This window comes from Actinomyces sp. HMSC065F11, assembly GCF_001813085.1.
In the GTDB taxonomy this organism is placed as follows: Bacteria; Actinomycetota; Actinomycetes; order Actinomycetales; family Actinomycetaceae; genus Gleimia; species Gleimia europaea.
Map to the genome: position 1 here is coordinate 1 of NZ_KV811482.1, position 57,671 is coordinate 57,671.

General features: G+C 57.4%; 51 protein-coding genes, 1 tRNA gene, 1 pseudogene and 2 riboswitches (1 of these 55 running past the window's edge). Of the genes and pseudogenes, 35 read left to right on the plus strand and 18 right to left on the minus strand.

The annotated features are described in order from the left end of the window. The first annotated feature begins 152 nt into the window (after positions 1 to 152). From HMPREF2891_RS06470 to HMPREF2891_RS06525, 12 genes are all read left to right on the plus strand, one after another. The gene (locus HMPREF2891_RS06470) at positions 153 to 1,934 is read left to right on the plus strand and encodes a cell division protein PerM (RefSeq protein ID WP_070664580.1); all 1,782 of its coding nucleotides are present in this window, start codon (positions 153 to 155) and stop codon (positions 1,932 to 1,934) included. A gap of 69 nt (positions 1,935 to 2,003) precedes the next feature. After that, positions 2,004 to 2,795, plus strand: coding sequence for a phosphoribosylglycinamide formyltransferase (gene purN / locus HMPREF2891_RS06475; protein ID WP_261666846.1), 792 nt, complete (start codon positions 2,004 to 2,006; stop codon positions 2,793 to 2,795). Positions 2,796 to 2,846: 51 nt separating this feature from the next. Further along, positions 2,847 to 2,931: riboswitch (ZMP/ZTP riboswitch) on the plus strand. Between the two features lie 14 nt (positions 2,932 to 2,945). Then, entirely contained in the window at positions 2,946 to 4,625 is a 1,680-nt protein-coding gene (gene purH / locus HMPREF2891_RS06480) for a bifunctional phosphoribosylaminoimidazolecarboxamide formyltransferase/IMP cyclohydrolase (protein WP_070664582.1), read from the plus strand. A gap of 61 nt (positions 4,626 to 4,686) precedes the next feature. Continuing rightward, on the plus strand, positions 4,687 to 4,959 hold the full coding sequence (locus HMPREF2891_RS06485) for a hypothetical protein (protein WP_146002538.1): 273 nt from the start codon (positions 4,687 to 4,689) through the stop codon (positions 4,957 to 4,959). Between the two features lie 132 nt (positions 4,960 to 5,091). Further along, a complete protein-coding gene (locus HMPREF2891_RS06490) occupies positions 5,092 to 7,371 on the plus strand; it encodes a 6-phosphofructokinase (RefSeq protein WP_070664586.1) in 2,280 nt (759 codons plus the stop codon). 36 nt (positions 7,372 to 7,407) lie between these two features. Beyond that, positions 7,408 to 9,078 (plus strand): glucose-6-phosphate isomerase, encoded by a 1,671-nt coding sequence (pgi, locus tag HMPREF2891_RS06495; protein ID WP_410002358.1) that lies wholly within the window; start codon positions 7,408 to 7,410, stop codon positions 9,076 to 9,078. 149 nt (positions 9,079 to 9,227) lie between these two features. Then, positions 9,228 to 10,214 (plus strand): malate dehydrogenase, encoded by a 987-nt coding sequence (locus HMPREF2891_RS06500; protein ID WP_070664590.1) that lies wholly within the window; start codon positions 9,228 to 9,230, stop codon positions 10,212 to 10,214. A 109-nt stretch (positions 10,215 to 10,323) separates the two neighbouring features. Next, positions 10,324 to 11,187 carry a formyltetrahydrofolate deformylase gene (gene purU / locus HMPREF2891_RS06505; RefSeq protein WP_070621033.1) on the plus strand — a complete coding sequence of 288 codons (864 nt, stop codon included), beginning with the start codon at positions 10,324 to 10,326 and terminating at the stop codon, positions 11,185 to 11,187. Between the two features lie 77 nt (positions 11,188 to 11,264). Further along, positions 11,265 to 13,802, plus strand: coding sequence for a YhgE/Pip domain-containing protein (locus HMPREF2891_RS06510; protein ID WP_070664592.1), 2,538 nt, complete (start codon positions 11,265 to 11,267; stop codon positions 13,800 to 13,802). Next, positions 13,802 to 16,168 (plus strand): YhgE/Pip domain-containing protein, encoded by a 2,367-nt coding sequence (locus HMPREF2891_RS06515; RefSeq protein ID WP_070621029.1) that lies wholly within the window; start codon positions 13,802 to 13,804, stop codon positions 16,166 to 16,168. Before HMPREF2891_RS06510 ends, HMPREF2891_RS06515 begins: the two co-directional genes overlap by 1 nt. Positions 16,169 to 16,301: 133 nt before the next feature. Next, a riboswitch (ZMP/ZTP riboswitch) is annotated at positions 16,302 to 16,383 on the plus strand. A 47-nt stretch (positions 16,384 to 16,430) separates the two neighbouring features. Then, positions 16,431 to 17,720: a serine hydroxymethyltransferase gene (glyA, locus tag HMPREF2891_RS06520; protein WP_070621027.1), complete on the plus strand. Its 1,290-nt coding sequence runs from the start codon at positions 16,431 to 16,433 to the stop codon at positions 17,718 to 17,720. Further along, entirely contained in the window at positions 17,717 to 18,604 is an 888-nt protein-coding gene (locus HMPREF2891_RS06525) for a bifunctional methylenetetrahydrofolate dehydrogenase/methenyltetrahydrofolate cyclohydrolase (protein ID WP_070621025.1), read from the plus strand. Before glyA ends, HMPREF2891_RS06525 begins: the two co-directional genes overlap by 4 nt. An 89-nt stretch (positions 18,605 to 18,693) precedes the next feature. On the opposite strand, the gene HMPREF2891_RS06530 is transcribed toward HMPREF2891_RS06525, so the two are convergent. The 3 genes from HMPREF2891_RS06530 to HMPREF2891_RS06540 form a co-directional block, all read right to left on the minus strand. Further along, positions 18,694 to 19,509, minus strand: a complete 816-nt coding sequence (locus HMPREF2891_RS06530; RefSeq protein WP_070664594.1) for an exodeoxyribonuclease III — start codon at positions 19,507 to 19,509, stop codon at positions 18,694 to 18,696. 70 nt (positions 19,510 to 19,579) lie between these two features. Continuing rightward, entirely contained in the window at positions 19,580 to 20,824 is a 1,245-nt protein-coding gene (locus HMPREF2891_RS06535; RefSeq protein ID WP_261666847.1) for a YihY/virulence factor BrkB family protein, read from the minus strand. 150 nt (positions 20,825 to 20,974) lie between these two features. After that, positions 20,975 to 21,517 carry a 2'-5' RNA ligase family protein gene (locus HMPREF2891_RS06540; protein ID WP_070664598.1) on the minus strand — a complete coding sequence of 181 codons (543 nt, stop codon included), beginning with the start codon at positions 21,515 to 21,517 and terminating at the stop codon, positions 20,975 to 20,977. 246 nt (positions 21,518 to 21,763) lie between these two features. Between HMPREF2891_RS06540 and galT the strand changes: the two genes are divergently transcribed. From galT to HMPREF2891_RS06585, 9 genes are all read left to right on the plus strand, one after another. Further along, a complete protein-coding gene (gene galT, locus HMPREF2891_RS06545) occupies positions 21,764 to 22,960 on the plus strand; it encodes a galactose-1-phosphate uridylyltransferase (RefSeq protein WP_070664601.1) in 1,197 nt (398 codons plus the stop codon). After that, positions 22,957 to 24,180 carry a galactokinase gene (galK, locus tag HMPREF2891_RS06550; RefSeq protein ID WP_070664604.1) on the plus strand — a complete coding sequence of 408 codons (1,224 nt, stop codon included), beginning with the start codon at positions 22,957 to 22,959 and terminating at the stop codon, positions 24,178 to 24,180. The genes galT and galK overlap by 4 nt, the downstream gene beginning before the upstream one ends. An 82-nt stretch (positions 24,181 to 24,262) precedes the next feature. Further along, positions 24,263 to 24,865 (plus strand): aminoacyl-tRNA hydrolase, encoded by a 603-nt coding sequence (gene pth, locus HMPREF2891_RS06555; RefSeq protein WP_070621016.1) that lies wholly within the window; start codon positions 24,263 to 24,265, stop codon positions 24,863 to 24,865. Between the two features lie 24 nt (positions 24,866 to 24,889). Further along, positions 24,890 to 28,492, plus strand: coding sequence for a transcription-repair coupling factor (gene mfd / locus HMPREF2891_RS06560; protein WP_148131735.1), 3,603 nt, complete (start codon positions 24,890 to 24,892; stop codon positions 28,490 to 28,492). 71 nt (positions 28,493 to 28,563) lie between these two features. Continuing rightward, entirely contained in the window at positions 28,564 to 29,088 is a 525-nt protein-coding gene (locus HMPREF2891_RS06565; RefSeq protein ID WP_070664608.1) for a hypothetical protein, read from the plus strand. A 160-nt stretch (positions 29,089 to 29,248) separates the two neighbouring features. Continuing rightward, positions 29,249 to 30,529 carry a phosphopyruvate hydratase gene (gene eno, locus HMPREF2891_RS06570; protein ID WP_070664610.1) on the plus strand — a complete coding sequence of 427 codons (1,281 nt, stop codon included), beginning with the start codon at positions 29,249 to 29,251 and terminating at the stop codon, positions 30,527 to 30,529. A 132-nt stretch (positions 30,530 to 30,661) separates the two neighbouring features. Next, a complete protein-coding gene (locus tag HMPREF2891_RS06575; RefSeq protein WP_083311288.1) occupies positions 30,662 to 31,294 on the plus strand; it encodes an FtsB family cell division protein in 633 nt (210 codons plus the stop codon). 3 nt (positions 31,295 to 31,297) lie between these two features. Next, positions 31,298 to 31,834, plus strand: coding sequence for a DUF501 domain-containing protein (locus HMPREF2891_RS06580; RefSeq protein WP_070664614.1), 537 nt, complete (start codon positions 31,298 to 31,300; stop codon positions 31,832 to 31,834). After that, complete coding sequence (locus HMPREF2891_RS06585; protein ID WP_315940658.1) at positions 31,831 to 32,796, plus strand: Ppx/GppA phosphatase family protein; 966 nt, start codon at positions 31,831 to 31,833, stop codon at positions 32,794 to 32,796. The genes HMPREF2891_RS06580 and HMPREF2891_RS06585 overlap by 4 nt, the downstream gene beginning before the upstream one ends. Positions 32,797 to 32,813: 17 nt before the next feature. On the opposite strand, the gene nhaA is transcribed toward HMPREF2891_RS06585, so the two are convergent. After that, positions 32,814 to 34,178 (minus strand): Na+/H+ antiporter NhaA, encoded by a 1,365-nt coding sequence (gene nhaA, locus HMPREF2891_RS06590; protein ID WP_261666848.1) that lies wholly within the window; start codon positions 34,176 to 34,178, stop codon positions 32,814 to 32,816. Between the two features lie 247 nt (positions 34,179 to 34,425). On the opposite strand from nhaA, the gene HMPREF2891_RS06595 reads away from it, so the two are divergent. From HMPREF2891_RS06595 to HMPREF2891_RS06605, 3 genes are all read left to right on the plus strand, one after another. Then, positions 34,426 to 34,502, plus strand: a tRNA-Leu gene (locus HMPREF2891_RS06595). An 87-nt stretch (positions 34,503 to 34,589) separates the two neighbouring features. Then, complete coding sequence (locus HMPREF2891_RS06600) at positions 34,590 to 35,519, plus strand: Bax inhibitor-1/YccA family protein (protein ID WP_070621002.1); 930 nt, start codon at positions 34,590 to 34,592, stop codon at positions 35,517 to 35,519. 13 nt (positions 35,520 to 35,532) lie between these two features. After that, complete coding sequence (locus HMPREF2891_RS06605; RefSeq protein WP_070621000.1) at positions 35,533 to 35,934, plus strand: FKBP-type peptidyl-prolyl cis-trans isomerase; 402 nt, start codon at positions 35,533 to 35,535, stop codon at positions 35,932 to 35,934. Positions 35,935 to 36,025: 91 nt separating this feature from the next. Here HMPREF2891_RS06605 and msrA read toward each other — a convergent pair whose 3' ends face one another. Continuing rightward, on the minus strand, positions 36,026 to 36,655 hold the full coding sequence (gene msrA, locus HMPREF2891_RS06610; protein ID WP_070664618.1) for a peptide-methionine (S)-S-oxide reductase MsrA: 630 nt from the start codon (positions 36,653 to 36,655) through the stop codon (positions 36,026 to 36,028). Between the two features lie 121 nt (positions 36,656 to 36,776). On the opposite strand from msrA, the gene HMPREF2891_RS06615 reads away from it, so the two are divergent. Then, a complete protein-coding gene (locus HMPREF2891_RS06615) occupies positions 36,777 to 38,207 on the plus strand; it encodes an AI-2E family transporter (RefSeq protein WP_070620997.1) in 1,431 nt (476 codons plus the stop codon). A 161-nt stretch (positions 38,208 to 38,368) separates the two neighbouring features. Here HMPREF2891_RS06615 and greA read toward each other — a convergent pair whose 3' ends face one another. Beyond that, a complete protein-coding gene (gene greA / locus HMPREF2891_RS06620; protein ID WP_034509328.1) occupies positions 38,369 to 38,848 on the minus strand; it encodes a transcription elongation factor GreA in 480 nt (159 codons plus the stop codon). A gap of 97 nt (positions 38,849 to 38,945) precedes the next feature. Further along, a complete protein-coding gene (gene trhA, locus HMPREF2891_RS06625) occupies positions 38,946 to 39,656 on the minus strand; it encodes a PAQR family membrane homeostasis protein TrhA (RefSeq protein ID WP_083311289.1) in 711 nt (236 codons plus the stop codon). Between the two features lie 145 nt (positions 39,657 to 39,801). Between trhA and HMPREF2891_RS06630 the strand changes: the two genes are divergently transcribed. The 4 genes from HMPREF2891_RS06630 to pflA all read left to right on the plus strand — a co-directional run bounded on the left by HMPREF2891_RS06630 (position 39,802) and on the right by pflA (position 44,015). Beyond that, positions 39,802 to 40,566, plus strand: a complete 765-nt coding sequence (locus HMPREF2891_RS06630; protein WP_070620995.1) for an isoprenyl transferase — start codon at positions 39,802 to 39,804, stop codon at positions 40,564 to 40,566. 164 nt (positions 40,567 to 40,730) lie between these two features. Continuing rightward, positions 40,731 to 42,839 carry a pyruvate formate lyase family protein gene (locus HMPREF2891_RS06635; protein WP_070664620.1) on the plus strand — a complete coding sequence of 703 codons (2,109 nt, stop codon included), beginning with the start codon at positions 40,731 to 40,733 and terminating at the stop codon, positions 42,837 to 42,839. A gap of 4 nt (positions 42,840 to 42,843) precedes the next feature. After that, positions 42,844 to 43,095 (plus strand): autonomous glycyl radical cofactor GrcA2, encoded by a 252-nt coding sequence (grcA2, locus tag HMPREF2891_RS06640; RefSeq protein ID WP_034509318.1) that lies wholly within the window; start codon positions 42,844 to 42,846, stop codon positions 43,093 to 43,095. Between the two features lie 5 nt (positions 43,096 to 43,100). Beyond that, positions 43,101 to 44,015 carry a pyruvate formate-lyase-activating protein gene (gene pflA / locus HMPREF2891_RS06645; RefSeq protein WP_070664622.1) on the plus strand — a complete coding sequence of 305 codons (915 nt, stop codon included), beginning with the start codon at positions 43,101 to 43,103 and terminating at the stop codon, positions 44,013 to 44,015. 109 nt (positions 44,016 to 44,124) lie between these two features. Here the strand turns inward: pflA and HMPREF2891_RS06650 are convergent, their stop codons facing one another. The 3 genes from HMPREF2891_RS06650 to xseA all read right to left on the minus strand — a co-directional run bounded on the left by HMPREF2891_RS06650 (position 44,125) and on the right by xseA (position 46,795). Continuing rightward, positions 44,125 to 45,039, minus strand: coding sequence for a carbohydrate kinase family protein (locus tag HMPREF2891_RS06650; RefSeq protein WP_070664624.1), 915 nt, complete (start codon positions 45,037 to 45,039; stop codon positions 44,125 to 44,127). 161 nt (positions 45,040 to 45,200) lie between these two features. Beyond that, entirely contained in the window at positions 45,201 to 45,440 is a 240-nt protein-coding gene (locus tag HMPREF2891_RS06655; RefSeq protein ID WP_070620989.1) for an exodeoxyribonuclease VII small subunit, read from the minus strand. Between the two features lie 26 nt (positions 45,441 to 45,466). After that, the gene (gene xseA, locus HMPREF2891_RS06660; RefSeq protein ID WP_070664626.1) at positions 45,467 to 46,795 is read right to left on the minus strand and encodes an exodeoxyribonuclease VII large subunit; all 1,329 of its coding nucleotides are present in this window, start codon (positions 46,793 to 46,795) and stop codon (positions 45,467 to 45,469) included. Positions 46,796 to 46,925: 130 nt separating this feature from the next. On the opposite strand from xseA, the gene HMPREF2891_RS06665 reads away from it, so the two are divergent. Continuing rightward, positions 46,926 to 47,942 (plus strand): 4-hydroxy-3-methylbut-2-enyl diphosphate reductase, encoded by a 1,017-nt coding sequence (locus HMPREF2891_RS06665; protein WP_070664628.1) that lies wholly within the window; start codon positions 46,926 to 46,928, stop codon positions 47,940 to 47,942. A gap of 15 nt (positions 47,943 to 47,957) precedes the next feature. Here the strand turns inward: HMPREF2891_RS06665 and HMPREF2891_RS06670 are convergent, their stop codons facing one another. Then, complete coding sequence (locus HMPREF2891_RS06670; RefSeq protein ID WP_070664630.1) at positions 47,958 to 48,998, minus strand: DNA recombination protein RmuC; 1,041 nt, start codon at positions 48,996 to 48,998, stop codon at positions 47,958 to 47,960. Between the two features lie 88 nt (positions 48,999 to 49,086). On the opposite strand from HMPREF2891_RS06670, the gene ychF reads away from it, so the two are divergent. The 3 genes from ychF (at position 49,087) to erm (ending at position 51,698) form a co-directional block, all read left to right on the plus strand. Next, a complete protein-coding gene (gene ychF, locus HMPREF2891_RS06675) occupies positions 49,087 to 50,172 on the plus strand; it encodes a redox-regulated ATPase YchF (protein ID WP_070664632.1) in 1,086 nt (361 codons plus the stop codon). A gap of 74 nt (positions 50,173 to 50,246) precedes the next feature. Continuing rightward, positions 50,247 to 50,690 (plus strand): recombinase family protein, encoded by a 444-nt coding sequence (locus tag HMPREF2891_RS09775; protein WP_223845690.1) that lies wholly within the window; start codon positions 50,247 to 50,249, stop codon positions 50,688 to 50,690. Between the two features lie 153 nt (positions 50,691 to 50,843). Beyond that, entirely contained in the window at positions 50,844 to 51,698 is an 855-nt protein-coding gene (gene erm, locus HMPREF2891_RS06680; protein WP_070429178.1) for a 23S ribosomal RNA methyltransferase Erm, read from the plus strand. A 219-nt stretch (positions 51,699 to 51,917) separates the two neighbouring features. Here the strand turns inward: erm and HMPREF2891_RS09780 are convergent, their stop codons facing one another. From HMPREF2891_RS09780 to merA, 4 genes are all read right to left on the minus strand, one after another. After that, a complete protein-coding gene (locus tag HMPREF2891_RS09780) occupies positions 51,918 to 52,241 on the minus strand; it encodes a type IIL restriction-modification enzyme MmeI (RefSeq protein WP_049189366.1) in 324 nt (107 codons plus the stop codon). Between the two features lie 371 nt (positions 52,242 to 52,612). Further along, positions 52,613 to 52,882: a peptide chain release factor 1 gene (locus HMPREF2891_RS06690; RefSeq protein ID WP_070568680.1), complete on the minus strand. Its 270-nt coding sequence runs from the start codon at positions 52,880 to 52,882 to the stop codon at positions 52,613 to 52,615. A gap of 192 nt (positions 52,883 to 53,074) precedes the next feature. Next, positions 53,075 to 53,425 carry a hypothetical protein gene (locus HMPREF2891_RS06695; RefSeq protein WP_005293255.1) on the minus strand — a complete coding sequence of 117 codons (351 nt, stop codon included), beginning with the start codon at positions 53,423 to 53,425 and terminating at the stop codon, positions 53,075 to 53,077. Further along, positions 53,422 to 54,843, minus strand: coding sequence for a mercury(II) reductase (gene merA, locus HMPREF2891_RS06700; protein ID WP_070664633.1), 1,422 nt, complete (start codon positions 54,841 to 54,843; stop codon positions 53,422 to 53,424). The genes HMPREF2891_RS06695 and merA overlap by 4 nt, the downstream gene beginning before the upstream one ends. 98 nt (positions 54,844 to 54,941) lie before the next feature. Between merA and HMPREF2891_RS06705 the strand changes: the two genes are divergently transcribed. Further along, positions 54,942 to 55,331: a heavy metal-responsive transcriptional regulator gene (locus tag HMPREF2891_RS06705; protein WP_005290994.1), complete on the plus strand. Its 390-nt coding sequence runs from the start codon at positions 54,942 to 54,944 to the stop codon at positions 55,329 to 55,331. Between the two features lie 43 nt (positions 55,332 to 55,374). Here the strand turns inward: HMPREF2891_RS06705 and HMPREF2891_RS06710 are convergent, their stop codons facing one another. The 3 genes and pseudogenes from HMPREF2891_RS06710 to HMPREF2891_RS09980 form a co-directional block, all read right to left on the minus strand. Then, a complete protein-coding gene (locus HMPREF2891_RS06710) occupies positions 55,375 to 55,503 on the minus strand; it encodes a monooxygenase (RefSeq protein WP_005293248.1) in 129 nt (42 codons plus the stop codon). A 221-nt stretch (positions 55,504 to 55,724) separates the two neighbouring features. After that, a pseudogene (locus HMPREF2891_RS09975) lies at positions 55,725 to 55,916 on the minus strand (type IIL restriction-modification enzyme MmeI); the annotation flags it as partial. A 230-nt stretch (positions 55,917 to 56,146) separates the two neighbouring features. After that, on the minus strand, positions 56,147 to 56,302 hold the full coding sequence (locus HMPREF2891_RS09980; protein ID WP_410002359.1) for a DNA methyltransferase: 156 nt from the start codon (positions 56,300 to 56,302) through the stop codon (positions 56,147 to 56,149). A gap of 384 nt (positions 56,303 to 56,686) precedes the next feature. On the opposite strand from HMPREF2891_RS09980, the gene HMPREF2891_RS06715 reads away from it, so the two are divergent. Further along, positions 56,687 to 57,671, plus strand: the 5' portion of a protein-coding gene (locus tag HMPREF2891_RS06715) for an FTR1 family iron permease (protein ID WP_062614283.1). The gene runs 650 nt beyond the window's last position; 985 of the gene's 1,635 nt are visible here — the first part of the coding sequence; its start codon is at positions 56,687 to 56,689; its stop codon lies beyond the right edge, outside the window.

The following is a 57,671-nucleotide window of genomic DNA, read 5'->3' on the forward strand; positions in this document are numbered from 1 at the left end:
CCCTACTATTAAACTGTCTAACTTTCAGGGGACAGTTCACCTAGGTGGGGCCGCCCTTTTGCGTTGCTCCCACGCGATAGCAGAGGTGCGTTTGATGGACACACCGGCAATTCGCCGCGATAAAACCGGCAGTTTGAACCAAGATAGAAACGATGCGAGAAAACACAGGGGATCGAAGCGAGCGCGAGCGCGCACACCGGCCGAGCAAGAAAGAACGGGAAGCTAGCGAGCGTAAGTTAGCTCGCAAGGCACATGCCGATCAGGTTCGCGAGCGGGTTTTAGAGCAGCGCCGTCGCGACCTCGAGGTCGGTGTGTCAAACCCGCGGCGAGACGCCGAGGAGCTACGGCGCGCCATTGCGCAGGCTCGCAGTCGCCAGAACCAACGCGCCGCAGATCCGCGCACGCCACATGAACTTCCAACCGAGCGTCTCACCGACGTGGAGCGCGCACTTATCGAGCAAGATCTTCTAGACGAGCTGGAAGAGGCTGCCTCGCAAGTCGAAATCGAAGAAGATGTGGACGGGCAGGCTGAAGAAGAGCCAGCGCAGTCCTTGAAAGCGGCAGAGGGCGAGCCAGCTGAACAACCCGATGCTGTTCCAACGGTGGCGCGAATGCCCGTGGAGCGCAAGGTCATTGTGGTGCGCCCGCCCGCAGGTTGGCCGCAGCTACTGCTCGCAGCCCTCGAAACCGCGTTCTTCTCGTGGGCACTAATCGCCGCAGTCGCATTGGTTAGCTTCCTGGCCAACGCGTCGAATCCGTGGATGATGGAGGCCGATTGGAACTCCGCAATCTCGGTGGGTAGCGACTTTTGGGCCATGTCCTACGGTGCCAGTGTGAAGATCGCTGGCGCAAGCTACAAGATGATTCCGCTGGGGCTAACAATCATGCACGTGGCGCTGGCCAGAGCCGGACTGGCGCGGGCAAACGTGGCAAGCTGGCGTGGTTCAGCTCTGTTCATACCGGTTTACCTCGGGGTCGTGCTTTTGCTGGCAGTGTTCAACAAAACGAGTGCGTCGCTACCCCAGCTGGTCCTCGGGAGCCTCTTCGTGTCAGCCCTGGCGTGGGCGTGGTCGCTGAAGTCGCATGATTTAGATTTGGAATCTAAGCCCGGCGTGGGCCCGTACCTACGTGCCATCAAAGATGCAGTAGTTGGTTTTGCCGCACTCTTCGCGGTTGGAATGGTGACCGGCCTCGTGGGGATTGTTGCCGGCTGGAGCCGGATAAGAGGCATAGCGGATCTGCTTAACGCCTCCGTTTTTGACTCCGTGATCATTTGGATCACTCAGGCCCTGTACCTTCCTAATGTGGCCGGTTGGGCAGCGTCGTGGCTAATGGGGCCGGGTTTTTACACGGCTTCGGACGCTATAGTCACACCCTCTCGCGCAGATGTAGCCGCGATTCCCGCGATCCCAATCCTGGGTGCTATTCCGCAGACCGAGGTAGGAATTTGGGTTGTGTTAATTCCTATCGCGCTCGGTGTTTTGCTTGGTATGGCCGCAGTGAAGTGGAGGCGGGAAGAGAATCTGGCCGACCACCTGGTACATGCCTCAATGTATGTACTAACCTTTCTGGTGCTGGTGGCGGCGTGGATGTGGCTTTCGATGGGAACCCTCGGTGTTGCGCGAATGGGGCTTTTGGGGCCGCGCTTGGTTTACGCTGTGGCGTTGGCGGCGCTCGAAGTTGGTGTGAGCGCTGCGGTCGTGTACGCACTCGCGCACCCGTTCTTCCTCGATAAGTATGCGCAGGCAGGAGCGGCCGCGTCTCGAGTCACGCGCTCGACCTCCAAGAAGATTAGCCGGAATAAGACCATCGACGATCAGGTCGCTCCGCCGGATCTTGCGCAGGAAGATAGCGCGGATCAGGAGGAGCCTGACCCGGATGCAGATCAAGACGCAGATCAAGAAGTTTCCCCCGACCATAACGAGACAAATTGAGACCAAGGTTGACGAAACCGGGTGAGGATTTGAAACTAGTTATCGGATTATCGCCCTCAAGGAGCAGCAGTGACGACTTCCGCAGAATCTCCCATCAAAGTGTCCGCCGCAGACAGGAACGTGGCGCAGGCGGGCATCGCGGCCTCGACCCTCAAAGTGTCGCCGCACGCCCCGGCTACATCAGCGCAGGAAAAAGGGGAGCGCGTTCCCGCAGCAGGCACGCAGTACTCGCCGTCGCAGTCATCAGCCGGCGTGAAAGCTGCGCGTTTGGTAGTCCTCATTTCTGGTTCTGGCACAAATCTGCAAGCACTTATCGACGCGTGTGAAGACCCCGGATACGGGTGCGAGGTCGTTGCCGTAGGCTCGGATCGTCCGGGAGTTAAAGGTTTGGAACGCGCTGAAAAAGCAGGAATTCCCACTTTCGTGGAGCGTGTTGGTGACTATGCGAGCCGCGAAGAATGGGACGGCGCGATGACCGAGGTTGTGGCGGGCTTTGACCCTGACCTGGTGATTTCTGCTGGTTTCTTGAAGCTACTTGGCCCCGAATTTCTGAATACTTTCGATGGTCGCGTGGTGAACACGCACAACTCGCTACTTCCATCTTTTGCGGGTATTCGAGGTCCGGCAGATGCCCTCGCTTACGGCGTTAAATATACGGGCGCAACCCTGTTTTTTGTGGATCCCGGAATGGACACGGGCCGCGTGATTGCCCAATGCGTTGTTCCCGTTGAGGCAGGTGACACGCTGGCCGAGCTACTAGAGCGCATTCAGGTGGCTGAGCGCCGCCAGTTGGTTGAGATCGTGGGCAAAATGATGCGGGAAGGCTGGACCACGACGGGCCGCTGGGTGGAGGTAGGCTAACGCCTCACTTTTTGGACATTCCTTAACCTGCAAGAGCAGGTTCATTACACTGAGGGTGGCCGTGACTGGCGCAGGTGGATCACCACCGGGGAGCGGTCTAGCAGTGCCTTCGACGCCGCCCGCCTGGGTGTGGGGCAGGATTGGATAGGAATGATGTCTGCAATTAAACGTGCCCTGGTTTCTGTTTTTGATAAGTCCAACGTGGTGGAGCTGGCAAAGGCTCTGGCAGAAAATGGCGTGGAGGTTGTTTCTACGGGTTCGACTGCCCGTTTGATCGAAGAGGCTGGAGTTGCGGTTACCCCCGTTGAGAATGTCACCGGTTTTCCAGAATGCTTGGGCGGCCGCGTTAAGACTCTGCATCCGCGGATTCATGCGGGTATTTTGGCCGATCGGACAAAACCGGAACACGTCGATGAGTTGTCTGAGCTTGGCGTTGACCCGTTTGACCTCGTGGTTGTGAACCTGTACCCGTTTGCACAAACGATCGCGTCGGGCGCAACGTTTGAAGAGGCTATCGAGCAGATCGATATCGGCGGCCCCACGATGGTGCGCGCGGCGGCGAAGAATAACGCTTCCGTTGCGGTGGTGATTGATCCGTCTCGCTATGGCGAGGTTATCGATGCGGTTAAAGTTGGTGGTTTCACGGATGAGCAGCGTCGCCGCTTGGCAGCGCAAGCGTTTGCCCACACCGCAACTTATGACGCGGCGGTTGCCACCTGGTTTGCGCAACAGATCGACCAGGACGAGGTGGAACAGGGTAGTGAGGAGCCGCTTCCCGGCTTCTTAGCGGGCACATGGGAGCGTTTGGATACGCTTCGTTACGGTGAGAACCCGCATCAGCGCGGCGCTGTGTATGTGAATGCGGGTGCTGGTTTTGCAGGTCGCACGGAAACTGGCGGCCTGGCTCGCGCAAAGCAGTTGCACGGCAAGGCTATGTCTTACAACAACTACACCGACGCGGACGCGGCCTTGCGCGCGGCATATGATCACGATGAGCCGTGTGTTGCAATCATCAAACATGCCAATCCGTGCGGTATTGCGGTTGGCGAGGACGTTGCGCAGGCTCACCGCAAGGCGCACGAGTGCGATCCGGTGTCTGCGTTTGGCGGCGTGATAGCGGTGAACCGTCCGGTGTCGGTAGAGATGGCCAAGCAGGTTGCCCCGATTTTCACCGAGGTGGTAGTGGCTCCCTCATTCGAGGACGGCGCTCTCGAGGTCCTTTCTAAGAAGAAGAACATTCGGCTGCTAACGGTTGAGGCGCCTTCGCGTGGAACCGTTGAGTTCAAGCAGATCACAGGAGGCCTCGTGGCCCAAGATCGTGACGACGTGAATGCCACCGGCGATGACCCGGCAAACTGGCAACTGGTGTCGGGGGCTCCTGCCGATGAGGCGACGCTTGCGGATTTGAAATTCGCGTGGAAAACGGTTCGGGCGGTACGCTCAAACGCGATTTTGCTGGTAAAGGACCAGGCGTCGGTGGGTGTTGGTATGGGGCAGGTTAACCGCGTGGATTCGTGTGGCCTGGCCGTGGAGCGGGCAAATACCCTCGGAGGTCGTGAGACCGGTGATGCTGCGAAGGTGGAGGCCGGAGTTGGGGGCGCTTCAAATGCGGACCTCAAGGTGGAGCAGGCTCCGCGTCGAAGCGAGGGGGCGGTAGCCGCCTCGGACGCTTTCTTCCCGTTCGCTGACGGCCTGCAGCTTTTGATCGACGCAGGTGTGAAAGCGGTGGTTCAGCCGGGTGGCTCGATTCGCGATGAGGAAGTGATTGAGGCAGCTCAGGAAGCCGGCATCACCATGTATTTCACGGGTAATCGCCACTTCTCGCACTAGAATCAAGCGACAAGCCAAACGGTGAATGTAGACGCGCCCTCCAGCCGATAGGATGGAGGGCGTGTCGAGTAAAAAAGCAGTGATTGCAGCCGGAATCATTTTTGTGACGGCCTGTATTGCGGGTCTTACGGCGGTTGCGCTGTGGGTAAGTGTGCGGGCGGCGCTGTGGGGCCTGGTTGCGTTTTTTGTTGCGCTGCTTCTCATCCGTATTCTGGCGCGCGGTCACACGTGGCTACGCGCGCGTTCCACCCTGTTTGACGCCCTGTTTTTGATCGCGATTATCGCGGGGCTTGCGCTAACAATATCGGCGGCAACAACGCCTTCCCCGGTTTAGACAATCTTTGCGCGTTGCGCCCCTGTTGCTTGCACAAATACTTCTCGAGAGTCACATTTCCTGAACACTTGGCAAAGTGCGTGCCAAACAGTCGATAATAGGAGTGGTCTTGTTCCTAGTTTGGAGGTCTAGATGACACCGTCTCCTGATTTGAAGAAACGCGTTGGCGTGCTTACATCGGGAGGTGACGCTCAGGGAATGAATGCGGCTGTGCGCGCGGTGGTGCGCACCAGCCTCGAGATGGGCGCCACGCCGTACGCAATTTTGGAGGGCTGGCAGGGCGCCGTTGAGGGCGGCGAGCGGATCAAAGAAATGGCGTGGTCCGACGTGTCCTCAATTTTGAACGAGGGCGGAACCGTGATCGGCACGGCCCGAAGCCCGGAGTTCTACGAGTACGAGGGCAGGCGCTGCGCGTGCAAGAATCTGCTCGAGAGGGGCATTGACCGCCTGGTTGTGATTGGCGGCGACGGGTCTTTGACCGGCACTAACGAGTTCCGCAAGGAATGGCCCGGCCATGTCCAGGGACTGTTGGAAGCTGGTGAGATCACACCAGAGGTGGCCAGCGCTCACCCTGCGCTCATGATTGTGGGCATTGTCGGTTCGATCGACAACGACATGGTGGGCACCGATATGACGATCGGTACGGACTCTGCGCTAAACCGCATTGTGGAGGCGATTGACGACATCTCGTCAACGGCCGCATCCCACCAGCGCATGTTCGTCATCGAGGTGATGGGGCGCCACTGCGGTTATCTGCCGCTCATGTCGGCGGTTGCGGGTGGTGCGGACTACGTGTTCACGCCCGAGAATCCGCCCACGCCCGGCTGGGAAGAGGACATGTCTGAAAAGCTCCGTCTGGGCCGCGAGGCGGGCAGGCGTGAGTCCATCGTGATTGTTGCCGAGGGGGCAAAAGACTCGGAAGGTAACCGGATCACATCGGCGCAGGTTGCCGAGGCCATTGAGGCTCGCCTGGGAGAAAAACCGCGCATCACGATCCTCGGGCATGTTCAGCGCGGTGGTACGCCCTCGGCATACGACAGGTGGATGCCGACCCTCATGGGATACGGGGCGGCGCAAGAGATTTTGAAGGCCACCGCAGATACCCCGGCGAATGTTATCGGCGTACGCAAGAACCGGTTGACTCGCATTCCGTTAGTTGAATCGGTAGAGGCCACCCGCAACGTTGCCGAACTTGTGGCAAACAAAGAGTTCGATAAGGCCATCGAGTCGCGGGGCGCCTCTTTTGTGAAGATGACGCGCATTAATCAGATTCTGTCCGAGCCGCCGGGCAATACCGCGATTCCTGAGGGAGCAAAGCGGGTGGCTGTTATGCACATGGGCGGGTTGGCTCCGGGCATGAACACCGCTGCGCGCGCCGCTGTGCGCATTGGCCTGGATAAGGGTATGCAGATTCTGGGCGTGCAGGGCTCCATGGCCGGCCTGATGAATGGCAATGTGCGGGAGCTGACCTGGTCCGATGTTGAAGGTTGGGCGTTCAAGGGTGGGGCCGAGCTTGGTACTCGCCGCACCATGCCGACCGTTGACCAGTACTATGCGATCGGGCGAGCCATCGAAGAACATAAGATCGATGCGCTGCTTCTGATTGGCGGAATGAACGCCTACCTGTCGATTTACGACATGTTCCAAGAGCGCGGCCGCTACCCGGCGTTCAACATCCCCATGGTGCTAGTGCCAGCCACAATCGATAACAACCTGCCCGGCGCGGAGCTCAGTATCGGCGCGGACACGGCGGTTAACAACGCGGTTTGGGCACTGGATCGAATCAAAGAGTCTGCTGCTGCCTCGCGCCGCTGCTTCGTTGCGGAAACAATGGGGCGCAAGTGCGGTTATCTGGCGCTCATGGCTGCCATCGCCAGCGGCGCCGAAAAAGTGTATCTGAATGAAGAACCCACTACGCTCGCGGATATTTCAAAGGACGTTGCCTATCTGAAGCAGTCGTTCCGCGCGGGTCGGCGCCTGTTCCTCGTAGTACGAAACGAGGAAGCTCATCCCGAATATAACCGCGAATTCCTCGCGCGGGTTTTCGAATCTGAGGGGGAGGGCCTGTACGACGTGCGTCATTCGGCGCTTGGCCACCTACAGCAGGGTGGTGCGCCGTCACCGTTCGACCGGCTGCTCGCAACCCGTCTCGTATACGAGGCGATCGAGGTGCTTGATGAAATTTTTGCGCGCGGCGGTGATGACGCGTGCTACATCGGCGAGGCCGGCGGCAAAATGCAAGCATTCCCCGTGCGCCGCATGATGGATCATCTGGACACCAAGAACCGACGTCCCTTTGAACAGTGGTGGCTATCAATCGCGACTGTAATACCGGTGGTGTCGATGCCGCGCGGGGACGTGATCCCCGTGGAAATACCAATCGAAGACGCCGACCACGTCGTGACATACTAGATTCCAAAAGCGTTTATACCCGAAGAAGGAATGACGATGACAACCCCAGTGAACCCTACGTCCACAAAAGCATGGAGTAAGCTTTCTACTCTTGCAAAGGATTTTGCCCCGGACCTGAGAGGCTGGTTTGCAAAAGATCCTGGCCGCGTGGATCGATTCACGTTCGACGCCGCTGATCTGCGCGTTGACATGTCAAAGAACCTCGTGACCGACGAGGTTGTTGAGGCGCTGTTGGATCTTGCCGAGCAGACGAATCTGCAAGAGCGCATGGAGGCCATGTTTAGCGGGCAGCGCATTAACGTTACGGAGAACCGTTCTGTACTGCACACCGCGTTGCGCTTGCCAAAGGACGCTTCGCTTGAGGTTGATGGACAAAACGTTGTGCAGGACGTGCACGAGGTGCTAGATCGCGTGTATGCCTTCGCGAACAAGGTACGTTCTGGAGAGTGGGTTGGCGTAACCGGAAAGCCGATTGAAACGGTTGTGAACATCGGTATTGGCGGTTCGGACCTCGGCCCCGTCATGGCCTACGAGGCGCTGAAGCCGTATGCGAAGGAAGGCCTCACGGCTCGCTATATTTCGAATATTGACCCAACGGATGCGGGTGAGAAGACGAAGGATCTGGATCCGGAAACTACGCTCGTTATCGTCGCTTCAAAGACGTTCACCACGCTGGAGACACTCACGAACGCGCGGGTTGTTCGCGAGTGGCTACTAAACGGCCTCGAAAAGTCGGGCGCGCTTGCCGGTAAGTCGAAGGCCGAGGCTGTGCGTAAGCACTTCATCGCTGTGTCCACGGCTTTGGATAAGGTTGAAGAGTTTGGTATTGACCCGCAAAATGCTTTCGGTTTTTGGGACTGGGTTGGTGGCCGCTACTCCGTTGATTCTGCGGTGGGTACTTCCTTGGCGATTGTGCTCGGCCCGGAGGCTTTCGAGGAGTTCCTGACTGGCTTCCACGACATGGATGAGCATTTCCGCACCGAAGAATGGGGAGCCAATGTCCCTGTCCTAATGGCTTTGCTGAACGTGTGGTACACGAACTTCCTTGGCGCCCACACGCACGCTGTGCTTCCGTACTCGCAGTACCTGCACCGTTTCCCCGCGTACTTGCAGCAGCTCACGATGGAGTCTAACGGTAAGAGCGTCACCTGGGAGGGGAAGCCCGTTAACTACCAGACGGGAGAGGTGTTCTGGGGCGAACCCGGTACCAACGGACAGCACGCGTTCTACCAGCTGATTCACCAGGGTACGCGCCTTGTGCCAGCTGATTTCATCGCGTTTGCGAACCCGGCATGGCCGTTGCGAGACGAGGACGCCGACATGCATGACCTGTTCCTTGGCAACTTCTTTGCCCAGACCAAGGCGTTGGCATTTGGCAAGACGGCGGACGAGGTTCGCGCCCAGGGCACGCCCGAACACATCGTTCCGGCCCGCGTGTTTGAGGGTAACAAGCCGACGACCTCGATTATGGCGCCGGTGCTCACCCCATCCGTTCTGGGCCAGCTGATTGCACTGTATGAGCACATCACGTTTGTGCAGGGCATCATTTGGGGCATCGACTCGTTTGACCAGTGGGGTGTTGAGCTTGGCAAGGAGCTTGCACGCGAGCTTACTCCAGCCGTTGCGGGAGACCGCGAAGTGCTTGACGCGCAGGATCCGTCCACGAGGTCGCTAATCAGCTACTACCTGGAGCATCGCGACGAGTAGCCGGTAAATTGCGCTAACGCCCTCGCATTGCGCGCCCAAAGGTGCACCGAAAGTGGGGGCGTTAGCTAACTCTTGAGCGGTGTGCGCGCTACGATAGAAGAGGTGGGTCATTTGACCCTAGCTGTCTAAAACGTAAGGAGATTTCCACTATGACAGAAGCTCGCATCGTAACCGTTACTGGCGCAGCCGGAAACATTGGCTACGCACTGCTGTTCCGCATCGCTTCGGGCGCTGTTTTTGGCAAGGATGTTCCTGTAAAGCTGAACCTTCTTGAGATCACGCCGGCGCTGAAGGCCGCTGAAGGCACCGCGATGGAGCTTGATGACGCCGCATTCCCGCTCCTCGAAGGCGTTGACATCTTCGATGATGCGAACAAGGCGTTTGCTGGCACGAACGCGGCATTCCTGGTTGGTGCTCGCCCCCGTACGAAGGGCATGGAGCGCGCCGACCTGCTCGAGGCAAACGGTGGTATCTTCGGCCCGCAGGGTAAGGCAATCAACGACAACGCGGCTGACGATGTTCGCGTGCTCGTGGTTGGCAACCCGGCTAACACCAACGCTCTGATTGCTTCGGCAGCGGCTCCGGACGTACCGACTTCGCGTTTCACCGCGATGATGCGCTTGGATCACAACCGCGCAATGTCGCAGCTCTCTCACAAGCTGCAGGTACCTTCGCGCCTCATCAAGGACATGGTTGTCTGGGGTAACCACTCGGCAGACCAGTTCCCGGATGTTACCTACGCTCGCGTTGATGGCAAGTCCGCTAAGGATTTGGTTGACGAGGCATGGCTGGACGAATACTTCGTTCCCACCGTCGCAAAGCGCGGCGCGGCCATCATTGAGGCACGTGGCGCTTCCTCGGCTGCATCGGCTGCCTCCGCAGCGATCGACCACATGCACGACTGGGTAAACGGCACGCCAGAAGGCGACTGGGTAACCTCCGGCTCCGTATCTGACGGATCCTACGGCGTACCCGAAGGCCTCATTTACGGCTTCCCGGTAACCTCCACCGGTGGCGAGTGGGAGATCGTTCAGGGCCTCGAGCTTGACGATCGCCAGAAGGCCGGCATTGCACGCAACGTTAAGGCTCTTGAAGAAGAGCGTGACGCCGTGCGCGCCCTCGGCTTCGTAAAGTAAACAGATTACGCTAAAGGCGGCTCGCAGCTAGGCGCTTTTGTCTGGCCTGCGAGTCGCCTTTGGTATGCAAAGTTATTAACCCTTTTGGCTTTGGTTTAAAGTGGGACGCATGGCTGAAGAAAACGTAAGTGACACCAAACTTATCCTCACTATCTCGTGCCCGGACGGGCCGGGCATCGTGCACGCGGTTTCTAACATTATCGTGGAGAACCAGGGCAACATCATCCAGTCGCAACAGTTTGGCGACCCGGACACAGGCCTGTTCTTCATGCGAGTAGAACTCGAATGTCCCGCCGGGCGTGCGCCCATCGAGGTGGGGATGGAAGAGTTCGCTAAGCGATTTGACGCAGTCTGGAATCTTGACCTGTACGGCCGTCCTCTGCGCACGATCATCATGGTGTCTAAAGAAGGGCACTGTCTAACTGATTTACTCTACCGCCAGCGATACGCTGATCTTCCGATTGACGTCGTGGCGATTGTTGGCAATCACCCGGACCTTGCACCCGTTGCGCAGTTCTACGGCATTCCGTTCCTGTGCATTCCGGTTACGAAGGATACAAAGGCTGCTGCAGAGGATGAGCTTTTGAACCTCGTCCGCGCCGAAAACATTGAACTGGTTGTGCTGGCTCGCTACATGCAGATTCTGTCAGACAGCCTATGCGATGAGCTTGCCGGCAATGTCATCAACATTCATCACTCGTTCTTGCCATCTTTCAAGGGGGCGAGGCCGTATGCGCAAGCCCACGATCGCGGCGTGAAACTGATTGGCGCAACTGCGCATTACGTGACTGCCGACCTTGACGAAGGCCCGATCATCGAGCAGGACGTCACTCGCGTGACCCACCGCGATTCAACCCGCGACCTCGTTGCTGAAGGGCAAGATGTGGAGCGCCGCGTCCTCGCGCAGGCAGTGAGGTGGCACTCCGAACACCGGGTGCTACTGAACGGCACTCGCACGGTTGTGTTCAACTAAAATTTGGCCAGCGTAGGTGAGGGAGTAGACGCGGCCACAACCGGCAACATCCTGGGTCCCGGGCTATTATTGGGTGGATGAACGATAGCTGGCGGGTATTCGTCAGGGACATCAAGCGCATTTTTGCTGTCCCGCGCTCCCTCATAATCGTGATTGGCATCCTCGTGATGCCAGCTCTCTATTCGTGGCTAAATATTCTGGCGTTTTGGAACCCCTATGTGGCTACGGAGAACTTACCGATTGCGGTAGTGAATAATGACGTGGGAACCAGTTCTGATCTCACCGGGAAGATCAATGTTGGTGATCTGATCGTTGAAGAGCTTTCGAAAAATGATCAGCTAGGTTGGCAGTTTCTCGAAGAAGCCGTAGCTACAGACCGTATTAGAGCTGGCGACGTATACGCCACGTTCATTATCCCGGCCAGCTTTAGCGACGACCTCGTCGATATTTTCTCCGGTGAACGCAACCAACCCACAATCGAGTATTTGGTCAATGAGAAGAAGGGCGCGATAGCGCCGAAAATCACTGACGTGGGTGCCAACGAACTCGATATTCAAATAACTTCCACTTTCCGCGAGCAGGTGGGGCAGGCGATCGTGCAAGGACTGCGCGATGGAAGCCTGAAAATTTCTACAAATATCAATAGTGCAGAAAGTAGCGCGCTTGGCGCTTTAGGAGGCGTGGAGAAAGACCTTGAGGAGGCGAAGGTAACCCTCGATGCGGCTGGCGCATCCCTAACCGAATCGCTACAGAACATGGGGAGCGTGCGCGGTGCACTTGCGGCTGCAGATCCGGCTCTTGCTGACATATCAGGCGCGCTGACTGATTCGCAGACGATTTTGGGAACCGTCGTATCGGATGCGCAGAGTTTTGCCGTGTCTGCAGGTAAAGCCAGCGCGAGTGCCCAGCAGGCGTTAAATCAGTCTTCGGCATCTGCTACGGCTGCGGTGTCTAATGCCACGGCTCGGCTAAATGAGATACAGCCTCAGCTTCAAGGCGGCATTGACCGTGCAAATACTTCGCTTGACGCTGTTCGTGAGCGCGTGGCGATTCTTGAGCAAATCCCGGCCACGCAAGACGCGGCGCAGGAGCTTAATGCGCGTCTTGATGATGCCCAAGACCTGCTGAATAAGGTAAATCAATCCGGTAAGGGCGCTACGGCGGCTGCCAAGGATCTTGACCAGCTGGTTCAATCTTTCAATGACGCACTTTCGGCTACGCAGGGCATTACTAACAAAACGCAAGAACTCGCCGGTCAAGCAGTTAGTGAACTGACCGCGCAGGTAACCGATCTCTCTGCACGCCTGGGTGGAATCGACTCGGCTATCACCACCACGCGGGCATCGCTTACCCAGGTGCTCTCCCTCGTTGACGGGGTAGAAGAACAGATTGGTGCCACCCAAGAAGTACTGACGCAGGCCAAGGGGAATTTGGATGGCCTTGCGGGCTCTGTTCGAGTGGCCCAAACCGATGTGGCAACACTTGCCACTGCCATACAATCGGGCACACTTGAGACGGTGATTGGCCTGGATGCGCGAAATATCGGGCGCTACCTGGCTTCCCCCGTGGAGTTTGACCAGCAGGCCGTGTTTGAAGTCAACTCCTACGGCTCGGGCATGGCCGCGATGTTCATCAATCTCTCGATGTGGATCGGGGGCCTCATCCTCGTAATCATCTTCCGGGTGGAAGTCGATAAGGAAGGCTTCGGCTGGCTCCCTTTGCGCTCGGCGTACATGGGGCGCTTCATGCTTTCAGGAGCATTGTCGATGGGGCAGGGGCTGATAGTGAGCGTCGGTAGCCTCATGATCGGCGTGCAGACGGCCAACGTGGCGGCTTTTATCGCAACTGCCACGCTGATTGGGCCCATATACTTCGCCATTATCTATGCGCTTGCCGCGGCGCTCAGCCATGTGGGACGTGCCCTCGCAATTCTATTGGTGGTTTTGCAGATTCCGGGAGCTTCAGGCATTTATCCCATTGAGCTTATGCCCGGCTTCTTCCGCGCGCTGTATCCTTTGTTGCCATTTTCTTACGGCATCGACGCCATGCGAGAAACCATTGGCGGGTTTTACGCCGGACACTACTGGCGCCTCATGGCAATCCTGCTGCTCATGAGCACTTCAGCGTTACTACTCGGCTTCTTGGGCCGGCGTCACCTGGGCTATTTCACGCAGTTGTTCTACAACGATCTGGCTCGCACCGAACTGGTAGTTAACGAGGACGTGCAGCTACAAGGTTCGGTATACCGGCTCAGTAACATTATTGCGTTGCTCTCAAACCGCAAGGAATTTGCCAACCGGATCGCTTACCGTCAAGAACGTTTCAACTCGCATTATCGCCTGTTAATCAACGGTCTAACCATAGTAGGCATCTTAGGATTCGTAGCGTTGAGCCTGGTTTCGAGCCTGACCGCTGCAAGCAAATCAGCTTTGCTTGGCCTCGTCGCCGTTTGGGGCCTGGTAATCATAGGCGCGCTTGTTGCCACCGAGGGGCTAAGGAGCTCCCTCCAGCGTGCAAATGACCTATCGCACCTGAGTGAAGATGAACTGTTTGACAGTCTAGCGCGCCCCCGTAGTGAGGCGGAGCGGGAGTATGCCGAAGGTGAGGCGCGGTGATGAAACAGATCTTCTTTATTGCGCGTGATGACCTGCGCCAGATCAACTCTTCGGTGATGGCGAAGATCTTCGTAGTGATCCTCATCAGCGTTCCCCTGTTCTTCACGTGGTTTAACGTGCTTGCAACGTGGGACCCATTCTCTAACTCTGATCGCCTTCAAATCGCTGTGGCCAGCACGGATAAGGGATACAACAGCGAAGTGCTGCGAATGAACGTGAACGTGGGCGACATCGTGATGAAAGAGCTCGCCACTAACGATCAGCTTGACTGGATATTAACCAGTGAGGACAGGGCGCTTGAGGGCACGAGGTCGGGTGAATACTACGCGGCAATTGTGCTACCTGATGACTTCTCCACCTCGATGTTTACGTTCTACGCGGGCGGGGCAAAGCCTGCCAACATCACGCTGTACACCAACGAGAAGAAGAATCCACTTTCCGCGAACCTAACCACGCAAGGGGCGCAGGGGGTAACCGCGCAGATCAACACCACGTTTTCGCAAGCCCTAGCCGAAGTGGCAGTGGGTATGGCCGAGGACGTTTCTGCGTATCTGGATGATGCGCAAACGCAGGCCACATTGGATCGGTTAGGTAATCGCCTGGAGTCGCTGGCCGCGCAGTTAAATGCGGGCGCTGACACAGTAGATTCCCTTTCTGCGCTGATTGGCTCTACGATCCCGCTGGCTACTGGAACTCGCGATTTAGCTGCGGGCATCCAGGAATCGTTCGATGAGGCCACCGGTACTTCTTTCGATTCAAGCAGTGGGATGGCCGATCCTTTCGCTGGGCTTTCCGCCGGGTTAAGTGAATCGCTGAACCAGGCATCCTCCAACATTGAAAAAGTTGAATCTCGTCTGGATACTTTGCTGAACTCGGCTGACGAGACCGCGCAGAGTAGCGCGGATGCGGTTGATCAGCTACGTGCCATGCTCGATAAGCAGATAGACGGGTTCAAGCAGACGAGGGACAAGCTCGCCCAAGTTTTAGGACCGGACGGGGACGACCTTCTGGCTGATCTTGATACGGCGATTGCGCGGCAACAAAGCCTTTCAGACCGCTTAGGTCAGATATCAAAGGATCTGCGTGCAGGTAGGTCTAGCGATTCGGATTCTAAAGAGGCTGCGCGTAAGGCTATTGAAGAAGCCGCCGGTGCAATCAGCGCGGCTCACGATAGCTTTTCAAAGAACCTGCAGCCACAAATCGACAGCTTGCGATCCAGCCTCGAATCAGCTGGAGAGAACGCGGCGGTTTTCCGCTCCTACATGCAGGCAGTGCAGTCCGACCTATCAGAGAGTGCGGGTGGCCTCATCGCGGGAATGGATCGCGCGGCGCAATCGCTTTCAAAAACGGCGCAGAGTATGCGCGAGAGTGTTAAACGCCTGAACGAGGCTAACGAGCAGGTTCGTGAGGCCAGCTCCGGTGCAGATACGAGCCAAATCGCCAAAGCGCTTGGCGCCGACCCGCAGGGTTTTGCCCGCCTATTGTCATCGCCCGTAGCCGTGGATCGCACGCCTGTATTCCCAGTGGCGTCTTTCGGAGTGGGTATGGCGCCTCTATTCACTGTGATTGCGCTGTGGGTGGGCGCGCTACTGGCTGGTGTTTTCTTGCGTACGGACGTATCTAAGAACGTGGGCAAACGCTACTTGGAAAGCGTGGAAAGCAGTGATGCTGACGATTCAGATGATGACGCAGAGGCAAAGGAAGAACTAGAAGATTCTGGTGAACTCGAGGAGCCCGAAAACGCCGAGGAGGTTCGCGACGACGAATCGGTCGATGATAATGAAGCGGCTGATCGAACCCAGGCTAGCGATAGCTCAGACGACAAGGCAAGGAAGACGGTGAAGCACGCACGCAAGCCGGCATTTACGGGAGCGCAAGAATACTTGGGACGCTACGTCATGTTCTGGCTGATCGGCATGGCGCAATCAACATTGCTGATGGGCGGTCTGATCGTGATCGTTGAGATTGAACCGGCGCACCCCTTCCTGCTGATGCTTGCCGGATGGGTAATCTCTACCGTTTTTACAAATATCGTGTACACGCTGGTGATATCACTGTCCAATGCGGGCAAGGCGATAGCGGTAGTGCTACTTGTGCTCCAGATTTCTGCTGCCGGAGGAGCATACCCACTTGAACTGTTACCCCAGTGGTTCCAAAACATTAGCCCGTGGCTTCCCGCAACTTACGCGATCAACCTCATGCGTTCAGCAGTGGCCGGCATTTACGCGGGCGACTTCGTACAAAACCTCGCCATGATCCTGCTGTTCATCATTCCCAACCTGCTCATTGGCCTCGTGTTCCGTCATGCGATTGCCGGCAATATCGAGAAGATGACTAAAGAGGTTGAAAAAACCAAGGTGATGTAGGGGGCGCCCTCCTCGCGCTCGCGGAAGTAATCGTGAGTGTTAGCCATTTCCTCGAGCCTAAAAACTAGCTGTTTGCAAAAGTGTTCGAAAAGAGGACGGGCACCCCGCCCGCGCGCGTTTTGCGCTATGTTTGAAACGATGACGCGACTGGCGCAGGTGGACCACCACCGGGGAGCGTCTTTGGGATTCAACGGCCGCCCGCCTGGGTCAAGGATCATCAAAACACTTGGTGTTTGGAAGACAAACCTAAATAGGAGAACTCATGGCAACATCTCAACTCTTGCAGTCCCTAGCGCAGGTGGATCCACAGATCCAAAAGGTTCTTGATGATGAACTGGGGCGCCAGCGTGAAACCCTAGAAATGATCGCGTCTGAGAATTTTGTGCCCAAGGCAGTTTTGGAAGCGCAGGGTTCCGTCCTTACCAACAAGTATGCGGAAGGTTATCCTGGCCGCCGCTACTACGGGGGGTGCGAATTTGTAGACGTCGCAGAAAACCTCGCGATTGAACGTGCGAAAGAGGTTTTTGGTGCTGCTTACGTGAACGTGCAGCCTCACGCGGGCTCGCAGGCAAACGCGGCGGTTCTAGCCGCAATCGCCCAGCCTGGCGATCGTATTCTTGGCCTCTCACTGGATCACGGTGGCCACCTGACTCACGGCATGAGAATCAACTTCTCGGGCCGCCTGTATGAACCGCACTTCTACCACGTGAACCAAGAGACCATGCGCATTGAGATGGATGAGGTCCGCGAGATTGCCCTCGAGGTTAAGCCCAAGGTCATCATCGCCGGCTGGTCCGCGTACCCGCGCGTCCTCGACTTTGCGAAGTTCCGCGAGATTGCCGATGAGGTCGGAGCATACCTGTGGGTAGACATGGCGCACTTCGCCGGCCTGGTTGCCGCCGGCCTGCACCCGAACCCCGTTCCATTTGCGGACGTCGTATCCACCACGGTGCACAAGACCATTGGTGGTCCGCGCTCCGGCATGATCATGTCTCGCGATGAGGAGCTCGGCAAGAAGATTAACTCCGCGGTATTCCCCGGGCAGCAGGGCGGCCCGCTCATGCATGTGGTTGCTGCCAAGGCTGTTGCTATGAAGATCGCGCAGAGCGAAGAATTTAAGGAGCGCCAGCAGCGCACACTCGAGGGGGCTAAGATCCTCGCTGATCGACTGCTCCAAGACGATGTGAAGAACGCTGGCATCTCGCTAGTTACCGGCGGTACCGACGTGCACCTCGTTCTCGTTGATATGCGCGATTCGAATCTCGACGGTCAGCAGGGCGAAGATCTGCTCCACGCGGTTGGTATCACCGTGAACCGCAATGCTGTGCCGTTTGACCCGCGCCCTCCGCGAGTCACGTCCGGTCTGCGAATCGGCACTCCCGCGCTTGCTACCCGCGGTTTTGGCGCCAAGGAGTTCGAGGAGGTTGCGGACATCATCGCCACCACCCTCGTGCAGGGCGCATCGGGCGGTGACGTAAACGTTGAGGGCCTACACGCCCGAGTGAGGGCCCTAACTGATGCATTCCCGCTCTACGAAGGCCTTGACAAGTGAGGGCGCCCTGGGACGGCCAAGCCAAGGTCCTAGACGGAAAAGCTACGGCAGCGCAGATCAAAACTGAACTGCGCGAGCGCGTGGAGGCTTTGCGTACTCGCGGCGTTGTGCCCGGGCTTGGCACGATCCTGGTGGGCGATGACCCGGCCTCACAAACCTACGTTGCGGGAAAGCATCGCGATTGCCAAGAGGTGGGGATCGAATCTATCCGCGTGGATTTGCCCGGTGATTCTACTGAGGCCGACATTCTGGCCGCGGTAGAGCGCCTCAATGCTGACGATTCGTGCACGGGCTACATCGTGCAGCTTCCGCTGCCCAAGGGTGTGGATACCAACCGGATTTTGGAGGCCATTGACCCGGCGAAAGACGCAGACGGCCTACACCCCATGAACCTGGGACGTCTGGTGCTTCGTGTATCGGAAGAAATCGATTCGCCCTTGCCGTGCACGCCGCGGGCAGTCATCGAACTCGTTGAACGCGCCGGTATAGATCTGGCAGGTAAAGACGTGGTTGTAGTGGGGCGCGGCGTAACCGTGGGTCGCTCCATCGGCCTGCTACTTACCCGCAAGTACGTGAACGCAACCGTCACGCTCTGCCACACGGGCACGCAGGATCTTGCCGGCAAGGTCCGCCGAGCTGACGTGGTGGTTGCCGCCACCGGTGCCGCGGGAATTATTACCCCGGACATGGTGAAGCCGGGCGCCGTGGTTCTTGACGTAGGGGTTTCCCGCGTTGAAGTCGATGGCAAAGCGCGCCTGGCCGGTGACGTTGCAGATGGTGTTGATGAGGTTGCCTCGGCCCTGTCTCCCAACCCTGGAGGAGTGGGGCCGATGACTCGCGCCCTCCTGCTCGCCAACGTAGTTGAAGCCGCTGAAAGGCTTTAGCGGATAATCGCGGAGGCGGCAGCGCCCTCGAAAAGCTAAACAAAAAGTCGCCCCACTTGGGGCGACTTTTTCATGCGCAGTTCAGGCGCTTAGCTGTAAATGATGCGCAGGGGAGCGTGATCGGAGTACCGGGAGGCGTAATCGACCGCACGGTCCACGTGCACGCTTTGAGCGCGCTGAGCCATCGCGGGGCTGGCCAGGTGGTAGTCGATGCGCCAACCCGCGTCATTGTCGAACGCCTTGCCCCTGTATGACCACCAAGTGTATGGGCCCTGCACGGGGCCGGTTAGCTGACGGGCAACGTCAACCCAACCCGATTCAATCCAGCGGTCCACGTACGCGATTTCGGAGTCGAGCACGCCGGCTGTCTTATTGTGGTTGCCTTTCCAGTTCTTGATGTCGAGTTCGGTGTGAACGATGTTTAGGTCGCCCGTGATAATCACGTTCGGAAGCTCGCGCAGTTCGCTCATACGGCTGGTAACGAGATCGAGGTGAGCATACTTCTGATCCATCTTTTCCGTACCTACTTCGCCCGAATGCAAGTAGGCGGAGACAATACGTACAGTTTGCTCTCCGTCCTGTACGTCCACTTCGAGCCAACGGCCTGTATCTACAGCCTCTGCCTCACTATGTTGCGGGTGGGCGCCAAAACGGACGGTTTCGGGCAGGAGCTTTACGTGGGAGTCACGGCGAACCCCGATGGTTACACCGGCGCGCCCCTTAATCTCGCATTCGAAGTTGAGTAGCTCCCAATCTTCCAGCAGGTCAGTGGTGATTGCGGTTGCCGCGCGCACCTCCTGCAACGCGATCACATCGGGCTTAGTGTCCGCCAGGGAGTCTTTCATACCGCGTTTAACTGCGGCGCGAATCCCATTAACGTTGATCGAAGCTAGCGAGAAGGTCATTGTCCTACTTTCAAAATCTCAGCGCGTACGCTTTATTCAAAGTCCTGTTTAGCACGTGCGGTAGCAGGTCTTACTTTTCGCCCACTTGCTGGCGCTGACCCATAGCCAAAAGCTCGTCGCGATGCTTTTGTGCCTTGGCCTCAGCGCTCGCAATACGAACGCGCAACCACTTGGCGCGCGGCGAATGCCAGACCTCGTCCTCCAGAACGGTTTCGTAAGATTCCGGATCTTCACGCGGGTCAAACGCAATGTCACCCGTGAGGGGGTTGTGCGGCCAATCGAGGGTGTCCGGCTCTGTCATGGTGACGTAGTTAGGTGTGCTATCACCGTGTACGTACTTTTGATCCTGCGGGAACTCCGCGTAGAACGGGTTGGCCATCCACGCGGCAACCATAAGAAGCAGGCGCACGATGAGGTTAACCCACAACATGAGAGTGGCCAGGGCTGCCGAGGCGGCAAGCAAAGGGTTGTCAGCTACGGAACCAACCGCGCTGGTGCCCAGATACCGCAAAATCGCCGAGCCAACACCCGCCACAGCCGCGCCAATCCAGAGATCACGGCTGGGAACGCGAACGCCTGCAGTGACGCGCACCAGAGCAATCACCAAAAGAGTGTCCACCACAAAAGCGGCAAGCAGAGTAGCGATGTTCAAAAGAATGCGCCCAGCTACCCCCTCGATATTCAACAGGTCAATAAACCAGGAGCCGACCGTGTTCATCATGATTCCAAGAGCGGCAGTAGCAAGCACGCCAATGCCCAGGACTGCGAATCCAAACAAGTCGCGGATCTTGATCGCTACCGCACTATTTGGCAGGCGCACGATTCCGAACATCGACCACAGTGACATTTTTAGCGCGTCCATGGTTTTCGATGCTGAAAATACCAACACTAGTAGACCCACGATGCCGGTGACGGACCAAACGTTTGTTTGAATCAGCGAATCTGGGTCGATCATGCCGGTGCCATCGCCGGTGTCGATAAGGCCAGGCATGGCCGACTCGAGAGCGTGCAACACGGCCTCGCGAAGCTGATCGTTGCCGCCCAGGAAGTACATGAAAATCGTCCACCCAACGGTTAGTGCCGCCGCAATGGAAAACAGCGAAGTGTAAGAGACACCGCCGGCCAATAGATTTCCGCGCTTTAGCGTGTAGCGGCGCATGCCCCGCCCAACGCGAGAATGGTTGTACCAATCCATGACCCCCATTACCTTGGCCACTATCCCGTCGGCCTCTTTGACCTCTTGCAAAGTGGGGCCGTACAGGTTTGGAGCATCGGGAGCTCTTGGTGCCAAAACTTCTACTGGCTGATCGAGCACGGATTTCGCCATATTTCGTCTGTCCTATCCAGCGCGGAATCGTCTACAGCTCGAAACTACCCGAAAATCTGCGCCGCGGCTTTCCCAAACCCACTTGCAGTCGTGGTTATGTGCCCAATTGCTCACGAGGCGGGTTCGTAGCGCGTGAATCTAGCCGGCAGTAAAACTAAACAATGCCTGGGAATGGTACACGCCATCGGCGCCCACACGGTCCAACCTGAAGCCGCTTGCAACCCACTCCGCCTCGAAATCCTCGGCGAGTTTCTCGGCTACATCCAACGTTTCCTCGTGCTCAACGTGGGCGAGCGTCACGTGCGGGTGGAAGGGGAAACGTGCGGGTGGAAGATCGATTGCCTCGCGAATCTCGTCCTCGAGGGCGGCCAGAGCCTCGCCACCAGCAGCGATATTAATGAAAGACACTGGCGATACCGGGCGGAACGACCCCGCTCCCCGCAGACAAATCCGAAAAGGTGCACGTTTTGCCGCAACCTCTCCCAGCTGATGCATGATGCGCTCGCGGTCGGCCCGCTTCACGGGAGTAGGCGGCACAAGAGTGATGTGCGGCGCGGTACTGTTTGCGGTATCTAAGTTGAGGCGGGTGCGAAGTGCGTCAATGTCGCCTGCAAGTGGCTCGGGAACTGCTACGAGTATGCCGATGAGTTCCTCGTCGGTCCCGCAGGAGGGAAGGTACATACTTATTCCTTGCCACGCATAGTCGCCTGTTTACGGATTATTACTATCACAAGCGGCGGGAGGTATTCATTTTTGCGGGGGCGGAAGAAGTAGTTGAACAGCTAGTTTGCGCGAAAATGTGCCGATGCAAAGGCCTTGATAGGTAAATGGAAGGAAAAAGACAGCTCAAGGAACAGCGTCAGAAAAGCTTCTTGAGGGGTAGGCTTTAGGAGGTTAATAAATACGAAAACACTGTTGGGAGTGCTGATGACTGCTCGCGTTCGTAAAACTGCTACGAAGCTGGCTGATGGTCGCGACTTTTTCTACTTCGATGATTCGGAACCTTACGTCAGCGGTGAGAAGACTCGCCGTTTGGATGATCCAAGGCCCCTGCAAGATAGGTTCGCGCCAGTCAAGGATGAGGATGGCAATGAAAAACCGGTAACCGGGCCAACGATGCGCTTGGATCCGCTAACAGGTGAATGGGTGGTTATCGCAACGCACCGCATGAACCGCACGTTCCTGCCTCCAGCAGATGCGAACCCGCTCGCCCCGGCACGTCCGGGTGCCGCCTATCAGGACGGTGAGATCCCCGATACCGACTACGACGTCGTAGTGTTTGAGAATCGTTTCCCCTCGCTCATGCAGATTCCGGGCGAAACCATGGAGGTTAGTGACCTGGATGGAGAGAGCATTTGGAAGGTGGCTCCGGCCGCTGGTCGGTGTGAGGTCATCTGTTTTGGCCCTGACCTGAATCGCAATCTTGTGGACATGGGGCCAACCCGCATGCGCACAGTCATCGAGGCTTGGGCAGACCGCACGCAGGAGCTCGAAAAGATAGATGGCATTAAGCAGGTGTTCTGCTTTGAGAACCACGGTGAAGCAATCGGCGTGACCTTGCATCATCCGCACGGGCAAATCTACGCCTACCCTTACATCACGCCTCGCACGGCAACTATGATCCGTCAGGCCAAGCAGTACCGCGAGAACACGGGCAAAGATCTGCTCAGCGACGTCCTCGCCGCCGAGTTGCGAAGCGGCCGCAGGATTGTTGATGAAACTGAACATTGGGTGCTGTATGTACCCGCAGCGTCGCGTTGGCCGGTTGAAATGCAGCTGATGCCCAAGCGTGACGTGAAGGCGCTGTATGAGCTGACCGACGAAGAGCGTGAGGAACTTGCCCACCTTTACATTCGTATGCTGAAGGCGGGGAACAAGTTCTTTGAGGTCGAGGAAGATGGCCAGAAGGCCTACCTGGAGATTCCCTACGTGATGTCTTGGCACCAGGCTCCCGTGGGGGAGGAGCGCGAACTTATGCGCTTGCACATGCAGTTGCATTCGATTCAGCGCGCTCCTGGCAAGTTGAAGTATCTGGGCGGTTCCGAATCGGGGATGGGCGCGTGGATTTCTGACACCACGCCAGAAAAAATTGCAGATCGTCTACGGGAGGTCTACGAAAAATGAGCAACATCGTGTTGGAGTCATGGACTCTTGAAGAGGGAACGCGCAAAGTCACCGAGCTTTTCGAGCACGCCTACGGTTACAGTCCGGAGGCCCTCCACTCGGCGCCTGGGCGCGTGAATGTGATCGGCGAGCACACCGATTACAACGGTGGTTTCGCACTTCCTATGGCGCTTCCGCATCGGACCTATGCCGCGGTAAGTCAGCGTGATGACCGGATTGTTCGCCTCGTATCCGCACAGGAGGAGGGCGTGCGAGAGGTAAACCTTGACGAGGTCGATACGCACGATTCGAAGAATCCTGTTGAGGGCTGGCCGGCCTACGTGGTGGGAGTTGCCTGGGCTCTTGAACAGCAGGGGAGGGGTAAGATGCCCGGTCTCGATCTCGCAATCGATTCTTGCGTGCCGTTTGGTGCCGGCCTTTCATCTTCTGCCGCGCTTGAATGCGCGGTTGCCGTTGCCTGGGATGCGCTCATGGCACAGACTGAAGACTGGGTTTCGATGATGACCACTAAGAAGGGTCGTAAGGAACTGGTTGAGGCTTGCATTAGCGCTGAAAACGAGATTGCTGGCGCTCCAACCGGCGGAATGGATCAGGCTGCGTCGATGCGGTGCCGCGCCGGCGCTGTGATTCTGCTTGATTCGAAAGATGCCTCGATTAGGCACATTCCATTTGACCTCGAATCCGTTGGTCTGGAGATGCTGGTCATTGACACGCGGGCGCCGCATCGCCTGGCGGATGGTCAGTATGCCAACCGTCGTGCCACGTGCGAGGCAGCGGCGCAGAAGCTCGGCGTGGACTACCTCGCTAGCTTGGCCCGCGACGCGGATCTGTCTGTCCTCAGTGAAGAGGAGCAAAAGCGCGCCCGCCACGTGATCACTGAAACGGCACGCACTCTGGACTTCGTTGAGCTCCTCGAGGACGGAGCGTTGATTGATGAGCGGTTGGACCAGATCGGTTCGCTCATGACGGCATCGCACGAATCGCTTCGCGATGACTACGAGGTCACGGTTCCTGAACTGGACATCGCGGTAGAAACCGCGTTGGAGAACGGGGCTGTGGGGGCTCGCATGACAGGTGGCGGATTTGGCGGATCAGCGATTGCGCTGGTTCGAAAGCACCAGGCCGGCGCGGTCATGGATGCCATCACCAAACGGTTCGCGGAGGAAGGCTTTAATCAGCCGCACTTCCTGCATGCAAAGCCATCGGCGCCAGCCAACTAGGTCAACGCGGTCTATTGGTGTGTTCGTTTTGTTCTGCCCCCTCGTGAAATTCCCGCACCGCGTGAGTTGGTAGAGTGGGGGCGTGCAAGAAACAGCGAATCAGTGGCTTATTGTTGGTTTGGGTAATCCGGGTCCAAAATACGAAAACAATCTGCACAACGCGGGTCGCATTGTGCTCCATGCGGTAGCTGACAATGCCGGCGCAACGTTCAGTAAGCACCGCGCTGGCGCGTATGTAGCAAATGCGCGTATTGGGATGCTTTCGGGAGGCAGGCCCGGGCCGGCCGCGATTCTTGCATACCCCGACTCGTACATGAATCTATCGGGCAACGCGGTATCGAAACTCATGCAGTTTTATGGGATAAAGCCGGACCACCTGCTGGTTGTGCACGACGAGCTTGACATCGAACCGCACGTTCTTCGCCTTAAACGAGGTGGTGGCGAGGGCGGACACAACGGGCTCCGCTCAATCTCGCAGCTGATTGGCACGAAGGATTACAACCGGTTGCGCTTTGGCGTGGGCCGCCCGCCTGGGCGAATGGACGCGGCAGCGTTCGTGCTTTCGGATTTCCCTAAGAAAGACCTGGATGAATGGGCGGTAACTGTCCGCTTGGCTGCGGATGCGATCGAGGATGTGGTTACCCTCGGTTTTGAACAGGCGCAACAAAAACTGCATACGGCCTAGTCCGGTTTCATGCAAGGAGCTGTTTTGAAAAAACTTCGCGGTCTACTTAGCGCTCTTGATGGTGACGAGGCGCTTGCCGCTGCCGCCCTTGCCCTGAACGAAGGGGGCAACCCCACGGTCATTGCCGCAGCTGGAGTGCGGGCTCCTCTGCTTGCTAAAGCGGCACTGCAGGAGGGGGCAAGGCCGCTGGTTGTGGTAACAGCTACCGGCCGGGACGCGGAAGAACTGGCCACCCACCTGCGCGGATATATCGACGGAGTGGAGGTGTTGCCCAGCTGGGAAACCCTACCGCACGAGAGGCTCAGCCCGCAGCGGGACACGATGGCCCGCAGGGTTGCGGTCATGCGGCGCTTGGCGCACCCCGAGGGCGAAGTTGGCTCGCGAACCGGCGCCATCAGAGTGCTGCTTGTGCCGCTACGCGCATTCTTGCAACCGGTGATCTCCGGTCTTGGGGACCTGGAGCCCGTGCGGCTTAGAGTGGGCGACACCGTTGATTTTGAAAGCCTGGCTAACCGCCTCATGAATCTGGGTTACGAGCGCACGGAAGTGGTGCAAAAGCGCGGCGAAATGGCCGTTCGCGGCGGGATTCTCGATGTATTTGCGCCCATTGATCCGTATCCGACTCGTATCGAAATGTTTGGCGATGAGGTTGACGACGTCCGCTACTTCTCAATTGCAGATCAGCGCGCGGTTGGCGCAGCTAAAGAGGGTCTGTGGGCGCCGGCTGCTCGTGAACTTTTGCTAACCGACGATGTGCGCGAACGCGCGCGCGAGGCCGTCGCGAAGCTACCGGGCGCGGGCCAGATGCTGGAGCTTATCAGCGAAGGCATCAACGTGGAAGGCATGGAGTCGCTCAGCCCCATCCTCGTAGGCGGCATGGAAACCGTGCTGGATCTCGTTGGCGCCGATTCGCAGGTGGTTATCATCGAGCCGCAACGCGTTGAATCGCGCACCGAAGACCTCGTTGCCACTACGCAAGAGTTCTTGGAGGCCGCCTGGACAGGCGCCGCGGCCGGTGGTGAGATTCCGCTTCAGGCCGGCAACGCGTCGTTCAAAACATTGACGCAAATGCGCTCGCTTGCGCGCAAACGCGGCTTTGGGTGGGCAGAGATTTCCACTCTTGCTCCAATGGAATTGGCCGACGCGCTTACCGACGCGCCGTCGGCGCACGCTTCGATTGTCGTGACGCCGAGCCTCATGCAGGTGGGCGCTCGTGACGTAAAGCCGTATCGCGGCAAGATTGACCAGGCCGCCTCTGACCTTGGGAAACTTCAAAAAGACAGCTGGAAACTGGTTGTAACCACGGATGGGCCGGGCCCGGCTAAACGTATTACAGCGGTGCTAAACGAAGCATTTGTGCCCGCAAAAATAGTCGAGGCGGTGTCCGAGGGGCTAGAGCCAGGCGTAATCGAAGTGCTGGCCGCCGGCTCAGGGCCGGGATTTGTAGCTGAGGAACTGAAGGTTGCGGTTGTTACCGAGACTGATCTGACGGGCAAGGCGGGCTCATCGACCGCGGAAATGCGAAAAATGCCGGCGCGCAGGCGCAAAGGTATTGATCCGCTGACGCTAGAAAAGGGCGACCTCATCGTCCATGAGCAGCATGGCATTGGCAAGTTCATTGAGATGGTTTCGCGCACCATTGGACGCGGCGAAGAGGCTGTGACGCGCGACTACTTGCTAATCGAGTACGCGCCCACCCGGCGCGGTCAGCCTGGGGACCGCCTCTACGTTCCAACCGATCAGCTGGATCAGGTTTCTAAGTATTCGGGTTCGGATCAGCCAAAGCTATCCAAGATGGGCGGGGCTGAATGGGCGAAGACCAAGGCCAAGGCGCGTAAAGCTGTTAAGGAGATCGCGGGAGAGCTGGTTCGTCTTTACGCCGCACGTAAGTCCGCGAAGGGCTACGCGTTCTCCCCCGATACGCCGTGGCAGCGCGAACTTGAGGACGCGTTCCCGTACGTGGAGACGCCGGACCAGCTGACCGTGATCGACGAGGTCAAAGCAGACATGGAAAAGCCGATCCCTATGGATCGCCTGCTTGGCGGCGATGTGGGCTACGGCAAGACTGAAATCGCGGTTAGAGCCGCGTTCAAGGCAGTGCAAGACGGCAAGCAAGTGGCTGTCCTCGTGCCCACCACCCTCTTGGTTCAGCAGCATCTGGAGACATTCCAGCAACGTTATGCGGGCTTCCCCGTAGATGTTGCGGCCCTATCTCGTTTCACTAGCGCGGCCGAGGGGGAGCGCATTCGCGAAGGTCTGCGCACCGGCCAGATCGACGTTGTGATTGGAACTCATTCCCTGCTTACAGGTTCGGTCCGCTTCAAGGACCTCGGCCTCGTTGTCATTGACGAGGAGCAGCGTTTTGGGGTTGAGCACAAGGAAACTCTGAAGCAGATGCGCACCGACGTGGACGTTTTGTCGATGTCAGCCACGCCTATTCCTCGTACTCTCGAAATGGCAATCACAGGCATCCGCGAAATGTCGCTCCTGGCCACCCCGCCAGAGGAGCGCCACCCAATCCTTACGTTTGTGGGGGCATATTCAGACCAGCAGGTTAGTGCCGCAATCAAACGTGAGCTTCTGCGTGATGGTCAGGTGTTCTACGTGCATAACTGCGTGGAAGATATCGGCAAGATCGCTGATCACATTCAAGAGCTCGTGCCCGAGGCGCGGGTTCGTATTGCGCATGGAAAGCTCGCTGAAGCTCAGTTAGAGCAGGTAATCGTGGACTTTTGGAATCGCGAGTTCGACGTCCTCGTATGCACCACGATTATTGAAACCGGTTTGGATATTTCTAACGCCAACACGCTCATCGTGGATCGTGCGGACGCAATGGGACTGTCGCAGCTTCACCAGCTACGAGGCCGTGTGGGACGCGGACGCGATAGGGGATACGCGTACTTCTTGTACCCGGCAGACAAGGTTCTGACCGAGACCGCACATGAGCGACTTTCAACGATTGCGGCTAATACCGATCTGGGCGCGGGCATCGCGGTGGCGCAAAAGGACTTGGAGATTCGCGGTGCCGGCAACCTGCTGGGTGGTGAACAGTCCGGACACATTGCGGGCGTGGGTTTCGATCTTTACGTGCGTATGGTTGCTGACGCCGTGGCAACCTATCGCGATGGGCAGCCTCCGAAACGTGAAGAGATGCGCGTCGAAATCCCCGTCGACGCGCACATCCCGCCGGGCTACATTGAGGGTGAGCAGCTTCGCCTCGAAACGTACGCAAAAATTGCGGCGTTGGGTTCACCCGAGGAGGCCCATGACCTGCGCGAAGAGCTTGTGGACCGCTACGGGAAGATTCCCGAACAGGTGCTACTGTTGTTCGCTATCTCTGGATTGCGCGAGTATGCACGCGACCTCGGTATTAAAGAGATCGTGGCGCAGGGGCGTTACATTCGATTTTCCCCCGTGGAGTTGCGTGATTCTCAAGCTCTGCGGCTAAAGCGACTGTATCCGGGCTCAATAATTAAAGGGGCTGTTCGCCAGATCCTGGTGCCCGCCCCAAAGTCCAAAAAACTTGATGGCCCGGCCATTGTGGACCAGGAACTACTTGATTGGACGCAAAACTTTTTGCAGGCAATCGTTGACTATTCACCTGACTCTAAAGGTCAACCCAGGTAGGGGCAAGAAAATGTTAAGGGAAACAGCGTAGAATCTGTACCAGATGGTTGAAAACGAAAGGACGCGTAACCGTGACACTTAAGTCAACATGGAAACGCATTGTAGTTGGCGCCGGCACAGTTTTGGCAACAGTTGCTCTCGCAGCCTGTTCCGCCCAGCCGGGTGTGGCGCTGAATATCGACGGAACCACCTATACGGAAGACGAAGTGAGCGAGGCTGCCCAACAGCTTTCGCAAATCAGCGGCCAGCAGTTCCCAACTGCAGGCGTGGTTTATGTGTTGGCGCAAGGGGAGGCAGTTCGCGAGGTTGCAAACCAGCATGGCGTTGAGTTCTCAGATGAAGATGCCCGTAATGCGCTGGCCTCGGTGCAGTCTCCCGGCGAGCCGGCTAATGCGGCTGCCGTTGGCGTTGTACGCATAAACCAGCTTTTGGTGCTCCTGCAGGGCAAAGTGGATCAGCAGGTGTTGGCGCAGGAAGTGGCTGAGGTGCAGAAGGGCAAGGACATTGAGCTCAACCCGAGGTACGGGGCATTAGATGAGAACAACGCTGTGTACGCGCCGAACCTGCAGGGCGTTGTACTCCCGCCACAACAGTAAGTTTTAAGAAGCATCGGCAGGGCCCTCACAGGACTTACACCCCGCTGATCTTCAACCTAGACCTAAGGGGAATGCAGATGGTCTGCAAAACCCTAATGAGGGAACGATAACTCGTTAAAAATAGTCCGCGACATTACCGGATCTATAGAAGGAGAAAAACATGGCACACATTGAGGCCATTGGTGCTCGCGAGATTCTTGACTCTCGTGGCAACCCGACTGTTGAAGTTGAAGTTCTGCTTGACGACGGCACCGTTTCGCGTGCAGCCGTTCCGTCGGGTGCTTCTACCGGCGCATTTGAGGCCGTTGAGCGTCGCGATGGTGACGACAACCGCTACATGGGCAAGGGTGTCGAGGATGCAGTTGAGGCAGTAACTGACGTTATTGCTCCAGAGCTGATCGATGAAGACGCCACTGAGCAGCGCCTGATCGATGAGATCATGATTGATCTCGACGGTACGGACAACAAGGGCAAGCTTGGTGCTAACGCCATTCTTGGTGTTTCGCTGGCCGTTGCTAAGGCTGCTGCAGAGTCGGCTGGCCTGCCGCTGTACCGCTACGTTGGTGGCCCGAACGCGCACGTCCTGCCCGTTCCGATGATGAACATCCTCAACGGTGGTTCGCACGCTGACACGAACGTTGACATTCAGGAGTTCATGATTGCTCCGATTGGTGCAGGTTCGTTCCGCGAAGCCCTCCAGTGGGGTGCTGAGGTTTACCACACGCTCAAGGGCGTCATTAAGGACCGCGGTCTTTCCACCGGTCTTGGTGACGAGGGCGGTTTCGCGCCGTCGCTTGAGTCGAACGCTGCAGCACTTGACCTCATTATTGAGGCAATCGAGAAGTCCGGCTACAAGCCGGGCAAGGACGTCGCCCTTGCTCTTGACGTCGCTTCTACCGAGTTCTTCAAGGATGGCAAGTACATGCTTGAGGGAGAGGGTCGCGACACCGAGTTCATGGTGAAGTACTACGAGAAGCTACTTGCACAGTACCCGCTAGTTTCGATTGAGGATCCGCTGTCTGAGGACGAGTGGGATTCTTGGATCAAGATGACCAGCGAGCTGGGCAACAAGGTTCAGCTGGTTGGCGATGACCTATTCGTAACCAACCCGGCTCGTCTTGCACGCGGTATCAAGGAGCATGCGGGTAACGCTCTGCTCGTGAAGGTAAACCAGATTGGTACCCTCACCGAGACGCTTGACGCTGTTGAGGCTGCACACCGTGCGGGCTTCAAGTCGATGACCTCGCACCGCTCCGGTGAGACCGAGGACACCACGATTGCTGACCTCGCTGTTGCAACGAACTCCGGTCAGATCAAGACCGGTGCTCCGGCTCGTTCTGAGCGCGTTGCTAAGTACAACCAGCTTCTGCGTATTGAGGAAGAGCTTGCTGACGCAGCGGTGTACGCTGGCCGTAGCGCTTTCCCACGCGCGAACTTCTAACTCTTTGTAGCAAGTGGTTTAACCGCTAGCTGACAGAGCATCGAGACGGGGTCTTCGGGCCCCGTCTCTTTTGTTTTACCCGCCGCCGGCGCGGTTTAGGCAACTTCGCTTAAGTTTTGTAAAACTAGAGGCATGAGTGAACGTAGGGTTAGCGGAGTTCGTCGTCCAACGATGCCTAAAGGCATGGGAAGCGGCGCGAAGAAAACTACCTCGCAATCCAAGCCCACCGGTATCGCGAGGAAGGGCGCACGGCTACACTCGTCAGCGGGAAGTAGCAGGCCGCGTTCGCGGGCAAGAAAGACCAGCGTCACCAAAACGGCAGAGGCTCCCGCCGCGGAGCGAAAGGTGTCGCTCAAAGCGTTCGCCTTGACTCTGACCCTAGTGGTCGCTCTTTTGGGCGTAACACAACCACTGCACCAGTGGTGGGCCCAGCAGCGTGAGTATCGTTCCGTTCTAATCCAAATCGAGCAGGCGAAGCAGACTAACGCCGAGCTGCAAGATCAGCTGGACCGGTGGGGCGACAAGTCTTACGTAGCCTCACAGGCGCGGGCGCGGCTACAGTATGTCCAGCCCGGCGAGACGCAGTATCAGGTGCTTGATGCACCCGGCATCGCGGATGGGATGGCAGATACCAAACCTGTTGAGGATCAGGGGCCGCCTCGGCCTTGGTACCTGGTGGTGGCTGATACTGCGGATGCTGCCGATGATGTGAATCAGCCGGTTCGCCTTGACCCGTCGGTGCACGTAAAGAAAAACGAGGAGTAGGCGTTGGATAAGACGCAAGATGTTGATCTGAAGATTCTTGAGCTTCAGTTGGGGCGCGAGCCGCGCGGTGTTTTAGGGATTGCGGCTAGGTGTGTTTGTGGCGCTCCATTGGTGGTAGCAACTGCGCCTCGCTTGGAAAATGGCAGCCCGTTCCCAACCATGTTCTACTTGACCCATCCCGCGGCCGTTAAGGGGTGTTCCGTCCTCGAGTCCAATCAGTGGATGGAGTTTTTGAATGAGCGTCTTGGTGATGATGAGCAGTTACGTAGTGAATACGCCGCTGCCCACCTCGCTTATATTGAGGCGCGTGACGCTGTGGAGAAAGTTGATGAGATCAGCGGTTTCTCGGCTGGAGGAATGCCGCAGCGCGTGAAGTGTTTGCATGCCCTGCTTGGCCACGCGCTTGCCGCTGGCCCGGGTGTAAATCCGATTGGAGATTGGACGCTGGCCAAGCTAGAAGAGATGGGGCTGTGGGACCAGAAGAAGTGTTCCTGTCTGCCGGGCCAAACTCCCGCTGATTTTGAAGGAGCGGACGCGTGAGTGAAAACTTCCCGTGGCTTTTGGGCCGCGAGGGCGGCAAGGTGGCAGCCATTGATTGTGGTACTAACTCCATCAGGCTTCTGATTGGCCACATGGAGTCCGGTTCGTTTGTTGACGACATGCGCACAATGGAAATCGTGCGGCTTGGAGAGGGCGTGGATCGTACCGGCTACCTCTCTGAGGCGGCGATTACGCGCACAGCTAACCAGGCGAAGGAATACGCGCAGATCTGCCGTGAAGCTGGCGTGAATAGACTGCGATTTGTGGCCACGTCTGCGAGTCGCGATGCGCACAATCGTGACGACTTCCGCGCAGCTATTAAAGACGCAGTGGGGATTGAGCCAGAAATTGTGGAGGGCAACGAGGAAGCTGGGCTCTCGTTCACCGGTGCGGTCTCGAGCTTGCACGAAGCTGAAAACCCCGTGATGGTGATTGATATCGGGGGAGGATCCACCGAGTTCGTGACGGGTTCTGCCGAAGCTGGCGTGCTCGGCGCGATCTCCATGAACATGGGATCGGTTCGTGTCACTGAGAAGTTCCCCGAAATAGCAGCCCCAAACCCGGATACGAGCCGGGCCGTAGCGTGGATTGACAGCTTGATTGACAAGGCTGCAGCGGCCGTGCCGTTCACTCAGGTGAACTCGCTAGTTGGCGTTGCCGGCACGGTTACCACCATTACCTGCCACGCCCTGGGGCTTAAAAAATGGGATCCAGAGGCCGTGCACGCGTCGCGCTTTAGTCTTCAGCAGATGGTGGATTCCTGCGACTACATGAGCAATGCCAGCGTGGATGAGCTTGCGCGACTGCCCTACATGCCGGCTGGACGCGAAGACGTCATTAGTGGCGGCGCGCTCATTTGGCGGCAAATAGTTTGCCGCGCAGCATCGGATAATCCGAAACTACGCGGCAACTGGGTTTCTGAGCACGACATCCTCGATGGAATCGCGCTGTCGATTATCTAGTTGATCCTCTAAGCAGATTACGAGGAGAGCGCGCGCAAGCGGTTTGCGGCCGCGCCGCGTGCATGCAGGTGAGCACGGTAGTGCACCGCGTAACCACCCGCGATGGCCGCAATCGCAGTACCCATCATGACGCCCATCTTGGCGTGCGGAATGTGAACCGAATCGGCGGGGAATGCGAGCCCCGCGATCAGTAGTGCCACGGTGAAGCCAATGCCGGCAAGCATTGCAATGGCCGCAATGTCGGGCATATCGACACCGGCACCCAGGCGCAGACGCGTGAACTTGGTTAGTAGCCAAACGGAACCCGCGATTCCCAGCAGCTTCCCGATTGGCAGGCCGAGGGAGACGCCAATCGCTACCGGGTCGGCAAGCGTCTCTACAATGCCGCCAGATTCCGAAACGTTCACGCCAGCTGCGAAGAATGCGAAGAAGGGAACGACCAGACCTGCTGAAATCGGATTGATCTTTTCTGCCAGGTGGTGGGACCACTGTGGCTCACCGTGCCTACGGACTGCGGGCACCAGCAAGCCCATCGCTACGCCCGCGATCGTGGCGTGCACACCGGATGCGTGCATGAAGCCCCACGCCACTGTTGCTACCGGTATCAGGAGCCACCAGTGCATGTGGCGGCGCTGGACCAAGAACCCGAATAGGGCAATGAGTGCCAAAGAAATGCCGAGGGCAATGAGATTCAGATCAGTGGAGTAAACCACAGCAATGATGATGATTGCGAGGAGGTCGTCAACCACAGCCAGGGTGAGTAGGAAGGTGCGTGCCGCAGGGGGCATGCCTTTGCCAAACACTCCGAGGAGCGCCACTGCGAACGCAATATCGGTGGCCGCGGGGATTGCCCACCCCGAGAACGCCTCGGAACCTGCAAAAATCTGCACCAGCAGGTACACCACGGCAGGGCCTACCATGCCAAAAACTGCGGCAAGCATGGGCAGAGCTGCTTCGCGAATGTCGCGAAGTGCACCGGTTACGAACTCGGTTTTCAACTCAAGACCAACCACGAAAAAGAAGATGGTCAAAACGCCATCTGCGGCCCAAGCGGAGATCGGCAAGTGCAGGTGCCAAGCCTGCGGGCCAAATGTGAAGTTAGCCATGGCCTCGTATATGAAGCCGATCGGTGAGTTTGCCCAAGCAAGCGCAAGTAGTGCCGCAACCACTAGGAGCATGCCCGCTTTCGTCTCGTCCGATACGAAGCGAACAAATGACTTGGGCAGATCTTTGACGCTCTTTAACGCGTGTGGTCTAGCGGCGTTGCGTTCTCGTTCAATTCGCCTAATTTGCGACGAAGAGAGGGCGAAGGGGCGTTGCATTCCCACATTTCCCGGCAGGTTGTGTGTTGACCTGCGCTTAATACTTGGGTCAGGGTTCACGCCGGGTCTTCTACGGCCGTCAGACCACATACGGATTACCTTTCTTTCAGATATTCGGTGCCTCGCGCGAGACACACCTTATCCTCGACTCTAATAAATCTGCCCGCCCCATGAGTGGACAAGATTAAAATGTGGGCGAAACCGTGCGATTTGTAACAGTTTGTACCTGCTTCGTGTTGTTTATTGGAAATGGGGCCGGCAGGCGCGTTTGGTGTAACCAGGCATTTTGCCCGTAGAATGGGCGCGAGCCCCCATAGCCCAATTGGTAGAGGCAGTCGACTTAAAATCGACCGAGTGCCGGTTCGAGCCCGGCTGGGGGTACCAAGTTGGCAGTTAAATGTTTCGGCCACGTGCAAAGTCCGTTATATTCATAGCAATTCACGAGACAGCTATATTTAGGAGCGGATGCATATGAGCGGTAATCCCGTGATGGTAGAGCTCGATAGGGAGATTTCTAAAACTCCCGCTGGATATCCAACGATGCCGGGCTACGAGCCGGGCCGCCCTGGTATGCAAGATGCGGGGTCGAGCCGATTTGATCCGCACGCTACAGCGCATCGCCCGCAGGAAACCGCTCCGGGTACCGCGCCCATGGATCAGTTTGAGGACGCCTACAGGGCTCCGGCCGCGGACGCGGTTAATACCGGGCGCATGACCTATGACGACGTGATTGTGAAGACGGGCTCGATGTTTGCCCTCGTGCTTCTAGGCGCGGTTGTGGCTTGGTTCGGGATTCGCATGTCGCCTTCCCTTGCCGTCCCGCTCGTGTTTGGCGGCATGATCGCCAGCCTCATCCTGGCAATGGTGAACATCTTCTCGAAGACGATTCGCCCCGGTCTGATTGCGGCTTACGCGGTTGCAGAGGGCCTCATGCTGGGCGCGTTTTCGCTACTGTTTGAGTTCCTGTATCCGGGTATCGTTTTGCAGGCAGTTATTGCAACGTTCGTGGTGATCGGGGTGGCTCTCGCGCTGTTCGCGTCCGGCAAGGTGCGTTACACCTCGCGCACAAACCGTTTTGTGTTGATTGGCCTTCTCTCGGTGCTGGGATACAACCTGGTGAACATGGTTTTGGTCTGGACGGGGGCTATAACCACGCCGTTTGGCCTGGGATCCATCACGGTGCTAGGAATCCCCCTCGGGGTGATTGTAGGCGGTCTCGCGATCGTGATTGGCACATACAGCCTTATTGGAGATTTTGATGTGGCAAAGCGTGGCGTCGAGGCCGGCGTACCCGCCGTTTTCGCCTGGCGTGTGGCTTTTGGAATCACCGTGACGGCCGTGTGGATTTATGTTGAGGTGCTGCGTCTGCTGGCAATATTGCGCTCTGCTGCAGGAGATTAAGTAGACTGACGCCATGAGTGAATTTTTGAAAGTATCCGATAACTTCTTGCGCAAGCCCACTATTGCGTTCCTTACCGAGGAGCCTCCCGCGGGTCTGCATGTTGAAGTGATTCGCGAGGGGGCGGGGGCTCCCATCACACCTGGTAACCAGATCGATGCGCACTACCTCGGTCAGGTTTGGAACGGCAACATGTTCGACAACTCCTATGATCGCGGCGAGCCGCTGTCTTTCACCGTTGGTATCGGCATGGTCATTCGCGGTTGGGATGAGGGCCTGATCGGTATTCGTGAAGGCTCGCGTGTTGTGCTGTCGATTCCGTCTGAACTTGGTTACGGCGATGCGGGTGTTCCGCAAGCCGGCATTGGCGGTGGAGACACGCTCGTGTTCGTGACTGACGTCGTTCGAGTCAGCTAGTTAAACCAATAGGTGAAGCGGCGGCCTTCAGTCCATTTTGGGCGAGGGCCGCCGCTTTGTTTTGCCCGCGTGGCTGGTTACGCGACGCGTCTTAAACGATGCCGATGGGGCAACTCATTCCGTTTGGTCCGTGGTTGCAGTACCCGTTTGGAATGTGGTGCAGGTAGGCCTGGTGGTAGCGTTCGGCAAGGTAGAACGTGCCGGCCTCGCCCTCACTAACAATCTCCGTGGTGATCTGCCCTTTGCCGTGCTCGCCTAGAACGTTTTGGAACGCGTCGCGGGTTGCTAGAGCAGCCTCGCGTTGGCTCTCATTCGTGTAGTAAATCGCGGAGCGGTACTGCGTGCCACGATCATTGCCCTGCCGATTGAGTGTAGTTGGGTCGTGGTTCTCCCAAAACACCTTCAGGATCTGTTCGGTGCTGATCTTGCGCGGGTCGTAAACCACACGGACGATCTCGGCGTGTCCAGTCTGTCCCGTGCACACTTCGTCATACGTGGGGTTTTCTGTGGTGCCACCCATGTAGCCAGCAGCTGTTGCAATTACTCCAGGCAGGCGCCACATGATGCGCTCCGCGCCCCAGAAGCATCCCATGCCTACATAGAGCACTTCATGTGGTTCATCCCAGGGGCCCTCTATGGGAGTGTTTAAAACGGGATGATTTCCGAGGTGGGAGGCAACCGGTGTGGTCCTGCCCGCGATAGTTCCGCTATGGGTAGCCATGTGAATACCTTTCTTCTGGTCACAACTTACATGTCTGCGGTAAATGCCGCGACCGCTTGTGCTTGAAAACAGCGGAAGCGGTATACTTCCTTGACGGCAAAATAAAGACTTTGGAGGTCACATGGCCAAGCGTCGTGCCACGCGAGTGAGCGATCTTTTTGATCGTTTTTCTGAACCCCTGTTGAGGGCTCGCGAGTCGATCCAACCCGAACCTGTACGAGTGGAGAGGATTGAGCCTGCTCCGCATTCGGATAGGCGAGTGCAAGATCATGTGAGCTGGCCGCTACAGGTTGCGGCCGCATGGTCTTGGCGGATGGTAATCGTTGTTTTTGCTCTGGGACTTGTCGCATATGGATTGTCGTACGTGACGGTCATTGCGATTCCGGTGGCGTTGGCACTATTGCTCGCCGTCTTGCTTGATCCGATTAATAGACTGCTTCACCGCAAGCTCGGTATGCCAAAGGCTGCTAGTGCCACGCTCAGTCTATTGATTGGTATTGGGGTTGTGGCGGGCCTGATCTCTTTGTCTTCCTCGCAAATTATTGCGCAGTTTGGCGATCTGGTTTCGCGCGCAACAGACGGCTTTTCAAGGCTAACTGAATGGCTTAGGACGGGGCCGCTTCCCATTGAGAGTGAAGCGGTTGATAAGTACTTAAATTCGCTTAATGACGAGATCATAAATGCGGTTCAAGACAACTCTCAACGTCTTGCTTCGGGGGCATTATCCATCACGGCCACGGTCGGTAATGTGTTCACCGGTGCCCTGATCGCGCTGTTCGTCCTGTTCTTCCTGTTGAAGGATGGACGCAAGATTTGGATCTGGTTCTTGCGTTGCATGCCAGAGCCTGCGCGCGTGCCGCTTCACGAAGCTGCGGTTCGTGGCTGGACCACGCTCGGTGCGTACGCGAAGGCGCAGATTCTCGTGGCCGCTATTGATGCTACGGGTATTGGTTTGGGCGCTTTCTTCCTGGGTGTTCCCCTGGCTATCCCGCTGGCTGTTCTGGTCTTCCTAGGCTCGTTCATTCCGATCGTGGGTGCATTCCTCACCGGCACCATTGCCGTGTTGGTCGCCTTGGTTGATCAGGGTCTCATGACCGCCGTGTTCATGCTGGTGGTCATCTTGGTGGTTCAGCAGCTGGAGGGAAACGTGTTGCAACCGTGGCTCATGTCGAACGCGGTTTCGCTTCACCCGGTTGCGGTGCTACTCGCGGTGGCGGCGGGTTCGTTCCTGTTTGGCATTGCGGGCGCGCTATTTGCCGTCCCGGTTTTGGCCTTCCTCAACACTTCGATTCTGTACCTGTATGGTTACGACAAGTTCCCGAATCTTGCCACAGACAATGACCGTGCGGGCGGGCCTCCCGGAAGTTTAGAAGAACAGCTTTTGACCTCCTACGATCCCAATATGCGTCGCATCGATCCGGAAGCCGAACCGGCAGAAACGGCCGACGAGGAAGAGGCGGATAACTCGAAGGTTAGCGAGCAAGTATCAGATTCTGTGAAGGCAGTGCTACAAGACTCCCCGGCCAAAAATGGTGAGGAATCCGCCGAGTAGTCCTCCTATCTTTAGAGAGGTGCTATCAGGTAGGTGAGCGCCGTCTTACCTAGTATCGCCAGGTCAAAATGCGATCTAGAGCGGACTAGCAGATAAAAATATTGGCGGTTCTAGGAATATTTCCTAGAACCGCCAATATTTATGTGTGCGTTATGTGCGCATTAGCCCTTGTACGGAACGGCGTCGATGATCTTCACCGCGATTTCCTTTCCGTTGGGCGCGTAGTAAGAGACGGTGTCGCCCTTCTTAGCACCCATGATGGCTTCGCCAAGAGGAGCATCAGGGGAGTAAACCTCGATCCCTAGTCCCGTGCCCGTCATACGCGAGCCGAGTAGAAACTCCGTGCGCTCGCCCAGGATTTCCGCGGTCACCATCATGCCGAGCTCAACGACGCCGTCATCAGCCGGCGTCTCTCCAACCTCGGCCTCTTTAAGAAGATTCTCAAGCTGCTGGATGCGCGTCTCGTTCATCGACTGCTCGTCGCGAGCAGCGTGGTAGCCGCCGTTCTCCTTAAGGTCGCCTTCCTGCCGTGCCTCGTCAATCTTTCGCGCAATCTCAGCGCGCAACTCCGTGGAACGGTGCGTGAGCTCTTCCTTGAGCCGGTCGTATGCTTCCTGCGTCAACCAAGTCTTTTCGGCCATTGGGCCCTCCCTACAAAACGAACGACGCCGCGACCCGGAAGTTGAAGTTCCAAGTCGCAGGCGCGAGACGTGATCACTCTAGCAAGTAAACCTGTGTTTAGGTAGCTGACAGCACCGCGATAAACGCGGCAACGCAATGAGTTGCCCATCCTGCAACCGTGAACGAGTGAAATATCTCGTGAAAGCCAAAAACGCGTGCGCTTGGCCCGGGCCATTTGAATCCATACACGAGGGCGCCGATTGTGTAGCAGATGCCACCGGCAACCAGTAGCCAAACAACCGCCGGACCACCCGCTTGCCATAGGTCTGGCAGGTACCAAAGCGCCACCCAGCCGAGCAGTACGTAGATCGGGGTTGTGAACCATCGCGGAGCGCTTGGCCAAAATACTGATGTGCCAATGCCTAGTGCGGCTCCGATCCAAACTATTAGCAGCACCTTGGTTGCTTGTGCCGGGCTTAGCAATGCCACACAGATTGGCGTGTAGGTTCCGGCGATGAGCAGAAAGATATTCGAATGGTCAAACCGGCGCAGAAGAGCATTGGCTTTGGGGCCCCAGTTTCCGCGGTGATACAGCGCGGACATTCCAAATAGGAGCAGGCTAGACACGAGGTATGCCACCGATGCCCACCTCGTGCCCGCGGTGGGGGCGAGGATTAGCAAGACGAGGGCGGCGGCGAACGCCAGTGGTGCCGCGACAAGGTGTATCCAACCGCGCATCAGCGGCTTGATGGAGGGGGGTGTGAGTGACCGCGACGAGTTCACATCTGGATCCGATAAGACGGTGTCACTAAGGGGGTGAGGCTGCATTTCTGCTCCATAACTTACGGTGTAGTAACTTAAGGTTACGCGAGAGTAAGTTAGTGGTCAAGGAGGCATTATCTTCAATCCCGATCAAACCTCATCTACTATCGAGGTAAGGCAAGCGTAAAATCATTTTTTGAAGGAGTGAGGGATGGAAAACCGTTTGTTATACAGCCTGTACGAAAAACGGCTGGTATCCGAACTCACTCCCGAGCGCTTGCCAAAGCATGTGGGCGTCATCCTCGACGGGAATCGCAGATGGGCGCGGGAAGGTGGCAATGCAACCGCCTACGGGCATCGCAAAGGTGCTGACAAGATCACCGAGTTCTTGGAGTGGGCCGATGAGCTTGGTATCAAGATCGTTACGCTCTGGATGCTTTCAACCGATAACTTAGATAGAGATGAAGCCGAACTTCGCCCGCTCCTCAAAATCATTGCGGAGGCCGCTAGGCGTCTGGCAGATGATGGGCGATGGAACCTGAAATATGTTGGCGACCTCTCGCTCTTGCCCGATGATATTCGAGACGAACTTGAAGACTGCCTAACCTGTGCAAAAGGCCGAGAACCGGGGTCTTTAGATGTGAATATTGCCGTCGGTTATGGCGGCAGGCACGAGATTACCGACGCTGTTCGCGCGCTGCTTCGCGCATACTCGCAAAAGGGTTTGAGTATTGACGAGGTGGCGGATGTCCTAACCGTGGATGACATTACCGACCACCTATATACCGCCGGTGTTCCAGACCCGGACCTCGTGATCAGAACGTCTGGGGAGCAACGGCTCTCGGGATTCCTGCTCTGGCAGTCAGTGCACTCGGAGTTCTATTTCACCGAGGCATACTGGCCTGACTTTAGGCGAGTTGATTTCTTGCGCGCACTCCGCGACTTCGGGCAGCGCGAACGCCGTCTGGGTAAGTAAAATCACTTTGCTGGCTACCTGTATTTTTTGTTGCGTTTGTGCAGAAAATACGAGCTTGGGTGGTTAAGTGAGCAAGTTTACATGTATGTCCGACCAATCAGTGATCACGTTAGGTATCGTTGTTGGTGAAGAGAAAAGTCAAATAATCGAAATCGGAGTGTTTAATGTCATTTGTCTCCGTCGACGAGCACGCTGGCCGTGAAAAAGTCGATTTTGCTGAGTGGGAAGGTTTCAACACCGGAAACTGGGACCGGGAAATCGATGTCCGAGACTTCATTCAACGCAACTACACCCCCTACCTGGGTGAAGCGGACTTCCTAGCTGGCCCAACGGAAAAAACTTTGCGTCTATGGCAGACGCTTGAGGAGAAGTACCTCTCGGAAGAGCGCAAGCGCCGCGTTTACGATGTTGATCTTGAAACTCCTGCGGACGTTGACGCTTTCGGTGCTGGTTACATCAGCGAGGATGACGATGTAGTGGTTGGCCTCCAGACCGATGTTCCGCTGAAGCGCGCGATGATGCCTGCCGGTGGGTGGCGCATGGTTGAAACCGCCATCAGGGAAGCCGGTAAAGAGCCGAATGAAGAAGTTAAGAAGATCTTCACTAAGTACCGCAAGACGCATAACGATGCGGTATTCGACATCTACACTCCACGCATCCGCGCGGCTCGCTCCTCGCATATCATCACGGGGTTGCCCGATGCATACGGTCGCGGCCGCATCATCGGTGATTACCGTCGCGTAGCGCTTTACGGCGTTGATTACCTGATCGCCCAGAAACAGGCTGACAAAGACCGCTGTGCGGACCAGCCTTTCTCGGAAGGCTGGGCTCGTGATCGCGAAGAAATTTCCGAGCAGATCAAAGCTTTGAACAAGCTGAAGAGCATGGCTTCGAAGTACGGATTCGACATTTCGCGTCCGGCCTCAACGGCTAAAGAAGCCGTGCAGTGGACCTACTTCGGCTACCTCGGATCGGTTAAGTCGCAGGATGGTGCCGCAATGTCGTTCGGTCGCCTGTCCGGCTTCTTCGACGCTTACTTTGAGCGCGATTTCGCTCGCGGCATCCTCACTGAGGAAGAAGCGCAAGAGATCATTGACGCGCTTGTTATCAAACTTCGCATTGTCCGCTTCCTGCGTACCGAAGCTTACGATCAGATCTTCTCTGGTGACCCGTACTGGGCAACCTGGTCCGACGGTGGTTTTGGCGAGGACGGACGCACGCTCGTAACGAAGACCTCGTTCCGCTTGCTCCAGACCCTGGTGAACCTCGGCCCGGCTCCCGAGCCGAACATCACGATCTTCTGGTCCCCCGAGCTTCCCGAGGGGTACAAGAAGTTCTGTGCGAAGGTCTCGATCGAGACATCCTCGATCCAGTACGAGTCGGATCACCAGATCCGCGACCGCTGGGGCGATGACGCAGCTATTGCATGCTGTGTATCCCCGATGAAGGTCGGCAAGCAGATGCAGTTCTTTGGCGCTCGCGTGAATTCCGCTAAGGCCCTCCTGTACGCCATTAACGGAGGCCGCGACGAGGTGTCCGGCAAGCTGGTTGTGCCTGACCATACTCCGGTTGAGGGCGATGGTCCGCTGGATTTTGATGAGGTATGGAAAAAGTACGAGCAAATGCTCGATTGGGTGGTCGGCACCTACGTTGAGGCGTTGAACATCATCCACTACTGTCACGACCGTTACGCCTACGAGTCCATGGAAATGGCGCTACACGACTCGCAGATCACCCGCACGATGGGTTGCGGTATCGCGGGCCTGTCGATCGTTGCGGACTCACTTTCTGCAATCAAGTACGCGAAGGTCACGCCCGTGCGTGATGAAACTGGCCTCGTAGTTGATTACGTAACCGAGGGTGAGTTTCCGCGTTACGGCAATGACGATGACCGTGCTGATGACATTGCGGCGACGATTGTTCACACCGTGATGGAGAAGATCAAGGCCATCCCGATGTACCGCAATGCAATCCCGACCCAGTCGGTGCTGACGATCACCTCAAACGTGGTTTACGGTAAGGCCACGGGCTCGTTCCCGTCGGGCCACCAGGCTGGCACGCCGTTCGCGCCGGGTGCAAACCCAGAAAATGGTGCGGACACGCACGGAATGCTTGCTTCCATGCTTTCCGTTGGCAAGCTCGACTACTCCGACGCGTTGGACGGTATTTCGCTTACCAACACGATCATTCCTTCGTCTTTGGGACGAAACCTGGAAGAACAGATTGAGAACCTCGTCGGTATCATGGATGCCGGCTTTATCAAGAAGGACTAACAAAATGACTGTAAAGAGCTTTGATGAACGCCTCGCATCGATGAAGGCAAACCGGGAAGCGACCGGCGGCGTTGAGGGCCTGTACCACGCCAACATTAACGTGTTGAACCGTGAGACCCTTGAGGATGCAATGGAGAACCCAGAGAAGTACCCGCAGCTTACCGTGCGCGTGTCGGGCTACGCGGTTAACTTCGTGCGTCTTACGCGCGAACAGCAGCTTGACGTGCTCTCTCGTACCTTCCACGCGGGTATGTAAGCAGATTGAGTGACGTAACTTCGGGGCGGGCTTCGCTTGCTGGATCTTCCGGTTACTCGGAAGGTTCAACGGGGGAATACCGCCCCGATCCTTTAGAATATGAGGTTCCCCGAGCGCAAGGTGCGGGGCTGAACGGTATTGCTGTTGCCCCGCACATGGAACGATCTGAACATTTCCAGGCAGTTCGTGAAGGCAAGCTGGGGTCGGTGCACTCGTGGGAGCTTGTGACCGCAATGGACGGGCCGGGAACACGGGCAACCGTGTTCTTCTCCGGCTGTCCTCTGCGTTGCGTGTACTGCCACAACCCAGACACGCTGTATATGCGCAAGGGAACGCCAGTTCTGCTTGATGACCTCATGGATCGTTTGCGTCGGTACAAGACGATCTTCAAGGTGACTGGCGGGGGCGTAACCTTTTCCGGTGGCGAGCCGCTCATGCAACCCGCGTTCCTTGCCAACCTGCTTCGCGCGTGCAAGGAGGAGGGGATTCACACCACGATCGACACGTCGGGGAATCTGGGCGTGAACTGCTCGGATAGCATGCTTGCCGATATTGATCTAGTGCTTTTGGATGTTAAGGCCGGGGACCAAGAAACGTACTTCAAAACCACCAAAGCGCAACTGGAGCCAACCATCGCGTTCGGCAATAGGCTTGCGGAGATTGGCAAAAGGGTGTGGGTTCGTTTTGTGCTAGTTCCAGGGCTTACGGATAAAAAAGAGAACATCGAGGCAGTGGCTGACATCGTGGCAGGCTGGCCCAATGTTGAACGTGTTGAGGTACTACCGTTCCACCAGATGGCGCGAGACAAGTGGGACGCGCTTGGCATGGAATACGAGTTGGAAGACGTAGAGCCTCCAACGCCAGAAGAAACCGAAGCTGCGCGAGAAGTATTTCGTTCCCGCGGGATCGAAACCCACTAGTTCAGTCAGTAACGGTCTTAAGCTCGTTGCATTTGAGCAGATACACCCATATGGAAACGGCGGTTCAAATCTGAACCGCCGTTTTGTGTTGCCCTATCTACTTGGTGGATTAGATGAGTTCTTTCTTCCACGGCGGGTTTGCGCCGGCACGTGACACCGTGATCGCAGATATCGACCCTGCTCGGCCAAGCATGCGAATAACGCATTCGCGATCAATGTGAGCAAGTGCGTAACGATTGTTTGCTCCCAGCAGGTTTTCGCTCCAGAGCGCATCGATGAGTCCGCCCATGAACGAGTCTCCTGCTCCAACCGTGTCCACTACCTTCACATCGGCTGCGGGAAGGTGTACAGCTTCGTCGCCGAAGTATGCGCTTACGCCCTCGCCACCTCTGGTTACAACTACCAGGGCGGGCCCCAGCTCTAACCATTCGCGGGCCACCTGGTCTATGTCGGAGTTTCCAGTTAGCCACTCAGCGTCTTCGTCGGACATTTTTACTACGTCAGCGAGGCGGACGCATTCCTTGATGCGTTCGTATGCCTTAGCGGGATCTCCCATGATGGTAGGCCGCGCGTTGGGATCGTAGGTTACGGTGGCTACTTCGCGCGCTCCTTCCAAAAGCCGCACGACATCGCTACCGCCCGGTTCCAGGGTTGCGGCAATAGAGCCGGAGTGTACAACCACGGTATCGTCACCGATCTCGCACTTGGGTAGCTTCCACTCGATGTCGAACGTGTAGGTTGCGGCGCCTGTTTCGTCGAGCCTGGCTAGAGCGGTAGAGGTCTTTTCGGCACGCATCGACTCTTCTGAGACGACCACGTTGGACTCTTCCAGGTGCTTGCGCACGAGCTGGCCGCGCGCATCTGAGCCCAGCCACGTGAGTAGGCGAGCATTGCGGTCAAGCCGGCCGAGTGTAAGAGCAACGTTTGCGGGAGACCCGCCAGGAATTTCTTTTGACTCACCGCGCTGGGGAACAACAATGTCCACCAGGGCTTCGCCGATTATCAGTGCGTTTGGATTAATCATTGGACTTCCATACTCTCGAGATTTTGATCTCAGTGTATATGTTCACCCTGGGCGCGGTTTGGCCCTTTCAATCTCTGAACGTATGCCGATCGCAGATGAGGGAACCGTTGGGTACTGCCCGGTATCCGGAGGTTTTGAGCTCTTACTGAGATGAGCCTTCGCTACTCTGCCGTAGTTTCATGAGCGGGGGACGAGTCGGCGCGGGCTTGTTCAATGCGCTGTTCTGCAGCGCTCAAAACAGCATGACAGCGTGCGGCAAGAGCTTCACCGCGCTCCCAAAGAGTAAGCGTCTCCTCCAGCGGAGTTTTCCCGCTTTCAAGCATCTTCACAATCTGTACCAGCTCATCGCGGGCCTGCTCGTATGAAAGCTGACCGGGGTCAATCAACTTTTCCTTATCCATTTTCTCTCTCCTCTTTTGTAAAGTATCTAGTTCGTTGTGGGGGAATCTGATTTTGCAGACTGGTCCGCTTCATCCACCCCATGCGCGGGCTGGGTTCCAAACACGGTTGCGATCATGGAGCCACGGGCAAGCATAATTTCCAAAATGTCACCCTTCTTCACACTCGCAGAGTCTTTAACAAGGCCAACGCCGGGAGCTTTAACAATCGAGTAACCACGCTCCAAAGTGGCCTGCGGCGAGAGCGCCCGCAAGGTCGCGGCTGCCTCAACAAGGCCAGCGCGCTCGCGGTCGATGCGCGCACTCACAAAGTGGCGCATGTTCGTAACCGCCTGAGTTAGCCCAGTCTTGTAGATCTGTAGAGAGCCGGTTGGCTCTTTCAACACGGGCCTGTCTTTTAACAGGTTGAGGTACTCGCTCTCGCGCTTGATCTGCATCTGCGCGCGTGAGCGAATGCTTTCCAACGCGCGCGCGAGATTTGCGTGTTCTTCTTTCAGATCGGGCACGACTTTACGCGCGGCGTCGGTTGGAGTAGATGCGCGCACGTCTGCGACGAGATCCAGTAGGGGAGCGTCACCCTCGTGCCCGATTGCCGAAACTACGGGCTTGTTAGCTTTGAATGCGGCTCGGATGATGCGCTCATCGGAAAAGGGAAGCAGGTCTTCAACAGATCCACCTCCGCGCGCAACGATGATGACGTCCACGGTTTCAATCGCATCGAGCTCTGCGATGGCTGCACTAACTTCGGGAGGACAGTTGGGGCCTTGTACGAGTACTTCGCGGATTTCGAAGCGTGCGCCGGGCCAACGCGCCATAGCGTTCACAAGCACGTCGTCTTTAGCTTTCGCGTTTCGCCCGCAAATGAGGCCGATGGTGCGAGGAAGAAAAGGTAGAAGCTTCTTGTGTTCGGCGTTGAACAGGCCCTCGGCTTGCAGTTTCTGGCGCAGTTGCTCGATCTGTGCCAGTAGGTCGCCAACTCCAACCGGGTGAATTTCGCTAGCTTGCAGGTTGAGCCGCCCAGAGCGTTCCCAGAACGTGGGTTTTACGTATGCAACTACGCGTGTACCCGCTTGGACAGCTCCGCCCGTTCTTTGAAGGACTCCGCCAAAAACCGTTACATCCATTGAGACGTCCTCATCTACGTCTCTGATGGTTAGGAATGACATGCGGGTGGAGGGGCGCTCGTTGAGTTGAACGATTTGGCCTTCAACCCACAGGGCGGACATGCGGTCAATGTACTGCTTCATGTTCTTAGAGAGCAGGGCAAGAGGCCACGGGTTTTCCCGAGTGGTTTCGCGCGCTACTTTTGCAAGCGCTGGTTTGTCCGCGCCGCGACTCGGCGTGGTCCTAACTTCCATGCTTCCCCCTGTGAGCGCCCACCAGCGCCATGTCGTGTTGTTGCCTTCTAGTTTACGAAACACGTGGGACATAAATTGTTTCAGTTTGTTACGGGCGGCAAGTTCGCCAGTTTGCGGCTATCTTAGAGGCGTGAGTGACGTATTCGGTAAAAGAATTTTGTTGGCCTCCCCGCGCGGATACTGCGCGGGCGTGGACCGTGCGGTAGATGCGGTGGAGAAGGCTTTGGACTTGTACGGTCCGCCGATCTACGTGCGTAAAGAAATTGTGCATAACCGCTACGTGGTAGAGACCCTGTCTCGTCGCGGCGCGATTTTTGTGGAAGAAACACATGAGGTGCCCGAGGGGGCGCGCGTGGTGTTTTCCGCGCACGGCGTGTCCCCGCAGGTGCATGAAGAGGCAGCGCAGCGCAGGCTTTCCACGATTGATGCGACGTGTCCGCTGGTCACGAAGGTGCATAAGGAGGCTGTGCGCTTCGCGAAGCAGGATTACGACATCATTCTTGTTGGCCACGAGGGGCACGAGGAAGTTGAGGGCACGTACGGTGAGGCTCCGGATCACATTCAGATTGTGGGCACGCCGGATGAAGTGGATAACGTGACGGTGCGTGACCCGAACAAGGTGGTGTGGCTGTCTCAAACCACGCTTTCGGTCGATGAGACGATGGAGACGGTGCGCAGGCTGCGCGAGCGCTTCCCGGTTTTGATGGACCCGCCGTCGGATGACATTTGTTATGCAACGCAGAACCGGCAAGAGGTTGTAAAGACTATCGCGCCACAGGCTGATTTGATGATTGTGGTGGGCTCGGCAAATTCTTCGAATTCGGTGCGTTTGGTTGAGGTGGCACTGGATGCGGGAGCGAAGTCGGCCTACCGGATCGATGAGGCCGCCGAACTGGATCTGGCGTGGCTGGAAGGCGTTGAAACGGTTGGTATTACATCGGGTGCTTCGGTGCCGGACATTTTGGTACGCGAAGTGATTGAGCGGTTACAGTCACTTGGGTTTGGCGAGGCTGAGGAAGTCCGTACGCGCACGGAGACGATCACCTTCGCACTTCCGCGCAACCTGCGGCAGGCGCTTAAACGCGAGGGTGCTGACGCGGAGGATGCAACGGGTAGGCGCACGCCGGGCCCGGACCACACCTGCTGACGCGGCTACCCGCCGTTATTCTTGGGATGAGGACAGGCTTCTCGCGGCCTTGTCTATGGGGCGAGGAGCAGGCTTGATGGAGCGCTCTAGGCTGGCGATGTTGATTGCTGTTACTCCCAATCGGCTCTCGAACGATCCAATGGTCCGGTTGTAGTTCTCAACTGCGGATTGAAGGGAACTGCCCAGTTTCCCGAGGTGTTCACCAAGCACATTTATGCGTTCGGTGAGGGTGCGTCCAAGCTCAAGGATGTCGCGCGCATCCTGCTCTAGGGAATCTTTTGCCCACGAGTATCCAACCACTCGCAGTAGCGTGTGGAGGGCGGAGGGGCCAGCGACAATGATGCCTTTGTGAAGGGCGTCGTCAAAAAGGGCAGGGTCAGCTTCGAGTGATGCAGAGATGAGCGCTTCAGAGGGCATGTATAGGACCACTAGGTCCAAAGAGCCAGCAATGACCTCGCTGTAGCGCCGGTTTGCCAGCTGGTTCACGTGGGAGCGCACCGCGCTGGCATGTGCTCTTAAAGCGCTCGAATCTTCCTCGTCAATGGCTTTCAGGTAGGCGTCCAGGGGAACTTTCGCGTCGATTACGAGAGCACCCTCGCCCGGCAGGTTCACTACGACGTCTGGCCGCGCCGGGCCAACCTGCATTTGCTCGAGGAAGTCAATGCGGTTAGTCAGGCCCGACATTTCAAGCACGCGGCGCAAGGAGAGCTCACCCCAAGATCCGCGAGTGGGAGAGGACCTTAGCGCTGTATCGAGCTTTTGTGTGGCGGCAAGAACCTCGCGCCCGGTTTTCTGGCTGAGACCAAGTTCGGAGATGACCCAGTCGAGTTGATGCTTTTGCGCCGCATCCATTTGCCCAACTCGCGCATCAATGGCATGTAGTGCCTGATTTAGCGGTGCTAGCTCTTTAGAAATCTGGTAAGCCAAAGCGTCACGCGCTACGCCCTCGTTCTCGGGGGTGCTCGGGCGCGGCTGGGCGTACCGGCCCGCAAAGTATCCGCTAACGAGTCCGACTACCAGCAGTATTAAAGAAATGATCCAGCCAATTGTTGTCATGGTTCTATTAGACCGGATGGGGCGGACAAAATTTTGGACGTCCTGCCTCGCAATTTTTTAATCAACGCCCGTGGCCTAAACTATAGGCGTGGCTTTGACTATTGGTATTGCAGGACTTCCAAACGTTGGGAAGTCGACGTTGTTCAACGCGCTCACTCGCGCAACCGTTCTAGCAGCGAACTACCCATTCGCAACGATTGAGCCGAATATTGGTGTGGTTCCACTCCCGGATGAACGGTTGAAAGAGCTTGCCGGCATTTTCGGGTCCGAAAAGATCATTAATGCGACTGTGTCTTTCGTTGATATTGCGGGGATTGTGCGGGGTGCTTCCGAAGGTGAGGGCTTGGGCAACCAGTTCCTCGCTAATATTCGTGAGGCCGACGCGATCTGTCAGGTAACGCGCGCGTTTGCCGATCCTGATGTTGTCCACGTAGACGGTAAAGTGTCGCCCAAGGACGATATCGAGACGGTCTCAACTGAGCTCATGCTTGCCGACATGCAAACCCTTGAACGTCAGCTACCGAAGCTTGAAAAAGAAGTGCGGGGCAAGCGCATTGAGCCGGAGTACTTGTCTACCGCGCAGGCGTGTCTCGAAATGCTGGAGCGAGGCACACTCATCTCCGCAGGTATGAAGGCTGCTGGCCTTGACCCGGCCATCGTTAAGTCGTTCCAGCTGATGACTGCGAAGCCTTTTATCTATGTATTTAACATGGACAGCGAGGGCCTTGAGGACGAGGCGAAAATGGCGGAGTTGCGCGAACTTGTTGCTCCGGCGGAGGCCGTGTTCTTGGATGCCCAGTTTGAGTCGGAGCTGGTGGAGCTTGACGAGGACGAGGCTCGCGAGATGCTTGGCGAGGTTGGTCAGGAAGAATCTGGCTTGGATAAGCTTGCGCGGGTTGGTTTTGACACGCTTGGTTTGCAAACCTATTTGACAGCTGGCCCGAAGGAAGCTCGGGCGTGGACGATCCGCAAAGGCTGGACGGCGCCCCAGGCTGCTGGCGTGATTCACACGGACTTTGAGCGCGGCTTTATTAAGGCCGAGGTCGTCTCGTTCGCGGACCTAGTGAAGGCCGGCTCGATCGCGGAGGCCCGCGCTGAAGGCCTGCTACGCTTGGAAGGCAAAGACTACGTGATGCAAGACGGCGACGTGGTTGAATTTAAGTACAACGTGTAGCTAAGGGCCTTATTAATAGCGTTTGACAACACGCGCTCCTATTTGCCGTCGTATCTCACGAGACGCTGACGTGGATGGCCGCACCATCGACCTGCAGCCTCAGGACTGTGAAGTCATTGCAAAGCAGCGTGGCTTGCACGTTGGACATAGGACATAACGACGTCGATCAGTCCATTTCCGCGTCAAAGAAGAATGTGGCTCGCCCCAACTACGACGCCATGGTGGCATCCCTCGAACGCGGCGAAATCGACGCGATCATCTGCTGGGACCTCGCTGGACAGTCCGATCGGTCGGACAGAATTACTCCCGCACCCCAGCGTAATCAGGGGTGCACCTTAAAAACATTCGGAGGTGGGGGTAACTCCCCCTCGTTGCCCAGAGACAAAATACGCCAGTGGCGTCTGTATGACGCCCCGAAGGTAGGACAAATTCCAATCCAGAGAGGTCTTGCACTGTTGCGGTGCGGTTGTCTTCTTTCTCACCGTATTGCACCCTGTGAGATTAATTGGATACGATAGAACCATGTTGATTTCAGGTTCCGTTTTCATGCGGCCGCTCACCAACCGCTAAGGCGGTTTTCTCCCTCCCGCGGGTCAAAAACCGCTCCGGTCCTTTAGCCGGGCGGCCATTTGCCATGCCCGGCTCCGTTTCAACTCCACGGAGCACACCTGATGTCTACATACGGATACGGCCGTCACGAACATGGCCAAAATTTTCTCACAGACCAAAAGATCATCAACACCATCGTCGATCTTGTAAAACAAACCACCGGCCCCATCATCGAGATCGGGCCGGGAAGCGGTGCCCTCACTCACCCGATATCCCGCTTGGGGAGGGCAATAACGGCAGTTGAGGTAGACGCAAAACTAGCTGCCAAACTCACAAAAAAGACCGCCTCGGCGTCGGTCGAAGTGGTCCATGATGATTTCCTTAACTTCCCGTTACCCGCCACTCCCTGCGTCATTGTGGGAAACATTCCCTTTCACCTCACCACTGCCATTCTTCGAAAGTTGTTGCATGCGCCGGCATGGACTGACGCTGTACTCCTCATGCAGTGGGAAGTCGCTCGCCGCCGGGCCGGGGTAGGCGCAAGCACGATGATGACGGCTCAGTGGTCCCCATGGTTCACGTTTCACCTTGGTTCCCGAGTACCAAGGTCTGCTTTCCGTCCACAGCCTAACGTTGACGGGGGGATCTTAGTGATCCGCCGGGTGGGTGACCCGAAGATCCCGATAGAGCAACGCAAAGCCTTTCAGGCTATGGTGCACACCGTTTTCACCGCCCGGGGACGCGGGATAGGGGAAATTCTCCGAAGGGCAGGGTTGTTTTCATCACGTTCAGATACACAATCATGGTTGCGCTCGCGAGGAATCGACCCCGCAACCCTACCCCCCAGATTGCGCACCAGCGACTGGATCGATCTCTTTCAGGTGACTGGTTCCTCTCCATCGCACCATCGGCCAATTTCACAATCGGGAAGTAGTCAACGCCCTCCTCAACGCAAAAAACGAGGCCGGCGGCGTTAATCTCCCCGCCACCCAAACCGAAATCCACCAGTAGTAGTGGACGACCAGTGCTGGTCTACCGTGAGCCGGGTTATGACAGTGACGTGTTCTCGTCGGGCACAGTCATAGTTCCCGGCGTTGCCGGCGACAGGGTTCTATACCCAGCAGCGGGGCCGATCAAAATTACCCGCACGGGGAACGACCCTGCTGGTGGTTTCGATTTTGATGGAAGCGAGGAGATTAGCCCCTCGACAACTCCCCGTAGCTGGCGAACAGTAGCTCCTGGCGCTGGCGCTCGTTGGTGAGTTTGCGTGCCACACCGAAAGCTTTATTTACTTCTCGGTCCATTTCGTCGTGAGCCTTGAGCAGAGTTTGGTCCATCGCTAACGGGTTGTAGTGCTCCGCGAGTGACCCCTCGGGGTGCCGCTCGCGGGCCCGCAGTACCAACTGTCCAGCGTCGATGATTCGCTGCTGCGCTTTCTCATCTAGTTCACACGGAGCTGGTCCGAAGGAGTAGCTCCCGGTGTACTCCGAAGAACGGAAAAATGAATAGTGGGGATACATCGACTTCCATTTTCCATTCTCCCGGCTCAGAGTATTGAGGGGGCTGGGACCGGGTCCGTAAACCCTTTGTGTTTTCCACGCACAGCGGTTTATAGCGACGATCCCTATAGGTTTTCCGCAGAACCTATATGTATTTCTGTGCACCCCCATGTTGTCCGTTTTAGCGGTATTTCGTTGCTACTTCCGCACTTGCGAATAAAATGGTTATTTATCGCCGACACTCCGTCGAGTTCAAGTTCAACGTGTAGTGCTTAACCTCTGCGATGAACTCTTTGATCCCGGGACGTGATGAGGACTGGGGCTATTGTGCTCCCCCGAACGCTACGGCCCGGGGGCACGAGGCTGTGTCGCAGGTGCAGGCGAGAGGACCACTAGCGAAACACAGACCGCTGAGTCGACGCAGTCACGGTAAAGACGGAGCCGTCTAGGCGGTGCTCGAGGTTGCGCGAGATACGGTGACGCTGGGCGTCGGTAAGCGATGCGCATTCGGCGACATCGATGGAAAGCTGGACTTTGCCGTCCGTCGTGTTGACGCCCTGGCCGCCTGGAGTCGACGATTTCGCGAAACGCTCCGCGAGATCGGCGGCGATGACCGCACCGTCGGGGATCCCCGGGCCGGGCGCTATGGTCAGGTCGTTCATGCCGCCCAGCCTAGGTGCCCACAACCCTTTCTCGTCTCGGCGGAAGCGGAGACCGCGTCGCGACGGCCGGGATCCAGCCTCAGTATTATCCTCGTCACCGGTTGATTCGAACGCTTTTTGCTCCTCCTTCTCCCGTCGGGCTTCGATTTCAGCGGCCTCCGTAGGTGGCAGTGATCGCTGGATCCGCTCGAACTACCGGTTCCGATCAGCGGTCGAAGGATTTTCGCAGCAGCCGGACCTGCGGCGCCGGTGCCGCCGCCGTAGCCTGACGAGCATCCCCGCCATGACGGCCATCACGACGGCGGTCCCGGCACCGATGATCCAGGGATTACCGAGGAGCCCACCGACGCCTGCGAGTGCTCCGCCCGCCGCGATGAACGGCAGGCCGCAGCAGAGCAGCGACGGAAGCGCGCAGCATGCCAGCAAGAGCAGCCCGGTCACTGCAGCGACGACGGGACCGGCGCGCCATTCGTCGCGGTCCTGATCGGCGCTCATCGTCTGCTTCAGGATGAGATCTCCCCGATTGCCTGCGTTGCCGTTCATGCGCAGCACGACAGCAGCGACGGGTCGGTGGTGAAGGCCTTCGCGGCGATCCGGATGCCCTCGGCCATGGTCAGGTAGGGGGCCCAGGCGTTGGCGACCTCGGCGACGGTCCTGCCGAGCACGTGGACGCCTGCGGCGGCGAGCTCCCCGGCGTCCTTGGCGACGGCGGTCAGGCCGAGGATCTCGTTCGTCTCGGCGTTCACGACGATCTTGATGAACCCGCGGGTGTCGCGGTTCACCAAGGCGCGGGGCACATACTCCAGGGGCAGGACGCGGCAGTCGCAGCGGATCCCCGCGGCGAGGACGTCCTTCTCGGTCATCCCGACCGCGCCGATCGCGGGCCCGGTGAACGTCACCCGCGGCAGGCGGGCGTAGTCGACGGACCGGTCGGCGTCGGCGAACGCGTTCTCGGCGACGAGGGTGCCGTGGTGGGCGGCGACGTAGACGAACTCGGGGTGCCCGGTCACGTCGCCCGCGGCCCAGACCCGCGGGTTCGAGGACTGTAGCCGGTCGGAGACGACCACCTCGCCGGAGTCTCCGGTATTCACCCCGACCGCATCGAGGTTCAGGCCATCGGTGACGGGACGGCGTCCGAGGGCGACCAGGACCTGGTCGGCGCGGAACTCCTGCGAGCCGCCGGACAAGGCGGCGGTCACGACGGCCTCGCCTCCCGTGCCGCGGGAGACCCGGGTGGGCACTGCGCGGCTGACGACGCGGATGCCCCCGTCGGCGAACACCTCCTGGAGCGCCTTCGACACCTCCGGCTCCTCCTTCGAGGCGAGCCGGGACCGCACGAGCAGCGTGACCTGCGAGCCGAGGCGGGCGAACAGCTGCGCCTGCTCCAGGGCGACGTAGCCGCCGCCGAGCACCAGCAGCGACTCGGGAACTTCCGTCAGCTCCATCGCCGTGGTCGAGGTCAGGTATCCGGTCTCCTTCAGGCCGTCGATCGGCGGTGCCCACGGGCGAGAACCAGTCGCGACCAGGTAGTGGTGGGCCTCGATGGTCTCGACGCTTCCGTCGGATCCGGCAACATCGAGAACCGGCGCATCAGGGGTGCCCACGAACGAGGCGTCGCCGCGGAGGACCTGCCAGCCGTAGGAGTCGGCGACGTCGGCGTATTTCTCGCCGCGCAGCGACTCCACCAACGCTTGCTTCCCAGCGATCAGCGCGGGCATGTCGACGGGATCCGCCGTCGTCGCGATCCCGGGGAACCGGGTTGCGGCGTCGACCGCGACGTGCCGCGCGCCGGCCGCGGCAATGAGCGCCTTCGACGGGACGCAGCCCGTGTTCACGCAGGTGCCGCCGAGCGTCCCGCGCTCGATCATCACCACCGACTTCCCGAGCGTGCTGGCGCGGATCGCAGCGGCGAACGCGCCGCCTCCCGATCCGATGATGGCGAGATCGTACTTCGTAGGCATCGCTACTCCTGTCAACTCTTGGCTTTCTGCTCTGTCTCAGCCATACTGGACCTTCCAGTGCAGGGGAAGGTCAAGCGCGGCCACGGAGGGAGACAGCAATGTGGATCGGAGAACTCGCCGAGAGGGCGGGCACTACCGCGAAGACCCTTCGCTTCTACGAGGAACAGGGCCTTCTGCCCCCGACCGAGCGCACGCCGTCCGGATACCGCGACTACGCGCCCGAGACGGTCGCTCGGATCGACTTCATCCACCGCGGCCAGGCCGCGGGTCTCACTCTCGCCCAGATCCGCCAGATCCTCGACATCCGCGACGGCGGCCATGCGCCCTGCGAGCACGTGCGCGACCTGCTTGACGTGCGCCTCGCTGAGATCGAGCAGCAGATCGCGCAGCTCTCCGTGCTGCGCGACACTATCGCGGACCTTAGCCAGGACGCCGCGCACCCGGATCCTGAAACGTGCAGCACCGATCAAGTGTGTAGGTACTTGTAGACGGCAGAAGTCAATGACTCAAACGCTACAACCCCGATATGCGCTAGCGCATGTCGATGCCGCCGGTGCCCACTTCGATGATTTTGGTGGTGGCCGCGATAGCACACAGCAGCGGCATCGGGGCGGAGGCCTGCAGCGCGAAGTGGTGGACTCGGAAGGACGCGTTGTTCACGCCGATTTCGTCCGCAGCCTGGGTGATCTCCAGACGAGTCTTGGCGATCTTTTCCGCAGATGGCCCGCACTAGCTGTCGAAGGCGTAATGCCCGAAGCTTAAGAAGCCGAACGCTTTCATTGGATAACACTCCTTTTGATGGTGTTAACGAGAGGGGGTAACTTTGCAACGACATACCGTGGAGTTCAAGTTCAACGTTTAGGACTCAATCCGGTTTTCGCTTAGGGCGGCTTCGGGCTTCCGAGGCCGCCTTTTGTGTCCTGCGCTCGCTCAAGGTCTGCATCCGGAACGCGAAGACAGTATCGTTGTGAACCGTTAATAAACTCGTCGGATCCCACATAATTACGGATCCAAGACGAGGCTAGCGATGAAATGCCGTTAAGGTGCTCTTTCTCCGGCACCGTGAGTAGGAGATTCCCCCCCCATACGTAGCCTGAGAGCCTTTTATTATTTTGGTAGCTCTGAGCTCAACGGGCGCGATCGAGGCCCAACGTATACACACGGTGCATCTAATAAGTATCCATTTATTTGGGATACGTTTGTGCGAATATCCTCATGGAAATATATGGGCGCATTGGAGATGGGACGCAGGCTTACAACCACAACCGTGACGCCGGCGTTGAACTTGGCATTATTCCCCCATTTAAATGAGGTATAGGCGTACCCGATCTCTACGTCTTGTTCGTGAAGCAGGGGGGGACAGAAGACCGACGTGTTCGCCCTGGGTAATGGAGTTGGTAGAAACAAAGGCCAGCTCGGCACGGGTGCCGGAGATGTAGCGGCGCCCTTGATAAACCAGAGAGAAATGTAGTCGAGCTTCTTCGGGTACTTGGAGCTACCGAAAACCACCGGGTAATCCGCCTTCTGCTCTGTGGTCTGCATGCTCGATCCCACATATGGTGGGTTGCTGATCAGGTAGATCTCGTCTTCGCCGTTGTTCGGGCAGGCCTCGTCCCAGTCTAGGCGCGTGGCGTTACCAGCGTGGATCTAACCTGTTTCTTTCAAGGGGATGAGGGGGATGGAGATGCCGAACTGCTTCTTGAACTCGCGGTTCATTTGGAGTATCCCTTGAGAACTTGTTCTCAAAGATCCTATTTTCAACATGCCGGCCTTGCGCAATTAAAGTGGTAGCGCGTATGCTCATACTGGTCATTAGGTTAGGCTAACAAAAGCTGGAGGGCGAATGATGGCGTTTTCGCCTAGCAGTGCATCGGGCGCGCGAATATCGAAGATTTTAGCGATTTTCCTCTTTGTGGGAGTGTTCTTCGCTCTTTCTTCGTCTCTTACGGCGAATGCACAAGAAGAAGAGGATTGGCAGCCGGTAGTAACAAAAATGGAAGAGTACCTGGAGGGTATTCCTGCCGAGTATGCTTCGGGAGATTCTAAGGCAGTTCAACACTCCATCAGAAAAGCTTACTATGATATTTACCAGGTTTCCGGCCTTGAAGATCAAATTCGCCACAGGCTCGGGCGGGATAGGCAAGAAGACTTTGTTGCAGTTTTGCTAAACGTGCGCACGCTTTCCAATGAGGGGGCACCTCAAGACGAGGTCGAACAAGCGGTAAAAACTGCCATTGACCATCTAAATAAAGACGTTGCCGAACTTGCCACCACTAAGACTATTTCAGATCAGTGGACTAGGGTAGCCCAAGCAATCGTGGAAAATATTGACACCTCTGTTAAAGAGTACGGCGCGGGTGATGTGGATAAGGGCTACAAGCACGCTACCGCTGCCTACTTACAACACTATGAAGCCGAGGGGCTAGAGAAGGCAACAATCTCCTACATAGGGCAGGGGCGAGTTTCTGAAGTTGAAAACGGATTCCGAGATCTGCGTCAGGGAATTCGTGGCGGATTGGCACACGATGAAGTTGTCAAGATAGCTGAAAACTTAAAGTCAATGGTGAATGAGGACGCCACTGAGCTGGACAAGCTGGCTGGTTCCAATGAGGGACTTGGGTGGAAGGGATTCTTTGCCTCGTTCCTAATTCTGCTGCGTGAGGGTGCTGAAGCCCTCCTGGTTGTGGCTGCTGTTATTACCTATGCTATGAAGGCAAAGCGTAAGGATCAGGTAGCTGGAATCATAGTCGGCGTGGTCGCAGCCATCGTTTTGTCGGTAATGATCGCTATAGTGCTGGCTCGCCTCACATCAAACGTTTCAGGGTTGG

Excerpts from the sequence above, each read along its gene's own strand:
- HMPREF2891_RS06615 (WP_070620997.1), top strand. The coding sequence starts at position 36,777 with ATGGCCAAGCGTCGTGCCACGCGAGTGAGCGATCTTTTTGATCGTTTT.
- purU (WP_070621033.1), top strand. The coding sequence starts at position 10,324 with ATGGCTGAAGAAAACGTAAGTGACACCAAACTTATCCTCACTATCTCG.
- HMPREF2891_RS06705 (WP_005290994.1), top strand. The coding sequence starts at position 54,942 with ATGTGGATCGGAGAACTCGCCGAGAGGGCGGGCACTACCGCGAAGACC.
- HMPREF2891_RS06500 (WP_070664590.1), top strand. The coding sequence starts at position 9,228 with ATGACAGAAGCTCGCATCGTAACCGTTACTGGCGCAGCCGGAAACATT.
- HMPREF2891_RS06605 (WP_070621000.1), top strand. The coding sequence starts at position 35,533 with ATGAGTGAATTTTTGAAAGTATCCGATAACTTCTTGCGCAAGCCCACT.
- HMPREF2891_RS06690 (WP_070568680.1), bottom strand. The coding sequence starts at position 52,882 with ATGAACGACCTGACCATAGCGCCCGGCCCGGGGATCCCCGACGGTGCG.
- HMPREF2891_RS06630 (WP_070620995.1), top strand. The coding sequence starts at position 39,802 with ATGGAAAACCGTTTGTTATACAGCCTGTACGAAAAACGGCTGGTATCC.
- HMPREF2891_RS06470 (WP_070664580.1), top strand. The coding sequence starts at position 153 with ATGCGAGAAAACACAGGGGATCGAAGCGAGCGCGAGCGCGCACACCGG.
- HMPREF2891_RS06695 (WP_005293255.1), bottom strand. The coding sequence starts at position 53,425 with ATGAACGGCAACGCAGGCAATCGGGGAGATCTCATCCTGAAGCAGACG.
- HMPREF2891_RS06600 (WP_070621002.1), top strand. The coding sequence starts at position 34,590 with ATGAGCGGTAATCCCGTGATGGTAGAGCTCGATAGGGAGATTTCTAAA.
- merA (WP_070664633.1), bottom strand. The coding sequence starts at position 54,843 with ATGCCTACGAAGTACGATCTCGCCATCATCGGATCGGGAGGCGGCGCG.
- msrA (WP_070664618.1), bottom strand. The coding sequence starts at position 36,655 with ATGGCTACCCATAGCGGAACTATCGCGGGCAGGACCACACCGGTTGCC.
- purH (WP_070664582.1), top strand. The coding sequence starts at position 2,946 with ATGATGTCTGCAATTAAACGTGCCCTGGTTTCTGTTTTTGATAAGTCC.
- galT (WP_070664601.1), top strand. The coding sequence starts at position 21,764 with ATGACTGCTCGCGTTCGTAAAACTGCTACGAAGCTGGCTGATGGTCGC.
- grcA2 (WP_034509318.1), top strand. The coding sequence starts at position 42,844 with ATGACTGTAAAGAGCTTTGATGAACGCCTCGCATCGATGAAGGCAAAC.
- erm (WP_070429178.1), top strand. The coding sequence starts at position 50,844 with ATGTCTACATACGGATACGGCCGTCACGAACATGGCCAAAATTTTCTC.
- pgi (WP_410002358.1), top strand. The coding sequence starts at position 7,408 with ATGACAACCCCAGTGAACCCTACGTCCACAAAAGCATGGAGTAAGCTT.
- trhA (WP_083311289.1), bottom strand. The coding sequence starts at position 39,656 with ATGCAGCCTCACCCCCTTAGTGACACCGTCTTATCGGATCCAGATGTG.
- HMPREF2891_RS06510 (WP_070664592.1), top strand. The coding sequence starts at position 11,265 with ATGAACGATAGCTGGCGGGTATTCGTCAGGGACATCAAGCGCATTTTT.
- glyA (WP_070621027.1), top strand. The coding sequence starts at position 16,431 with ATGGCAACATCTCAACTCTTGCAGTCCCTAGCGCAGGTGGATCCACAG.
- xseA (WP_070664626.1), bottom strand. The coding sequence starts at position 46,795 with ATGGAAGTTAGGACCACGCCGAGTCGCGGCGCGGACAAACCAGCGCTT.
- HMPREF2891_RS06530 (WP_070664594.1), bottom strand. The coding sequence starts at position 19,509 with ATGACCTTCTCGCTAGCTTCGATCAACGTTAATGGGATTCGCGCCGCA.
- HMPREF2891_RS06540 (WP_070664598.1), bottom strand. The coding sequence starts at position 21,517 with ATGTACCTTCCCTCCTGCGGGACCGACGAGGAACTCATCGGCATACTC.
- greA (WP_034509328.1), bottom strand. The coding sequence starts at position 38,848 with ATGGCCGAAAAGACTTGGTTGACGCAGGAAGCATACGACCGGCTCAAG.
- HMPREF2891_RS06515 (WP_070621029.1), top strand. The coding sequence starts at position 13,802 with ATGAAACAGATCTTCTTTATTGCGCGTGATGACCTGCGCCAGATCAAC.
- HMPREF2891_RS09775 (WP_223845690.1), top strand. The coding sequence starts at position 50,247 with ATGGCCGCACCATCGACCTGCAGCCTCAGGACTGTGAAGTCATTGCAA.
- eno (WP_070664610.1), top strand. The coding sequence starts at position 29,249 with ATGGCACACATTGAGGCCATTGGTGCTCGCGAGATTCTTGACTCTCGT.
- HMPREF2891_RS06490 (WP_070664586.1), top strand. The coding sequence starts at position 5,092 with ATGACACCGTCTCCTGATTTGAAGAAACGCGTTGGCGTGCTTACATCG.
- HMPREF2891_RS06655 (WP_070620989.1), bottom strand. The coding sequence starts at position 45,440 with ATGGATAAGGAAAAGTTGATTGACCCCGGTCAGCTTTCATACGAGCAG.
- HMPREF2891_RS06635 (WP_070664620.1), top strand. The coding sequence starts at position 40,731 with ATGTCATTTGTCTCCGTCGACGAGCACGCTGGCCGTGAAAAAGTCGAT.
- galK (WP_070664604.1), top strand. The coding sequence starts at position 22,957 with ATGAGCAACATCGTGTTGGAGTCATGGACTCTTGAAGAGGGAACGCGC.
- HMPREF2891_RS06650 (WP_070664624.1), bottom strand. The coding sequence starts at position 45,039 with ATGATTAATCCAAACGCACTGATAATCGGCGAAGCCCTGGTGGACATT.
- HMPREF2891_RS06670 (WP_070664630.1), bottom strand. The coding sequence starts at position 48,998 with ATGACAACAATTGGCTGGATCATTTCTTTAATACTGCTGGTAGTCGGA.
- HMPREF2891_RS06575 (WP_083311288.1), top strand. The coding sequence starts at position 30,662 with ATGAGTGAACGTAGGGTTAGCGGAGTTCGTCGTCCAACGATGCCTAAA.
- HMPREF2891_RS09780 (WP_049189366.1), bottom strand. The coding sequence starts at position 52,241 with ATGTATCCCCACTATTCATTTTTCCGTTCTTCGGAGTACACCGGGAGC.